50 protein-coding genes and 1 tRNA gene (2 of these 51 only partly in view) are annotated in these 57,671 nt (G+C 47.5%); 27 read left to right on the top strand and 24 right to left on the bottom strand.

The window, feature by feature from the left end; all coding sequences use genetic code 11:
- The 17 genes from DESPODRAFT_RS05525 to ahbD form a co-directional block, all read left to right on the top strand.
- Nucleotides 1-42, top strand: partial view of a KdsC family phosphatase gene (locus tag DESPODRAFT_RS05525; RefSeq protein ID WP_004072006.1) — the end only. Its footprint begins 474 nt before the window's first position; 42 of the gene's 516 nt are visible here — the last part of the coding sequence; its start codon lies off the left edge, out of view; the stop codon is at nucleotides 40-42.
- Nucleotides 39-626: an LPS export ABC transporter periplasmic protein LptC gene (lptC, locus tag DESPODRAFT_RS05520; protein WP_004072004.1), complete on the top strand. Its 588-nt coding sequence runs from the start codon at nucleotides 39-41 to the stop codon at nucleotides 624-626. Before DESPODRAFT_RS05525 ends, lptC begins: the two co-directional genes overlap by 4 nt.
- Nucleotides 595-1,149: an LptA/OstA family protein gene (locus DESPODRAFT_RS05515; RefSeq protein WP_004072002.1), complete on the top strand. Its 555-nt coding sequence runs from the start codon at nucleotides 595-597 to the stop codon at nucleotides 1,147-1,149. Before lptC ends, DESPODRAFT_RS05515 begins: the two co-directional genes overlap by 32 nt.
- Nucleotides 1,150-1,872, top strand: a complete 723-nt coding sequence (gene lptB / locus DESPODRAFT_RS05510) for an LPS export ABC transporter ATP-binding protein (RefSeq protein WP_004072000.1) — start codon at nucleotides 1,150-1,152, stop codon at nucleotides 1,870-1,872.
- 2 nt (nucleotides 1,873-1,874) lie between these two features.
- Nucleotides 1,875-3,317, top strand: a complete 1,443-nt coding sequence (gene rpoN, locus DESPODRAFT_RS05505) for an RNA polymerase factor sigma-54 (RefSeq protein WP_004071997.1) — start codon at nucleotides 1,875-1,877, stop codon at nucleotides 3,315-3,317.
- A gap of 13 nt (nucleotides 3,318-3,330) precedes the next feature.
- Complete coding sequence (hpf, locus tag DESPODRAFT_RS05500) at nucleotides 3,331-3,864, top strand: ribosome hibernation-promoting factor, HPF/YfiA family (RefSeq protein ID WP_004071995.1); 534 nt, start codon at nucleotides 3,331-3,333, stop codon at nucleotides 3,862-3,864.
- A 14-nt stretch (nucleotides 3,865-3,878) separates the two neighbouring features.
- On the top strand, nucleotides 3,879-4,337 hold the full coding sequence (locus DESPODRAFT_RS05495; RefSeq protein WP_004071993.1) for a PTS sugar transporter subunit IIA: 459 nt from the start codon (nucleotides 3,879-3,881) through the stop codon (nucleotides 4,335-4,337).
- 2 nt (nucleotides 4,338-4,339) lie between these two features.
- Nucleotides 4,340-5,221, top strand: coding sequence for an RNase adapter RapZ (gene rapZ / locus DESPODRAFT_RS05490; RefSeq protein ID WP_004071991.1), 882 nt, complete (start codon nucleotides 4,340-4,342; stop codon nucleotides 5,219-5,221).
- A gap of 10 nt (nucleotides 5,222-5,231) precedes the next feature.
- Entirely contained in the window at nucleotides 5,232-5,651 is a 420-nt protein-coding gene (locus DESPODRAFT_RS05485; RefSeq protein WP_004071989.1) for a PTS sugar transporter subunit IIA, read from the top strand.
- A gap of 65 nt (nucleotides 5,652-5,716) precedes the next feature.
- The gene (gap, locus tag DESPODRAFT_RS05480) at nucleotides 5,717-6,724 is read left to right on the top strand and encodes a type I glyceraldehyde-3-phosphate dehydrogenase (RefSeq protein ID WP_004071988.1); all 1,008 of its coding nucleotides are present in this window, start codon (nucleotides 5,717-5,719) and stop codon (nucleotides 6,722-6,724) included.
- A gap of 12 nt (nucleotides 6,725-6,736) precedes the next feature.
- Nucleotides 6,737-7,492 (top strand): triose-phosphate isomerase, encoded by a 756-nt coding sequence (gene tpiA / locus DESPODRAFT_RS05475; protein ID WP_004071986.1) that lies wholly within the window; start codon nucleotides 6,737-6,739, stop codon nucleotides 7,490-7,492.
- Between the two features lie 11 nt (nucleotides 7,493-7,503).
- Entirely contained in the window at nucleotides 7,504-7,800 is a 297-nt protein-coding gene (secG, locus tag DESPODRAFT_RS05470) for a preprotein translocase subunit SecG (RefSeq protein ID WP_004071984.1), read from the top strand.
- Between the two features lie 16 nt (nucleotides 7,801-7,816).
- Nucleotides 7,817-7,901, top strand: a tRNA-Leu gene (locus DESPODRAFT_RS05465).
- Nucleotides 7,902-8,181: 280 nt separating this feature from the next.
- Nucleotides 8,182-9,927, top strand: a complete 1,746-nt coding sequence (locus DESPODRAFT_RS05455; RefSeq protein WP_004071980.1) for an AAA family ATPase — start codon at nucleotides 8,182-8,184, stop codon at nucleotides 9,925-9,927.
- Entirely contained in the window at nucleotides 9,924-11,114 is a 1,191-nt protein-coding gene (gene ahbC / locus DESPODRAFT_RS05450; protein ID WP_004071978.1) for a 12,18-didecarboxysiroheme deacetylase, read from the top strand. Before DESPODRAFT_RS05455 ends, ahbC begins: the two co-directional genes overlap by 4 nt.
- Nucleotides 11,114-12,091 (top strand): porphobilinogen synthase, encoded by a 978-nt coding sequence (hemB, locus tag DESPODRAFT_RS05445; RefSeq protein WP_004071976.1) that lies wholly within the window; start codon nucleotides 11,114-11,116, stop codon nucleotides 12,089-12,091. Before ahbC ends, hemB begins: the two co-directional genes overlap by 1 nt.
- Nucleotides 12,091-13,194: a heme b synthase gene (ahbD, locus tag DESPODRAFT_RS05440; RefSeq protein WP_004071975.1), complete on the top strand. Its 1,104-nt coding sequence runs from the start codon at nucleotides 12,091-12,093 to the stop codon at nucleotides 13,192-13,194. The genes hemB and ahbD overlap by 1 nt, the downstream gene beginning before the upstream one ends.
- A gap of 970 nt (nucleotides 13,195-14,164) precedes the next feature.
- On the opposite strand, the gene DESPODRAFT_RS05435 is transcribed toward ahbD, so the two are convergent.
- The gene (locus DESPODRAFT_RS05435; RefSeq protein WP_004071973.1) at nucleotides 14,165-16,258 is read right to left on the bottom strand and encodes a 6-phosphofructokinase; all 2,094 of its coding nucleotides are present in this window, start codon (nucleotides 16,256-16,258) and stop codon (nucleotides 14,165-14,167) included.
- Nucleotides 16,259-16,360: 102 nt separating this feature from the next.
- On the bottom strand, nucleotides 16,361-17,776 hold the full coding sequence (locus DESPODRAFT_RS05430) for a GGDEF domain-containing protein (protein ID WP_004071971.1): 1,416 nt from the start codon (nucleotides 17,774-17,776) through the stop codon (nucleotides 16,361-16,363).
- Nucleotides 17,777-17,997: 221 nt separating this feature from the next.
- Between DESPODRAFT_RS05430 and ftsY the strand changes: the two genes are divergently transcribed.
- Nucleotides 17,998-19,095 (top strand): signal recognition particle-docking protein FtsY, encoded by a 1,098-nt coding sequence (gene ftsY, locus DESPODRAFT_RS05425; RefSeq protein WP_004071968.1) that lies wholly within the window; start codon nucleotides 17,998-18,000, stop codon nucleotides 19,093-19,095.
- Nucleotides 19,096-19,177: 82 nt separating this feature from the next.
- On the opposite strand, the gene ligA is transcribed toward ftsY, so the two are convergent.
- From ligA to DESPODRAFT_RS05365, 12 genes are all read right to left on the bottom strand, one after another.
- Nucleotides 19,178-21,202 carry an NAD-dependent DNA ligase LigA gene (gene ligA / locus DESPODRAFT_RS05420; RefSeq protein ID WP_004071966.1) on the bottom strand — a complete coding sequence of 675 codons (2,025 nt, stop codon included), beginning with the start codon at nucleotides 21,200-21,202 and terminating at the stop codon, nucleotides 19,178-19,180.
- Entirely contained in the window at nucleotides 21,192-21,968 is a 777-nt protein-coding gene (locus DESPODRAFT_RS05415; RefSeq protein ID WP_004071960.1) for a nucleoside phosphorylase, read from the bottom strand. The genes ligA and DESPODRAFT_RS05415 overlap by 11 nt, the downstream gene beginning before the upstream one ends.
- Complete coding sequence (locus tag DESPODRAFT_RS05410) at nucleotides 21,937-22,194, bottom strand: hypothetical protein (RefSeq protein ID WP_004071959.1); 258 nt, start codon at nucleotides 22,192-22,194, stop codon at nucleotides 21,937-21,939. The genes DESPODRAFT_RS05415 and DESPODRAFT_RS05410 overlap by 32 nt, the downstream gene beginning before the upstream one ends.
- A 20-nt stretch (nucleotides 22,195-22,214) precedes the next feature.
- The gene (locus DESPODRAFT_RS05405; protein ID WP_004071958.1) at nucleotides 22,215-23,255 is read right to left on the bottom strand and encodes a GHMP family kinase ATP-binding protein; all 1,041 of its coding nucleotides are present in this window, start codon (nucleotides 23,253-23,255) and stop codon (nucleotides 22,215-22,217) included.
- Entirely contained in the window at nucleotides 23,252-24,085 is an 834-nt protein-coding gene (gene recO, locus DESPODRAFT_RS05400; RefSeq protein ID WP_004071957.1) for a DNA repair protein RecO, read from the bottom strand. Before recO ends, DESPODRAFT_RS05405 begins: the two co-directional genes overlap by 4 nt.
- Entirely contained in the window at nucleotides 24,075-25,439 is a 1,365-nt protein-coding gene (mgtE, locus tag DESPODRAFT_RS05395; protein ID WP_004071956.1) for a magnesium transporter, read from the bottom strand. Before mgtE ends, recO begins: the two co-directional genes overlap by 11 nt.
- A gap of 36 nt (nucleotides 25,440-25,475) precedes the next feature.
- Nucleotides 25,476-26,420, bottom strand: a complete 945-nt coding sequence (locus tag DESPODRAFT_RS05390; protein ID WP_004071955.1) for a SurA N-terminal domain-containing protein — start codon at nucleotides 26,418-26,420, stop codon at nucleotides 25,476-25,478.
- 104 nt (nucleotides 26,421-26,524) lie between these two features.
- Nucleotides 26,525-27,289 (bottom strand): SurA N-terminal domain-containing protein, encoded by a 765-nt coding sequence (locus DESPODRAFT_RS05385; protein ID WP_004071954.1) that lies wholly within the window; start codon nucleotides 27,287-27,289, stop codon nucleotides 26,525-26,527.
- A gap of 212 nt (nucleotides 27,290-27,501) precedes the next feature.
- Nucleotides 27,502-28,503, bottom strand: coding sequence for an ABC transporter ATP-binding protein (locus tag DESPODRAFT_RS05380; RefSeq protein WP_157488418.1), 1,002 nt, complete (start codon nucleotides 28,501-28,503; stop codon nucleotides 27,502-27,504).
- 249 nt (nucleotides 28,504-28,752) lie between these two features.
- Nucleotides 28,753-28,953, bottom strand: coding sequence for a cold-shock protein (locus tag DESPODRAFT_RS05375; RefSeq protein WP_004071947.1), 201 nt, complete (start codon nucleotides 28,951-28,953; stop codon nucleotides 28,753-28,755).
- A gap of 148 nt (nucleotides 28,954-29,101) precedes the next feature.
- Nucleotides 29,102-30,124: an ABC transporter ATP-binding protein gene (locus tag DESPODRAFT_RS05370; RefSeq protein ID WP_004071946.1), complete on the bottom strand. Its 1,023-nt coding sequence runs from the start codon at nucleotides 30,122-30,124 to the stop codon at nucleotides 29,102-29,104.
- A complete protein-coding gene (locus DESPODRAFT_RS05365) occupies nucleotides 30,121-31,980 on the bottom strand; it encodes an extracellular solute-binding protein (RefSeq protein ID WP_040016198.1) in 1,860 nt (619 codons plus the stop codon). Before DESPODRAFT_RS05365 ends, DESPODRAFT_RS05370 begins: the two co-directional genes overlap by 4 nt.
- Nucleotides 31,981-32,121: 141 nt before the next feature.
- Here DESPODRAFT_RS05365 and dinB point away from each other — a divergent pair, with 141 nt between their 5' ends.
- Entirely contained in the window at nucleotides 32,122-33,594 is a 1,473-nt protein-coding gene (dinB, locus tag DESPODRAFT_RS05360; protein WP_004071944.1) for a DNA polymerase IV, read from the top strand.
- A 6-nt stretch (nucleotides 33,595-33,600) separates the two neighbouring features.
- Here dinB and DESPODRAFT_RS05355 read toward each other — a convergent pair whose 3' ends face one another.
- The 3 genes from DESPODRAFT_RS05355 to DESPODRAFT_RS05345 all read right to left on the bottom strand — a co-directional run bounded on the left by DESPODRAFT_RS05355 (nucleotide 33,601) and on the right by DESPODRAFT_RS05345 (nucleotide 39,248).
- A complete protein-coding gene (locus DESPODRAFT_RS05355; RefSeq protein WP_004071943.1) occupies nucleotides 33,601-37,338 on the bottom strand; it encodes a DUF748 domain-containing protein in 3,738 nt (1,245 codons plus the stop codon).
- A 220-nt stretch (nucleotides 37,339-37,558) separates the two neighbouring features.
- Nucleotides 37,559-38,737: a multidrug effflux MFS transporter gene (locus DESPODRAFT_RS05350; RefSeq protein ID WP_004071942.1), complete on the bottom strand. Its 1,179-nt coding sequence runs from the start codon at nucleotides 38,735-38,737 to the stop codon at nucleotides 37,559-37,561.
- A 175-nt stretch (nucleotides 38,738-38,912) separates the two neighbouring features.
- On the bottom strand, nucleotides 38,913-39,248 hold the full coding sequence (locus tag DESPODRAFT_RS05345) for a 4a-hydroxytetrahydrobiopterin dehydratase (protein ID WP_004071940.1): 336 nt from the start codon (nucleotides 39,246-39,248) through the stop codon (nucleotides 38,913-38,915).
- Nucleotides 39,249-39,372: 124 nt separating this feature from the next.
- Between DESPODRAFT_RS05345 and DESPODRAFT_RS05340 the strand changes: the two genes are divergently transcribed.
- On the top strand, nucleotides 39,373-40,245 hold the full coding sequence (locus DESPODRAFT_RS05340; RefSeq protein WP_004071937.1) for an NAD(P)-dependent oxidoreductase: 873 nt from the start codon (nucleotides 39,373-39,375) through the stop codon (nucleotides 40,243-40,245).
- Between the two features lie 33 nt (nucleotides 40,246-40,278).
- On the opposite strand, the gene DESPODRAFT_RS05335 is transcribed toward DESPODRAFT_RS05340, so the two are convergent.
- The 3 genes from DESPODRAFT_RS05335 to DESPODRAFT_RS05325 form a co-directional block, all read right to left on the bottom strand.
- Nucleotides 40,279-41,406 carry a nucleotide-binding protein gene (locus tag DESPODRAFT_RS05335; protein ID WP_052314667.1) on the bottom strand — a complete coding sequence of 376 codons (1,128 nt, stop codon included), beginning with the start codon at nucleotides 41,404-41,406 and terminating at the stop codon, nucleotides 40,279-40,281.
- A gap of 14 nt (nucleotides 41,407-41,420) precedes the next feature.
- Nucleotides 41,421-42,695, bottom strand: a complete 1,275-nt coding sequence (locus DESPODRAFT_RS05330; RefSeq protein WP_004071934.1) for a cyclic di-GMP-binding domain-containing protein, MshE-related — start codon at nucleotides 42,693-42,695, stop codon at nucleotides 41,421-41,423.
- Between the two features lie 63 nt (nucleotides 42,696-42,758).
- Nucleotides 42,759-43,847: a response regulator gene (locus DESPODRAFT_RS05325; RefSeq protein ID WP_004071932.1), complete on the bottom strand. Its 1,089-nt coding sequence runs from the start codon at nucleotides 43,845-43,847 to the stop codon at nucleotides 42,759-42,761.
- A gap of 377 nt (nucleotides 43,848-44,224) precedes the next feature.
- Between DESPODRAFT_RS05325 and DESPODRAFT_RS05320 the strand changes: the two genes are divergently transcribed.
- Nucleotides 44,225-44,698, top strand: coding sequence for a DUF3124 domain-containing protein (locus DESPODRAFT_RS05320; protein ID WP_004071930.1), 474 nt, complete (start codon nucleotides 44,225-44,227; stop codon nucleotides 44,696-44,698).
- On the opposite strand, the gene DESPODRAFT_RS05315 is transcribed toward DESPODRAFT_RS05320, so the two are convergent.
- On the bottom strand, nucleotides 44,691-46,730 hold the full coding sequence (locus DESPODRAFT_RS05315; RefSeq protein ID WP_004071929.1) for a SpoIIE family protein phosphatase: 2,040 nt from the start codon (nucleotides 46,728-46,730) through the stop codon (nucleotides 44,691-44,693). The two genes, DESPODRAFT_RS05320 and DESPODRAFT_RS05315, sit on opposite strands and share 8 nt — an antisense overlap.
- A 272-nt stretch (nucleotides 46,731-47,002) precedes the next feature.
- Here DESPODRAFT_RS05315 and DESPODRAFT_RS05310 point away from each other — a divergent pair, with 272 nt between their 5' ends.
- Genes DESPODRAFT_RS05310 through DESPODRAFT_RS05295 form a run of 4 tightly spaced genes read left to right on the top strand, consistent with a single transcriptional unit; the run spans nucleotide 47,003 to nucleotide 54,203 of the window.
- A complete protein-coding gene (locus DESPODRAFT_RS05310) occupies nucleotides 47,003-49,006 on the top strand; it encodes a SpoIIE family protein phosphatase (RefSeq protein WP_004071928.1) in 2,004 nt (667 codons plus the stop codon).
- Between the two features lie 14 nt (nucleotides 49,007-49,020).
- Nucleotides 49,021-50,112: an alanine racemase gene (locus DESPODRAFT_RS05305; RefSeq protein ID WP_004071927.1), complete on the top strand. Its 1,092-nt coding sequence runs from the start codon at nucleotides 49,021-49,023 to the stop codon at nucleotides 50,110-50,112.
- On the top strand, nucleotides 50,109-52,610 hold the full coding sequence (locus DESPODRAFT_RS05300) for an MFS transporter (RefSeq protein WP_004071926.1): 2,502 nt from the start codon (nucleotides 50,109-50,111) through the stop codon (nucleotides 52,608-52,610). The genes DESPODRAFT_RS05305 and DESPODRAFT_RS05300 overlap by 4 nt, the downstream gene beginning before the upstream one ends.
- 12 nt (nucleotides 52,611-52,622) lie before the next feature.
- Nucleotides 52,623-54,203 (top strand): hypothetical protein, encoded by a 1,581-nt coding sequence (locus tag DESPODRAFT_RS05295; RefSeq protein ID WP_004071925.1) that lies wholly within the window; start codon nucleotides 52,623-52,625, stop codon nucleotides 54,201-54,203.
- On the opposite strand, the gene DESPODRAFT_RS05290 is transcribed toward DESPODRAFT_RS05295, so the two are convergent.
- On the bottom strand, nucleotides 54,193-55,356 hold the full coding sequence (locus DESPODRAFT_RS05290) for an ABC transporter substrate-binding protein (RefSeq protein ID WP_004071923.1): 1,164 nt from the start codon (nucleotides 55,354-55,356) through the stop codon (nucleotides 54,193-54,195). The two genes, DESPODRAFT_RS05295 and DESPODRAFT_RS05290, sit on opposite strands and share 11 nt — an antisense overlap.
- A gap of 237 nt (nucleotides 55,357-55,593) precedes the next feature.
- Complete coding sequence (locus DESPODRAFT_RS05285) at nucleotides 55,594-55,824, bottom strand: KH domain-containing protein (protein ID WP_004071921.1); 231 nt, start codon at nucleotides 55,822-55,824, stop codon at nucleotides 55,594-55,596.
- 468 nt (nucleotides 55,825-56,292) lie between these two features.
- Between DESPODRAFT_RS05285 and DESPODRAFT_RS05280 the strand changes: the two genes are divergently transcribed.
- Nucleotides 56,293-56,619 (top strand): iron-sulfur cluster assembly scaffold protein, encoded by a 327-nt coding sequence (locus tag DESPODRAFT_RS05280; RefSeq protein WP_245532018.1) that lies wholly within the window; start codon nucleotides 56,293-56,295, stop codon nucleotides 56,617-56,619.
- Nucleotides 56,588-57,031: a hypothetical protein gene (locus DESPODRAFT_RS20540; protein ID WP_052314666.1), complete on the top strand. Its 444-nt coding sequence runs from the start codon at nucleotides 56,588-56,590 to the stop codon at nucleotides 57,029-57,031. Before DESPODRAFT_RS05280 ends, DESPODRAFT_RS20540 begins: the two co-directional genes overlap by 32 nt.
- On the opposite strand, the gene DESPODRAFT_RS05270 is transcribed toward DESPODRAFT_RS20540, so the two are convergent.
- Nucleotides 56,977-57,671: the final stretch of a M48 family metallopeptidase gene (locus DESPODRAFT_RS05270; protein ID WP_004071914.1), read on the bottom strand. Its footprint extends 1,150 nt past the window's final position; the window shows 695 of its 1,845 coding nt (coding positions 1,151-1,845); the start codon falls outside the window, past its right edge — the gene reads right to left on this strand; it ends in the stop codon at nucleotides 56,977-56,979. The genes DESPODRAFT_RS20540 and DESPODRAFT_RS05270 overlap by 55 nt on opposite strands.

The raw sequence follows: 57,671 nt of genomic DNA, 5'->3' as shown, positions 1-57,671 counted from the left end.
AAAGGGCTTTGGGAAAAGTCCGTTTCAAGATTTTTGTCATGAAAAGCGTCGGCAAAAAGAACCTGATACTGCCCCTGGCTGTGCTTTTAGGCCTCATTCTTGTTGGCGTCGGTGCTTATTATTACATCAACCACCTGCTCACCACGCCTATCAAGCTTGAAAATATTGAGCTGGATGACAAGGCTGCACTTAAACTTAACGCCCTTGAGCAGATTTCCAAAAAAAACGGAATTACCGAATGGAAGCTCAAAGCATCCAGCGCCACCCTGCTCAAAGACCCGAAAAAAGCGGTCCTTGAAGATGTGGACATTATTTTTTACACAAAGCAAAATGTACAAGTTCACCTTACAGCAACCCGGGGAGAACTCGACACCAGTACCCATGACATGATCTTATCAGAGAATGTTACTATCCGGTATCAGCAATACACCCTGACAAGTGAAACATTGCATTATGCCAAAAAACCGCATATAATACGCTCTGATTCAAGGGTTACATTTGATGACGTAGACTCCGTGATAAAAGCTGACAGCATGGAGATCCGGCTAAACCAGGATCTGATCATCTTAGAAGGACACGTAGAAGGACAATTTAGTGAAAATAGTCAGAATACCAATAGCTTATAATATTTCTCTGGTTTTGTTGCTGGTGCTGTCGTCTCTTTTTGCACAGGTATCCTTTGCAGCCCAGCAGAACGCAACTGCTGAGAAAAAACAGCCGCCGACAGACCTGAAAATTACTTCGGATAAAATGGTCGCCGACAAAAACCAATCCATGGTGGAATTTATCGGAAACGTCAAAGCGATTCGGGCGGACAGTGTGCTTTTAGCAAATTCGATCAAAGTATTTTTTCATACTTCAAAAACCAAAAAGGAAGGCCAATCAAACGTCAAACGGATTCTTGCCACGGGGAATGTGGAATATACCGAAGGGGAGCGCAAAGCGTTCTCGGATCAGGCGGATTATGACACCGCAGATGAAATACTGGTGCTCACAGGGGAAAAAGCCCGTCTGCTTACGGGAAAAAGCTGGATCTCCGGCAAAAAAATAACCCTGTTTAAGGCCCAGGACCGGGTGGTTGTGGAAAGTACCGAAAAAAACAGGGTTGAAGCATTTTTTGATGCCGAAGATCAGGATGGTTCTTTATAAATGAGCCGACTGGTACTGGAAAAACTTGTAAAGACCTATGGCGGTAAAACCGTGGTGAATCAGGTCAGCCTGACCGTTGACCAGGGTCAGGTCACCGGGCTTCTAGGACCCAACGGTGCCGGAAAGACCACGACCTTTTATATGACCGTGGGCATGATCCGGCCGGACAAAGGCACGGTCCATCTTGACGGGGAGGATATAACCCGCTACCCCATGTATGTCAGGGCCAGAAAGGGCATTGGTTACCTGCCCCAGGAGACCTCTATATTTAAAAAACTGACTGTCAGGGAAAATATAACGGCCATTCTGGAGGTTATTGACAAAAAAGTCGCTGACATCAACCGGAAAGCCGAAACCCTGATGGAAGAACTTGGGATACTGGCCTTGGCCGGACAAAAGGCGACTTCCCTGTCCGGTGGAGAAAAGCGCCGTCTGGAAATTTCAAGGGTTCTTGCCACAGACCCCTTGTTCATCCTACTGGACGAACCCTTTGCCGGCATTGATCCTTTGGCTGTTATTGATATCCAGCAAATCATTTCCCAGCTTACCGACAAAGGCATCGGAATATTGATTTCCGATCACAATGTCAGGGAAACATTAGGCGTATGCAACACAGCTTATATTATGAGCCAGGGTATGGTTATGGAATCAGGCCCTCCCGAAAAAATTATTTCAAGCAAAGTAGCCAAACGCATTTACCTGGGAGACAATTTTAGACTTTAATCATGGAACTTGGATTACAACAAAGCCTTGCACTGACCCAGCAGCTGGTCATGACACCCCAGCTCCAACAGGCTATCAAACTGCTTCAGCTCTCCAGGCTTGAACTTGCCGAAATGATCCAGCAGGAAATGGAGCAAAATCCGGCGCTTGAAGAAATCTCCATTGATGAGGCCTCTGACAAAGCCATCACGGCCCAGGAAACCGAAACCCGGACAGCTGAAATAGAAGCCCCTGTCAAAGAAGTTACCATTGAAGAGCGGGTGCGCTCGGATACGGACTGGGAAAACTATATCAATGAATATAACTCCACCGGTAGAATCTACATGGAGTCTGAAAACAGTGAAGCGCCCAATTACGAATCATTTACATCCGAGAAACAAACCCTTGAAGCCCATTTAAAGTGGCAGTTGATGCTTTCGGATCTGCCGGACGAAGAGGAGCGACTGGGTCATGTCATCATCGGCAACCTGAACCGGGACGGATATTTATGCGCCGACGTGGAGGAGTTGGCCCAGAGTGCCGGGGCCGATATTGAAACCGTTGAAAAAGTGCTGGCTGTACTCCAGACCTTTGACCCCCCCGGCGTGTGTGCCAGAAACCTGTGCGAGACGCTTTTGATTCAAGTCCGGCAACTGGGCATTGAAAACGATATCATCACCCGGATTATTACGGATCATCTCAAAAATCTTGAAAACAGAAACAGTAAAAAAATTGCCAATGCCCTTAAAATTTCCGTTGAGGATGTGCGGGCTGCAGTAAAAATCATCCAGTTTCTTGAACCCAAGCCCGGCAGAAAATTTGCCACGGAGGAACCCGCCTACATCACCCCGGATATCTATGTTTACAAAGTCGGGGATGATTTTAAGATTGTGATGAACGATGACGGCCTTCCCAAATTAAAAATTTCAAGATTCTACAGGGAAGCCGTAGCCACCGGCAAAAAAATACCCAAGGAGACCAAGACCTATCTTAATGAAAAGATGCAGTCCGCCTCCTGGCTGATAAAATCCATTCATCAACGCCAGAAAACCATCTATCTGGTGATGGAAAGCATCATCAAGTTTCAAAGGGATTTTTTTGAAAAGGGCATTGCCTATCTGCGGCCTTTGATTTTAAAAGATATTGCCGAAGATATTGAAATGCATGAGTCTACGATCAGCCGGGTGACCACAAACAAATACGCGTACACCCCCCAGGGACTATTTGAGTTGAAATATTTTTTCAACAGCTCCATAGAACGGGGGGACGGACCTTCCATGGCATCGGCCAGCGTCAAGGAGAGAATAAGACAACTCATTGACAATGAAGATCCCAACGCACCCTTAAGTGACGATAAAATCGCCGCAATTCTGCAGGAATCAGATATTCAGATTGCCCGGCGAACCGTGGCAAAATACAGAAAGGTACTCAATATTCTGCCGTCCAACAAACGCAAACAATTATAGGGAGAGCTCATCTATGCAAGTCACCATCACGTTCAAACAGATAGAAGCATCCGATCCCCTGAAATCCTATGTAAATAAAAAGCTTAAACGGTTTGACAAGATGCTGGAGGGTCCGGCCGAGGCCAATGTTGTCTTAAGCGTTGAAAAAATAAGGCATATTGCCGAAATAACGTTAACCAGCGGCTCGCTGAACATCCATGCCAAGGAAGCGTCCGAAAGCATGTATGCCGCCATTGATATCCTGGCGGATAAAGTCAAAAGCCAGATCACAAAACACAAAGAAAAGATAAAGAAACACCTGTTGGGCAACAAGTCAAGCCTGACCGATACCCGTGAGTTCAGCATTGATGAGCCTTTGCCCGGGGACGTGGTTGATATTATTGAAGAACCCCTTGAAACAAAACCCATGGACATTGAGGATGCGGTGATTGAACTGGCGTCGGGCAAAAAATCTTTTTATGTATTCGTTAATGCCCGCACACAAGAGGTCAATGTGATTTATAAACACAATAACGGAAAACTGGGACTAATTGCCCCCCAAGGATAGGATGGCCGGAGCCAATGAAAATCAGTGACATTCTAAAGCTGGACGCTATTATCGCAGACCTGAAAGCCAAAAACAAACCAGAGGCCATAAAAGAACTGTCCCAGGCTGTTTCTCCGGTGGCCGGGGCCGAAGTCGAAGATATCACAGCGGTCCTGCTGGAACGGGAACATTTAGGCTCCACAGGCATCGGCGGCGGCATTGCCATTCCCCACGGCAAGTTGGAGACGGTGAAATCCATTGCTGTTGGATTTGGGCGCAGCATTAAAGGTATTGAGTTTGAGTCTCTGGATAACCGGCCCGTCCATCTTTTCTTTCTGCTTCTGACACCTGAACACTCCACAGGCGGTCATCTGAAAGTTCTTGCCCAGATTTCAAAGCTGCTGAAAATGGATCAGTTTAAAGAACGACTGTTGGCAGCAGGTTCAACAGAGCAGATCCATCAGATCATTCTGGAAAATGACGAAGAATTTTGACAATGGAAAAATTCAAGGTTTATATCATCACCGGCATCTCAGGTTCCGGGAAGACAACGGTTGCCCAGGCATTTGAAGATGCATCCTTTTACTGCATCGACAACATGCCCATGGAGCTTGTGCCCAAGGTGCTTGAGCTGCTGTTGGGGGAAAGCGCCAAAGTCAAGGGCGCAGCCTTTGTGATGGATATGCGGTCAAAAACTTTTTTAAATACATTTGTTTCAGGCGTCTCTGCTTTAGAGGAGATGGGCGTTTCTCCAGTCATCATATTTCTTGAGGCAGATACCCAGACCCTGGTCAAACGGTTCAGTCAAACCCGCAGGCACCACCCGGTGGGTGATAAAAAGAACCTTCTGGAGAGTATCAAGTCTGAAAAACAAGGCATGGCCTCCATCCGCAAGCTGGCCCACCAGATCATTGACACCTCTAATTTCAATGTTCATCAGCTTAAAGCAGAAATACACAACCTTGTATCCAAGGAGACCGGTTTTGAAAACTTGATGAAACTGAATATCATGTCTTTTGGTTACAAATACGGCATCCCGGTGGATGCGGATATTGTGGTGGATCTGCGTTTTCTGGCAAATCCCTATTTTGTGCCGGAACTCAAAGCCCATGACGGAGAATCCGATGCGGTAAAAGTCTTTGTCCTGGAAAACCCGGAGACAAAAACCTTTTTAAAAAAATATAACGACCTTATCGACTATCTCATTCCTTTATATAAAAAAGAAAACAAGGCATATCTAACACTTGCATTGGGCTGTACCGGTGGCCGCCACCGTAGTGTCGCCATTTCCCGGGCCGTATTTGAACGGCTGATGAAAAAGGGGCTGAACCCAAGCTTGCGGCACAGAGACATTGACAGAGACATCAAAGAAACATAACAGGCAAACTATGACAGGAATTCTAATTGTCACCCATGCGAATCTGGGTGCAGCATTAATTGATACCTTGGAGTTCATTTTAGGGACCAAGCAGGAAAAACTCGGGACCATAGCCATAGACATCAAAGAGGATCCGGAAATCTTACGCAACAAAATCAAACAGGGCATTAAAGATGTCTATTGCGAAAATGGCGTTATTATTTTAACCGACATGTTCGGAGGTACACCTTCAAACCTGGCCTACGCCTTTCTTGAAGAAGGAAAGGTGGAGGTGATTTCAGGCGTCAACCTGCCCATTCTTCTCAAAGCCGTAACAACCCGGAAGAAGATGGATATTAAAGCATTGACCGCAGCCCTGATTGAACACGGGAAAAAAAGCATTTCCCTTGCCAGCGACATCCTCAAAGGGACCAGCCGGTCCTTATCCTAACCTGTGCCATGCCTGCTTTCCCCTTTCGGGTATGGACTTAATTTCATTTTTGAAGGAGGCTAATAATGACGGTAAAAATAGGAATTAATGGATTTGGCAGGATCGGACGCATGGTCTTTCGGGCTGCTTTGGAAAATGATGCGATTGAAATTACGGCCATCAATGATTTGACCAACACCGAAACCATTGCCCATCTGCTTAAATATGACTCTGTCCACAGACGCTTACCCAACGAGGTCACCCATGGAGAGGGGTTCATTGCCGTGGATGGGAAACAGATTTTGGTAACCGCGTTAAAGGATCCTGCCCAGATTGCCTGGGCGGATGCCGGCGTGGACATTGTCCTGGAATGCACCGGCCTTTTCAGAAATCGTGAAACTGCGGGCAAACACCTTGAAGGCGGGGCCAAAAAAGTCATCATTTCTGCGCCGGCCAAGGATCCGGATGTCACCATTGTCATGGGCGTAAACCATGAAGATTACGATCCCGGTGCCCATCATATTTTATCCAATGCATCCTGCACCACCAACTGCCTGGCACCTGTAGCCAAAGTTCTGCTGGAAAATTTCGGTATTATATGCGGGCTCATGACCACGATTCACTCCTACACGGGTGACCAGCGCCTGCTTGATTTTCCCCACAAAGACCTGCGCCGGGCCAGGGCAGCCGCCCTCTCCATGATTCCCACCACCACAGGGGCAGCCAAAGCGGTCTCCCTGGTACTGCCCGAGCTTGAAGGCAAGCTCAACGGCCTTGCCGTGCGGGTACCCACACCCAATGTATCCCTTGTGGATCTCGTGGTCACCACCGAGAAAAAGGATCTGACCAAGGAGATGATCAACCAGGCACTTAAAAAGGCGTCCGAAACGAACCTAAAGGGTTATCTGGGCTATTGCGACACACCTCTGGTATCCATTGATCACAACTCTTGTCCGCTTTCTTCCATTGTTGATGCCTCCTGCACGGATGTCATCAACGGAGAGATGGTAAAAATATTTTCATGGTACGACAACGAGGCAGGTTACTCACACCGCATGGTTGATCTGGCTGCCATGGTGGGCAATGCCCTTTAAAGGAGGGAAAAAATGACAAGAATTCCATTGATTGCCGGCAATTGGAAAATGTACAAGACCGGTACCCAGGCTGTTGCTGCCGCAAAACAGCTGGCACACTTAAGCAAAGGTGTGGATGGCGTTGATATTATGATTGCACCCACAACCCTGTCCCTGCCCCTGGTGGCGGCGGCCCTGGGCAAATCGTCCCCGATCCGGCTGGGGGCCCAGAACATTTACCCGGGAACGGAAGGGGCGTTTACCGGTGAAGTGTCCGGTCCGATGATCAAGGATGCCGGTGCCGATTACGTAATTATAGGCCACTCCGAACGTAGACAGTACTTTGGCGAGACCGATGAAAGCGTCCGACTTAAAATCCGTTCTGCCCTTGATGCAGGACTTATTCCGGTTATGTGCATCGGAGAGACCGAAAGCCAGCGGGATGCAGATGAAACTTTTTTTATCCTTGACAAACAGATAACAGATGGGTTAAAAGGCTTTGATCTTGGAGATCTTGACACCCTGATCCTGGCCTATGAGCCGGTATGGGCAATTGGCACCGGAAAGACTGCCGGGCCTGAGCAAGTCAAGGAAGTCCACGGTTTTTTGCGACATCTGCTCAAGGAAAAATACGCAGAGGGTCTGGCTGCAACGATTCGAATTTTATACGGCGGATCAGTAAAGCCAGGAAATATTAAAGACCTGATGCAACTTGAAGATGTCGATGGTGCATTGGTTGGCGGCGCGAGCCTGAACCCGGAAGATTTTAATGAAATTATTAGGTTTTAGACTTTTTTAATATGACAAGTATTTTAGTGGCAATACACGTCGCAGTTTGCATTTTTCTGATACTTGTTGTACTGTTGCAGACCGGCAAAGGCGCAGAGATGGGTGTGTCTATGGGTGGTGCAGGCAGCCAGGCCCTCTTCGGAGCAGCCGGACCTGCAAACATTCTGACCAAAATTACCACGGTCGTGGCCATTATTTTCATGATAACATCTCTGACCTTGGCTTATATGTCAGGGCATCAGTCTCAGTCCAGCGTCATGAAAGGCGTATCTGCACCCGCAGAACAGCAGGCACCAGCATCAGAATGAATATAAATATTTTTTTGCCGAAGTGGTGGAATAGGTAGACACGCACGCTTGAGGGGCGTGTGGGGAGACCCGTGGGAGTTCAAATCTCCCCTTCGGCACCATTAATTTAAAGCCGCGGCATGATTGTCGCGGCTTTTTTTTATAGATTGATATGGACGAAGACAACAAAAGAAATTGTTACAAGTGCCAATTTTTCTATGTCACCTGGGAACCGGCCCATCCAAACGGCTGCAGGGCATTGGGGTTTAAAAGTCGCCAACTGCCCAGCATCACAGTATTCCAGTCTTCAGGAAAGCCCTGTGAATATTTTAAAGAAAAAAAGAAATAGGCCGTCGAACTTGCGCCTTGAATTATGGGCAGACAACCTTATTATAAATAATTATGACTTATCACAATGACGCCACCGGGCCTGACCCGAAAAAAATAGAAAAAGAGCTTGGGGAATTTTTGAACAAAAAATTTGGTGGCAGTGTTAAAATTTTGACACCTTCCATCCAGCCCCAACAGGAAATTATTACCGGCACAACACCTAAGTCGGGGAAAAAAAAGCTGATTGATTTCGATATCAAGCCTTCGGAACTGATCAGCTACCTTGACCAGTATGTTGTTCGACAGGACAAGGCTAAATCTGTTCTTGCCACAAAAATCTGCACCCATTTCAACCGAATCCGACATCAGGAAACCATGAACACGGAACCGTTCAAGATCACGGGTAATATCAAAAGCAATATCCTGTTACTCGGTCCCACCGGTATTGGAAAAACCTATCTGATCAAGCTTATCGCCAAAAAAATCGGGGTGCCTTTTGTCAAAGCGGATGCAACCAAATTTTCCGAAACCGGTTATGTGGGCGGGGATGTGGAGGATCTGATCAGGGATCTGGTTAAAGAGGCCAAGGATGACATTGAGCTTGCGGAGTGTGGTATTGTCTATATAGATGAAGTGGACAAGATTGCTGCCAGCCCCAATGTCATAGGCGCCCAGATATCCCGGACAGGAGTTCAACGGGCACTGCTCAAACCTATGGAAGAGACCGAGGTCGATTTAAAGGTACCCCATGATCCCGTATCCATGATGCAGGAGCTTGAGGCATTCCAGAGAACTGGAAAACGTACGGCCAGACGGGTGAATACGGCCAATATTCTGTTCATTCTGTCAGGCGCGTTTTCAGGACTGACAGATGTGGTGAAAAAGCGATTAAGCAAGCAGGCCATCGGATTCAGCGCATCGCTGACCCACGCCAGAAAAGAAAATGAACTTTTAAAGGCAACCCGGTCAGAGGATTTGGTGGAATATGGATTTGAGTCCGAATTTATCGGCAGGATACCCGTGCGCTGTGTGCTGGATGAACTGACCCAGAAAGATCTTTACGACATCCTGAAAATGCCTAATAATCCCGTAATTTTAAGCAAACGCCTTGATTTTAAATCATACGGGATTGATGTGGTATTCACCGACGAGGCGTTAGAAGAGCTCGCATCAAGGGCGAACAAAGAAAATACCGGGGCCCGGGGGCTTGTCTCCGTAGTTGAAGAAGCCCTGCTACCCTTCGAAGAAAAACTGCCTTCCCAATCCGTCGGTCAGTTCGCCATTACCAAACAGGTGCTGATCACCCCGGAACTAATTTTAAACGATCTTATCCAGGGCAATGATAAGGAACGATACGAGGCAGAATACAACCATGCCCTGGCCCTTTTTTCGGATTACATCAATGACTATATAACAAAAAACTGGAAGATATTTTCCATCCGTCACGGGCTGACCTTAACACAGATTCGCACAAAAATGCTGGCACAGTATTACACGGCTCATGTCATGGAAATTGAAGATGCGGTTAAACAGGTCAAAAAATTCTATGACAACGTAAAAGAAATGGAACTGGAAATTTCCAGGAACTATGCTTTAAATGTCGTGTTTGAAGAAGATGCAGCCGATTTTCTCATCCAGCAGTTCATAGAGCACAATGCCAGCACGGATGAAATCCTTTCAAAAATTTACACGGATTTTTTTGACGGCCTTAACCTGATTCGGGAGAAAACCGGGAAAGCAAGATTTTTCCTGTGCAAAGAAGCATTAACCGACCACGAAAATTACCTCAACGACCTTATCAGAAAAGAGATAAAATGATTGGAATTTCAAAACTTTACTGCGCCACTGTGGAACCCTCGGATACGTTACGTTATTCAAGGCATTCAAGCAAACTACCCTCCCATTTGCTTCAGTTCTCCAAGGACAAAAAGCCGGTGGTAGTCTGGAATATGACCCGGCGGTGCAACCTGAAATGCGTTCACTGCTATGCCAAGTCTGAAAATCTTGTCTATGACAATGAACTGACTCACGAACAAAGTATTGCCATGATGGATGACCTGGCAGAATTTGGGGTGCCGGTACTGCTTTTCTCCGGCGGGGAGCCGCTGATGCATCCACGCCTTGTGGAATATGCCCAGTATGCCGTATCCAAGGGCATGCGGGCCGTCATCTCCACCAACGGCACCCTGATCACCAAAGAAAAAGCAAAGCAGCTCAAAGAGGTGGGACTCTCCTATGTGGGGATCAGCCTGGACGGACTTGAAGCCACCCATGATATGTTCAGAGGCGTTCCCGGTGCCTATCAAAAGGCATTGCAGGCCGTTGACAACTGCCAGGAAGCCGGGATTAAGGTCGGACTTCGTTTCACCATGAATAAAAGAAACGTAAAGGACATCCCCGGTATTTTTGACCTGCTGGAAGAAAAAAATATTCCCAGGGCTTGTTTCTACCATCTGGTCTACTCGGGCCGCGGCCAGGAAATTGCCAAGGAGGATTTAAGCCACGAGGAGACCCGCGAAGTGCTTGACCTGATCATGGACCGCACCAGGGATCTTCACGATCGCAACAAACCCAAGGAGATCCTCACCGTGGACAACCATGCAGATGGTCCATACCTCTACCAACGGCTGCTCAAAGAAGACCCCGAGCGGGCAGCCGAAGTACTTGAACTGCTTGAGATGAACGAAGGCAACAACTCGGGTCGAGGCATCGGCTGCATCTCCTGGGATGGTGAAGTCCATCCGGATCAGTTCTGGCGGGAGATCAGTTTCGGCAACATCAAAGAGAGACCCTTCAGCGAAATATGGACAGATCCTGAAAACGAATTTTTGATGAAAATGAAAGAAAAGAAAAAACACGTAAAAGGCCGTTGTTCAGAGTGCCGGTGGCTGGATATCTGTGCCGGAAATTTCAGGGCCAGGGCTGAATCCGTTGCCAATGATCCCTGGGATTCTGATCCTGCGTGTTATCTTACGGATGAAGAGATCAAAAAGGAGAATGTATAATGCTGTTTCCCGAATACAGGGGCAGACGGCTTCGGGCCACGGACAATTTCAGACGGATGATCAGGGAAACAAAGCTTTCCAGAGACGATCTGATTCTTCCCCTTTTTGCCGTTGAAGGCAAATCCGTTAAAAAGCCCATCAATTCCATGCCCGGGCAGTTCCAGCTCTCTATCGACCATATTGTCACCATGGCAAAGCAAGCCAAAGATGCGGGCATTCCAGGCATCATGCTGTTCGGGATTCCCCATAAAAAAGATTGCCTTGCCACCCAGGCCTATGCCCATGACGGCATCGTTCAAAAAGCCGTCTCAGCCGTCAAAGAACAGGTACCGGATCTTACGGTGATCACCGATGTCTGCCTGTGTGAATACACGGACCACGGTCACTGCGGCATGGTTATGGATGACGGGACCATTGACAATGATTCCACCCTGGATCTGCTTGCAAAAACGGCCCTGTCCCATGTGCAGGCAGGCGCCGACATGGTAGCCCCTTCCGATATGATGGACGGTCGTGTGGCTGAAATCAGAGGCACCCTGGATGACGAGGGCTTTTCCCATGTGCCCATCATGTCCTATGCCGTAAAATACGCATCTGCCTTTTACGGCCCTTTCAGGGAAGCTGCCGAATCCGCACCCAAATTTGGGAACCGCAAAACCTACCAGATGGATCCGGCCAACGCCCTTGAAGCCATCAGGGAAGCCACCATGGACATCGAGGAAGGTGCGGACATCATCATGGTAAAACCGGCACTCTCCTACCTGGATATCATTTACAGGGTCAGGGAAGAAATTGATCTGCCTGTGGCTGCATACAACGTATCGGGTGAATATTCCATCATCAAAGCGGCTGAAATGATGGGATGGGTGGACGGCAAAGCCATGATCATGGAGACCCTGTTATCAATCAAACGAGCCGGAGCCGACATCATCATGACCTACTCGGCCATTGATGTGGCAAGGGAGCTGAACAACTGATGGCGCATCCCCACAAAACACACCCCCCGGGACATGGTGCTCCCCACGCCGCCGGTAAAAACAATACCCTGCGACTTGTGGCCTGGGAGACAACCCGTCGGTGTAATCTGACCTGCAAACATTGCCGGGCTGCTGCAGAAGATCATGTATACGACAACGAACTTACCACCGAAGAGTCTTTCAAACTTCTTGACCAGATCAGAGAGGTGGGGCAACCCATCATTATTCTCACCGGCGGCGAACCGCTGCTCAGGGATGATATCTTTGATATTGCCGCCTATGGAGACAAAATCGGCCTTCGCATGGTCATGGCTCCCAACGGCACCCTGCTCAATGAAGACAATGTGAAACGTCTTATCAAAAGCGGCATCAAGCGCATTTCCGTGAGTCTGGACGGCTCGACAGCGGCCTCCCATGATGCGTTCAGGGGTCTTGACGGGGCTTTTGACAGGGCAGTAAACGGCATAAAAACCGCAAAGGCTGCCGGACTGGAATTTCAGATCAATACCGTTATTACAAAAACCAATCTTAATGAAATTCCTGCCATCCTTGCCCTGGCAGAATCGTTGGGGGCGGCGGCCCACCACATTTTCCTTCTGGTACCCACGGGCCGAGGGAAATACATTGTGGATACGGCCATTGATGCAAAGGAGTACGAAGAAACCCTCAACTGGTTCTACGACCAGCGGGAGAAAACATCTTTGCAGCTTAAAGCGACCTGCGCCCCTCACTATTACCGGATTTTGCGCCAGCGCGCCAAGGCCGAGGGCAAAAAAGTCAGCTTTGAAACCCATGGGCTTGATGCAGTCACAAGGGGCTGTCTTGCAGGGACTGGATTCTGCTTTATCTCCCATGTGGGCCGGGTACAGACCTGCGGTTTTTTAGACGTCACCTGCGGAGACATAAAAACCACGCATTTCAAGGATGTGTGGGAAAATTCAGAAGTGTTTAACAAATTGCGGGATTTCAACAATCTTGAACCCAAATGCGGCATCTGCGAATACAAACAGGTGTGCGGCGGATGCCGGGCCAGGGCATACGAGGCTACCGGCAATTACCTGGCCCAGGAACCCTTGTGCACATATCAGCCGGCCCGACATTAGACAGCGTAAGGGACTCGGATAAATCGGCAATAAATATGGGGGGATTTTATCCGAGTCCTATGCTTTAGTTCTATATCTTCAGCATTTATTTTTTCCCAAACAACTTAAACGCTTGTGGCGCTAACAGACCGTGTCAAAACAGGTTGTGTGGTAACGGTATGGGTATGGGTATGGGTATCACTAATCGTTCATGAGATGGGGGATCGTGCCTAAATCTTCTATGTCGTGGTGGCGGTGGATGGTGCCTAAATCGTTGTCTATGTCGATGTGGTGGGCCGTACATGAATCCTCTATGTGGCGGCGGACAGTTCATGAATCGTTTATCCCACGGTGGGGGCGGACCATGCCGAAATCCTTCATGCCTCGACGATGGATGTGCAGAGCTAATGGTTGGGAAAATCAAACAAGTCAAGATTATAACGACAAAATAGATTGATTTTGTTTTTTTCATTCTTTTCTCCTTTAATACAGAATTATAACCTGCCGGCAGCAAATCAATTGTTTGCTGCATCAAGCCAATATCAGACAATTCAAATGGCATACCAAAGACGATAACATTATGATTTCAAAGATTTTTTTAAAAAACACCCTTTTAATACACAAAGATCAGTTACAAAAAATGCATTTAACATTACAAAATGTTACTGCTCGTAACCCAGTGCTGTCCGGTTAATTTTTACATGGTACAGGCCAGGAAAGTCTGATCATAGCCTTTGTTTGACAACATTTTGTACGCCAATATCATCATAGGCTCATGTTGCGTTTCAAGGTCTTATTTGACCAAAAGTTCGACAAGCGAATGGAGCAAGCCCTTTGCTCGCTTGCCCAAATGTTGTTTTTTGTGCTTGTTTAGTGAAATTTTAATAGATTGGTGCAAGAATTGTATATGAAATTTTAGATAATTGAGCCTATTTTATAATAATTTTGTCTCCCTGATGCGCACTGTGTTGGCAGTCCGGTAATATCAAGTCTATTCCTGGGATTGCAAGGCGTTGAGCCGGAGCGTTAAAGGCCGGTCTTCTTCCATCTCTTTGGAAAACCCGATGGCCCCCGGATTTCTGAACTGATCAGGACAAGCACAGGCTGCCACCCAATCCTCCCTTACAGCCTTGAACACCTTAAAGGCGTTGGATTCCAGATCAACAAGGCTCTTTTCCATGACCAGTTCCAGGCGTCCTTTGCGTTCCTCAAGGTGCATGAGCCGGGCAATGGGTATACCTGCCGGCTGCCACTGGTGAAAGTCTTTTTCTAAATTGATAATGGCCGCCATCTGACCTGTGGCCCCGCCTGTAATCAGATGAAAGGCCGTAAGTCCTAAATTGTACGCATAACAGCAGTCAAAATAGGTTGGATCGGTGCCCCGGCCGTCATACCCGTAAAAATGGGTCTGGATATTAAAATCAGCCTGGGATTTTCTAAATATATTTACAAGGACCGCAGGTATCTGTTCTTCGTCATCCAGCATGCCGGCATGGACCAGGGCAATCTTCAAGGTTTTAAGGGAGATAATATCCGGCTTGACCAGCACGTATTTATCCTGAGGGTTTTTAAACAATGCCGGGGCAAACAGGTCCGGATCCATGCCCGCATCATCCATAAGCGAAACATAATCATCCCGGAGAATACCTACTTTGTAAAGCCCCTGCTCTCTGAGCACGTCAAGATACTCTTTGACCATGTCCATGATGATCTTCTCGGTTTTAACCTGGGAGAACTGGAAATTGCCGTGAAGATCCCTTTCCACCAGAAGCCCTTCCCTAAAAAATCCGGGCAGCTGGTTGAACAACTCATCGTCCCGGATATTCCATATGGGAAACCGCCCCTTGTCCATCATCCCCTGGGATATCCTGCGCAAATAATCCAATTTTTCGTTCAGGGTGGAAAATGTTCTGTGAAAATCCAGGTCATGGATTCTATTATAATCCGCAATGATTTTATTGAGTTTTGTGATGAACACCTGGATCTCGTTGATAAATTCCAGAATGCCTTCCGGAATGATCATCAACCCGTAATTTTTGCCGAATGCCGCCCGCCGGACAATAATATCACAAATGACCCGGGATAGATGGCGCAGGGTCATCCCGTAGGCGTTATAATCCATCTGCCCCCCCTGGCCCAGGGATTTGACCATACGGTCCTGGTCCACATAATCTGCTAACTCTTCGCCGATCAAAGCGATATTCACATGGGTTTGAAGGGCTGTCTCCAGCGTAAGATGGCTTGCCACCCGCCCCATAACCTTGCACACATGCCAGTATTTAATATCGGAACTGCCGTCATTGGCCAGATTGGCAATATTTTGTGCAAAGGCCCGGGCCGCAGAATGAAAGCCAAAGGAGGTGGCGCACAACACCTTGCCCTCTTCTGTTTTTACCTGGATATCGCCGTCAATGGTTTTGGGGATGCCGATAACCTTGATCCCGGAAGATTTAAAATGCTGGGCCAGGAAGGCGGCGTTGGTATTGGAATCATCCCCGCCAATGATGACCAATGCATCAAGATTCAATCCCTTGCATACGGTCAATGCCAATTCCATTTTGCTGCCGGAATCAATTTTGGTCCGCCCGGTTTTAATCATGTTAAAACCACCCATGTTCCGGTGGGTGTCCACCAGTTCCGGGGTGATCTCAATGTACCGGTTTTCAAGCAGTCCTTCAGGCCCTTTAATAAACCCGAACATCTTTGACGCACTGTTGAAACGTTTCATCTCGTCAAAAAGGCCTGCAATTACATTATGCCCACCCGGAGCCGGGCCGCCGGAAAAAACAACACCGATGTGTCGCGGCTTTGAAAACTTTGCCTTTGCATTTTCATCGGGGTTAGGCTCTGTAATCACCTGCTGTACGGGGTTGTTGATAATTCCGGGCAGCATACGTTCGGCCTCGGTATCTTTCAAAAAACGGTATTCATTCATTGTCTGAAGAGATGTAAGTGATCCATTGAATATCTCTATTTTTTCAGGAGAAAACCGTCTTCGTGCTACATTTTCCATGCTTTCCTCATTCATGGTTTGAAGCGCTTTCGCCCGCACGTCGGAGGGGATCTTCAGGGTATTTTCGTCCATTATTACTCCAAAATTTTTAGTGTTTGAACACAACGTCACCCATCTGCGCCTTCCATCTGGGCAACTTTTCGTCCAAACACGGGTTTTGCGTTCAGGCGCTATCTACTGTGTCATAACCTGATTTCGACCATTTTCCTTTGCCTTGTATACAGCCATATCCGCCCGTTCAAATAAATCCTTTGATGACTTATCCCCCTCCTTGATGCAGGAAACACCAATGCTGACCGTAACCCGAACCGTCTCCTCTTTGTACAGGAATTCAATTTTTTCTATGGTCTGGCGAATTTTCTCCGCAACCTGTGTTGCGCCTTCCCTATTCGTCTCCGGCATAATGAGGACAAACTCTTCACCGCCATACCGGGCAAGCATATCACTTTTTCTTAATAACGGCCGGGTCCGTTTTATAATTTCCTGCAGGCACCTGTCACCAATGGCGTGTCCATAGGTATCATTAATATTTTTAAACTTATCCACGTCAATAATCAAAAGGGAAAAAATATTTTTATACCGGAGAAACCGGTCCATCTCCTCTTCAATTTTCTTGTCATAGGCCCTGCGGTTTTTGGCTCCGGTCAGTTGGTCCTCGTTGAGTTTTTTCTCCAACTCTTCGGAATATTTTGTGGCAACCTGCAATTCCTGCTTGAGTTTGGCAAATCCGGAGGCAAAGGAGGTCTTGCTTTTTTCAGCCAAACGACTGATGGCCTGGTCCACTTTCTGCTTTTTCTGCAATGCCTTCTCAATGGAAGCAAGCCCCGTGGAAATCTTTGCCCGCAAATCATCTAAACTTTCAGCCACATCAAAGGATTTTTTGATCCCGGCCATTTCGTTATTTAAGATGGATCCAAACCCCTGATTTGAAGAAAGCAGAGAGCTTGTGTGCTCATAGGAAGAGGCCAGCCTCTTTTCAATTTCAAAAATTCTTGCCACAATATCTCTGATAAAAGCATTAACCTTTTCCCGATCCTGACTGGTTTCTGAAATATAATTAAAAATAAGGGAAAAAATATTTTCTCGAACTTCTTCAAAAGCTTGTATGTCGCCTATCTTAAGCAGGTTTGAGGTAATTAATTCAAGCTTTCTGGTATATTTTTTATCAAGATTGGATTTCAGATGATTCACCACATTCTGGTAACTGTCCCTGAGATTGTTCAGCATCTGATCTTCGGATGAATTTTTTCGAAAAGTGGAAAAAAACCCCCTCTTTTTTTTGGGGGCGGCAGGGCCCATATCTTCCTGGATCATGGCGGTTTTGATCTGATTAAAAATGTATTCGATCTTGGCCGGGGAGGCCTTTTTCCGCATGGCCGCACCCAACTGAATGCAGGCATCACCCAATGCCGTTCCCTCCTCGGAAAGCACATCTAAAATAATGGGGAAATACCGTCTGTAAAGACTGTCAAGATTGCCATACTGCGCCTCCACTGCATCCAGTTCCTTGAGCAGGTGATCCTTCTGGGATCTCAATTTAATGATTTCGGCTTGTAACTGGTCTATTTTATCATCACGTTGTTCGGCCATAATGTATTCCCAAATTTAAACCACTTGTAATGGTTGATTACTTTTAACCAGTGAAGCAAAGAAAGTAAAGTTAATTTAGCAGATCCAAAGCTTGATTGCGGCTGCTAAAAATTGTACAAGAAGGCACATATTAACCCAGATTTTAACCGATTTGCAAATCAGGATTTGAAATTTAGTAGATTAAGGCGAATGATCAAAATCCAAAATAAGGAGAAACAAGGGTGGTATTCAGCTTTTTTAAGAAGAAAACGAAAACCCCTGAGACTGAAGCCGTTTCAGAAGAAAACAGAGCCGAACAAGAGCCACTTTCACCGGAACCTTCTTTGCAACCGGAAGTCGAACCAGATTTGCCGTTAGATGAATCTGAGAAGGTAACGGAATTTGTCCAGGAAAAACCTGCCATCAAAGAGGGTTCAGGACTGTTCTCAAAACTTAAATCCGGTCTGGCCAAAACCCGGACCGTTTTGAATACGGATATCACAGAACTGTTCTCCTCGGCCAAAGCCATAAATGACGATCTGTTTGATACCCTCGAAGAACATTTGATCACCTCTGATCTCGGTATTGATATCACCATGGACATGATGGAGCGGATCAAGAAAAAAAGCCGCGGTCTGTCCACGGGAGATGAGCTTCGCCAGGTGCTCAAAGACGAGTTGCTCACCCTTTTTCACGAACCGCCCCCCCCTGCCCCATCCGGGCCGAAGCCCTATGTCATCATGATGGTGGGTGTTAACGGAACCGGCAAAACCACCACGCTTGGCAAACTGGCCATGAAATATAACGCCGAAGGAAAAAAAGTATTGATTGCAGCGGCAGATACGTTCCGGGCAGCAGCCATTGAGCAGGTTGAAATATGGGCACGGCGCGCAGGGGCGGACATTGTTCGGCACAAGGAAGGTGCGGACCCTGCCGCTGTTGCCTACGATGCCGTTGAAGCAGCCATGGCAAGGGGCGTTGATGTGGTGCTCATTGACACCGCAGGCAGGCTGCACACCCAGAAAAATCTCATGGAAGAGTTAAAGAAGATCAAGCGATCCGTGGATAAAAAATACAAAGGTGCACCCCACGATGTAATGATGGTCATAGACGCCACCACCGGCCAGAATGCTCTGTCCCAGGCGAAAATTTTCCACAAGGCCGTGGGGCTTACCCAAATGAGTGTCACCAAACTGGACGGCACGGCAAAGGGGGGGATTGTAGCGGCGGTCTCATCCACCATGGAGCTGCCCATTGCCTATATCGGTGTGGGGGAGGCCATAGAAGATCTGCAGGAATTTGATGCAAAACGATTTGTCAATGCGCTGTTCGACGACTAAAAGTTGTTTCCGAAAAACGGCCCATTCAAAGCTCCCCAGAATTTCAATCGCCTGGGGCTCTATTCCCAGAGCGTCTAAAATATTAATCCCCGCGGCCAATCAACTCTATAAGCCTGGCTTCATCCCAGACAGTGATGCCAAGCGCCTCGGCTTTGGTCAGTTTGGAACCGGCCTTACTGCCGGCAATAACAATATCGGTTTTCTTTGAAACCGAACCCGTCACCTTTGCGCCTAAGGCCAGAAGCTTTGCCTTGGCCTGATCTCTTGTCATCGCTTCAAAACTGCCTGTGAGCACAATACTTTTTCCGTTGAACGGATTATCTTTTTCATCGCCCTCACCATAAAGGTCATTTGTAATGCAGACGCCTGCATCAAGCAGCTTTTTAACCGTTTTGATGTTCTCTTCAATGGAAAAAAATCCGGTTACAGCCCCGGCGGTGGTCTCCCCCATGCCGTGGATGGCGCTGATGGTCTGTATTTCTGCGGTCATCAACGCGTCAAGGTCCGCAAATTTTTGAGCCAGAAGCCGGGCAGCATGCTCGCCGGTGTGGTCAATGCCCAACGCAAAGATAAACCGTGCAAAGGAAATTGTTTTGGACTGTTCAATGGCAGCGATGATATTGTCGGCAGATTTTAAGCCCATGCGTTCAAGCCCGGCCAGGGTCTCCCGGTCCAGATGAAAAAGATCGGCAAAGGAATTTACAAGCTTTTGGTCCACAAGCTGTTCCACCAATTTTTTGCCAAGCCCGTCCATATCAAAGGCTTTTTTGGATACAAAATGGCGGATGCGCTCCTTGATCTGGGCGCTGCACCCGGCATTGATACATTTAACGGCAGCCTCGCCCTCAAGGCGTCTTACCCTGGAACCGCAAACCGGACAGGTGTCGGGCATGGTAAACACCCGCTCTTGCCCGGTCCTGGCTTCAGGGATAATTTTTACCACCTTGGGGATCACGTCCCCTGCCCTTGTGATCAATGCGGTATCATTGATGCGGATATCTTTTCGTTCAATCTCATCGGCATTGTGCAGGGTAGCCCTGGAAACCGTGACGCCGCCGATATTCACCGGCGCAAGTTCGGCCACAGGGGTCAGGGTTCCGGTGCGGCCCACCTGGACCGTGATGTCGAGTATTTTGCTGGTCTTTTCCATGGCCGGAAATTTATAGGCAATAGCCCACCTGGGACTCTTTATTTTTTCACCCAGGAGCTGCTGGATTAAAATATCATCCACTTTAATCACCATGCCGTCAATATCATAGGCCAATTCCGGACGAAGGGTTTCCAGAAAATTGAAATTTTCCAGCACCTGTTGGATTGAAATCCCTTTTTTAATAAGCGGACTCACCGGGAATCCCAGATCAGAGAGGCATTCAAGCATCAACGCCTGGGTGGAAAAGACAAGACCTCGCACAACACCCACACCATAGACAAATATGGTCAATGGCCGCTGGGCTGTTATCTTGGAATCGAGCTGGCGCAGGGAACCTGCGGCAGCATTGCGCGGATTGGCAAAAACCGGTTCTCCTTTATCCAGGCGGCGCTGGTTGAGCATTTCAAAATCTTTATGCCGGATGATCACCTCACCGCGCACTTCAATAAAATCCGGGACAGTCGTTTTACTGTCCATCAGGCGCAGGGGCACGGATTTGATGGTCCTGATATTTTCCGTAATCACCTCTCCGGTGTAACCGTCGCCCCGGGTGGTGGCCAACACCAGCACCCCGTTTTCATAGGTCAGTTCCACAGCCAGGCCGTCCAGCTTGGGTTCCGCCGTATAGGTCAGGGTATTGGCGCCGGAGGTTTTCAGACACCGGGCATGAAAATCCAAAATCTCCTGATCATTAAAGGCATTGTCCAGACTGAGCATAGGGACCGAGTGCGGGGCCGTGTCAAAGGCGGTTAAGGGCGGGGCTCCAATGCGCCGGGTGGGGGAATCTTCAGTGACAAGCTCAGGAAATCGGGTTTCAATGTCAATGAGCTGCCGCAGCATCATGTCATAAGTCTGGTCATCAATGACAGGGTCATCCAGCACATGATAATGGTAACTATGTTCGGTCAGTTCCCGGCGCAGCTTTTGCGCCTCCATCCGGCATGCATCAAAATCCATGGGCAAGGTTTCCTGTCAGTTCCACGGCAAGGCCACAGGCCTTTTTACGCATGGTTTTAAATCGTTTTTTGCCAAATCCCGGGTGCCAGATAGCGTCGGCGGGGGCAAGAGCGTCAGACACCACGAGCAAGGCAGCAATGGGAATTTTCCTGAACGCGGCTGCCGCAAACAGGGCCGAGCACTCCATCTCCACGCCACAGGCCCCTTTGTCCCTGTACCAGGAGACCTTTTCAGACGTTTCCCTGTAAATGGCATCCGTGGTCCAGATGGTGACGTCGGCATGAAATTTGAGCTCAGCCGCCCCAAGGGCATCCGCAAGTTTTGCGGTAAGACGGGTATCGGCATTGACCGCAGGCAGATCACCCCGCAGGTCCATATAATGCCGGGATGTACCCTCATCAACCAGGGCGGTTTCCACCACCACCAGATCACCCGGAGCAAAATCCGGGGAAAGGCCGCCACACCAGCCAAGGACAACAACGGCTTTTGCCCCCTTTGCAATCAACGCTTCCAGCAGCATTACCCCGTAGGGCGCCCCGATATAGGGCCCTGCCACACTCATACCCAAAGGATCATCTTCTTTAACCAGCAGACTGCTGTTGAAAAAAGCGCGGGACCGCCACTTGCCAAATCCCTGACGAATCAATGCCATGTCCGGGTCTGCGCTGACCATCAATGCGGCCGGCCCCACGGACCTTGCATTTCTCTCCCCTAACGGCGGAACAATGGATTCGCTATTCAGGTCCGACCATGTCGGATAGCTCATCTTTTACCTCGTCAATAATGTCATACAGCCACATGACATCTTCCACGGAGAGCCGTCCCGCCTTCATGGGCGCCCGGTCCGAGCCGTCTTTTTTCTTCAGGATTCTGGGACCGACCTGAAGTTTGGGTTCACCCTCACCATACTGCATAATGGAGATAATCAGTCCGGTTTCCTCATTTTTCCACTCAGCTATTTTTTTATCCTGTTCAGGATCATATCCTGCCATATTATATTGCCTCCTTTTTATTAATGAACACAAATCCCTTTGGGGTCTATGGCGGCATTCAGTACCATTGCCCCGTCAATGGGATCAAGAATTTTCTCCCACTGTGTTTTGAGCTTGTCAATATCTGTTTCTTCCCCGATGGCCCACAGACAGCCGCCGCCCCCTGCACCTGTGAATCTGGCCCCGCAACCTTCTGACTTTGCAGCGTACCACAGTTTTATACCGGTATGGTCCAGCACATCCGGGGTCATTTCACAACGAACCGCTGTTTCCTGATTCATCAACCGTGCGGCCTCTTTAAAGGAAAAAGAGCCCAAAGCCCCGGCAAACTGCCGTGTAAGACGGGTAATACGCTCAAATGCATCATAGGCCCTGCCTGATTTAAAGTCACTCACCCACCGGGCGTTGACATCCCTGGACTCATGGGGAATGCCGCAATAGGCCACAAGAAGATGGCGGTTCAATTTTTCTATTTTCTCATGTGAATCAAACACCGGGCAACGCACAAACTCAGGGCTTTTATGGCCAAAGGTCCATTCCCACAGGTTCACCCCGCCAAACGCTGCAGCCGCCTGGTCCTGGACCCCGCACAGCACCCCTGCCACGGCACCTTCCAGATAATGGGCGAGCCAGGCAATATGTTCGGGATTGATCTGTTTTTCCAAGGCAGTATAAACGGCGGCAATAATCGCCACGGCTGCACAGGAAGATCCGCCAAGGGCACTTCGTACAGGAGATTTCGATTCAATGTGCAGATGCACCCCATGGACATTAAAATACTCAAAAACCGCAAACATCAGTCCCATGGGACCGTCCCATCCTTTCTCGCCTCGACTTCGGTCAATGGTGTCAAATCCCTTGGAAGATATTTTAATCCGCCCTTGCTCCCAGGCAGATAGGTAAACATGGGTACGCATATCAAGGGCCAGATTCAGGGTCGCCGGTTTAAGGGCTGCCAGGGGCAGATAAAAGGTGGAAATATCCAGGGTGCCGCCGAAATCAATCCGGCAGGGCACGCAAACGTGTATCTGTTTTTTTTCAAGTATTGGTGCAAGATTCATATTTCAGATCTCATTTTATGTAAAAACTTCAAACTATTGAAATTGCGTCCGATATGAAACGGAATAAAGGATTCCAGCAGGGTTTCGCCCTCCTGGATGGCAACCGAAGAAAACTTGATACGGCCTGCCCGTGCCATCTCCACAGCATTAATCCAGGACAATTGTTTCAAGGTGCCCTTGGATACCCAGCAGCCCGGGGCACTGCGGCCGGATGGTCCGGGAAATTCCTGGGCACAGCTTTCACTGCCCCGGCACTGTGGACAGAGAACCCGCCCCGCTTTGAAATCAAACCAGAGCCTGGCCGAATCAACACCCTCTATACCTGTACGGCAGGCATCGCACTGGTCAAGCCCGGGAGAAAATCCGGACAACCGCATGAAGCGAATCTGGAACAGGAGGCTGATCACTTCGGTACGGATAAAACCGTCATCCACCATTTCAAGGGCCGTGTAAAGCAATTCAAAAATATCGGGCTGGGCCTTTCCCTCCTCCAGCCACTGGCTGACAATTTCCGTCCAGTAGGAGGCATAGGCCGTGTTCACCACATCATACCGGATATGGGAAAAGCCGTTTTCAAGAACTGTCTGGCACAGATTGATCATGGCCTCTCTGTTTTTTTTGGGAAAGGCGCACTGGATATGATTGACCGAAAACAGGTCCATGGCACCTGAAAACCTGCGCACGCTCTTTTTTGCATTTTTTGCCATCACACTGATCTTCCCTTTATCCCGGGTCAAAAAGGTGATGATCAGGTCATGGTCTCCATATTCAATTTTACGAAGCAATATAGCGTCCGTGCTGAAATCGTCCATATTGTTGTCAGAAGCCAAGCAGCAGCCTTGTAATCGTGAAATAGCAATAAACGCTGATAAGGTCCATGGTGGTGGTGACAAAGGGGCCTGTGGCCACGGCCGGGTCAATATTGAGCCGGTGGAAAATCAAAGGCACAGCGGTTCCCACAAAAGCAGCCACAGTCATGGAAGACAAAATTGAGCCGCCAACGACCACAGACAAAGCCCAGGAAAAGGGCTCGGCCATAAAGCTGAACTTGGCCACAGCCGCAATCAAACCGCCATAGGTTACGCCTAAGATAAACCCCACACCAAGTTCCCTTGATATTATCTTGACAAAATCCCGAATATTGACCCGGCCCGTGGCAATACCCCGGACTACGATGGTGGCGCTCTGGGTGCCGATGTTGCCCCCCATGCCCATGATGATGGGGATAAACGCGGCAAGACCGGTCAGTTGTGCCAAGGTGGATTCAAACCGTCCGATGATGAAAAAGTTGGCGATCCCGCCAAGACAGCTGGCAAACAGCCAGGGCAGACGGATCCGGGTACCTTTAAGAAGGGACTGGGTCTCAACATAATCCTCACCCACACCAGCCATTTTCAACATATCTTCGGTGGCGGTCTCGTGCAGGATGTCAATGACGTCATCCACGGTAACAATACCGATAATCCGGTTGTCATCATCCACAACCGGTATGGCCAGAAAATCATACCGGGAAACCAGACGGGCCACAACATCTCGGTCCGTATAAGGCTTGACCGATACAATATCCGTGGCCATGAACGATTTAAGCGGCTTATCAGGGGATTCCAGCACCAGCTGGCGAAGGGAACTGACCCCCACAAGCTTGCCATAGTTATCTATCACATAGATGTAGAAAGGCATCTCAACATCGAGATACTTGTTCTGCAGCGCTTCGATCACTTCCCTTGCCTTGACGTCTTCTTCCAGGGCCACGTAATCCTTAACCATGAGGCTGCCGGCAGTATCTTCCTCATAGCTCATGATCTGCTCGACATTGTAAGATTCTTCCTTTTTCATTTTGGACAGAATCTTGTCGGACAATTCCTCGTCCAGGCACCCGAGCAACTCGGCAGCATCATCCGAGGCCATGTGGTCAAAAACAGTCACCAGCTTATCAAAATCTACGATTTTAACAAACTCCACAAAGGTCTTTTCGGACAGGTGCGAAAACAGCAGACCGATATCATCTGGATTGTCGAGCAGCTTAAACAGCTTTTCCTGATTAGGGGGCGTCAGATTTTCAAAAACAATGGACAGGTCCGCCATATGGGTTTTTTTTATGATATTGAGCAGCTGCTTGTTGGCCCCCCGGCGCAACAATCTTATAATACTGGTCTCAAGTATCTGGATTTGCTCTTTTTGCATGGATAATTTTCCTATAGGCAGACAGTATCGAAAGGATTAAAGCATTATTTTAATGTGCGCGCTGTTTTTAAGATTTTCCATCCACTTGTTGAACTGAATTTCCCCGTGTTCCCGGTACAGGATATCCTGAATCTGTTTTTCCACCTCTTTCTGGACAGGCCCCTGGCTCTGTGAAATGATATCGGCCACATAAAGAATCTGGAATGAATCCCCCATATCAATGGGCTTTGTGTATTGCCCCTTGCCAACACCCTCAAGCGCCGCTTTGATTACATCGCTGAAGCTTGATATGTCAAACTCACCGAGTTCCCCACCGGAAGAGGCATTGGAGCCGATTGAATAGTTTTTGGCAACTTGTGAAAAATCAACTTCGTTTTCCAATTTCACCAGGACTGTGGAAAGATCCGTTGAATCCCTTACAATGATATTTTTTAAATAATATTTTTTCTTGTCCTTGAATTCCTGATAATGGCTCTGATAATAAGCATTTATCTCCTCATCCGTGACAACAATCTTGGCACGGACAGCCCTTGAAACGATCATGCTCTGGAGGATCTGCTCCCGGATTCTTTCACGGTATTGCGAAAGGGTCAGACCTTGGGCGGCCAAGCCGAGTTCGAGCCTTTCCTGATTAAGATTGTGCTCTTTTTTAAAATTTTCCACGGAATTGTCCACATCCGTATCATCCACGGTAATGCCCATTCGTTTTGCTTCCTGAACCACCAGGCTGTTTTCCACCAGTTGATTGAGGACCTGGGTGTACATCTGCGCCATCAGCTCTTTTTGCCGGGCCGAAGACTCCTGGGATGTCTCAATATTTTTTCGATACGGGGCCGCTGCCATGTCAAGTTGGGACAGGGTGACAATATCGTCATTTACTATGGCGACTATCCGATCAACCACCTCTTGGGCCAGACAACTTGCGGCCCAGAAAAACCCCAATATAAAAACCATTAAAATGATGTCTCGTTTTTTTCTCATACACCCGCCTTTTTTATATGAAAGTCCCAATACGTTATTAAATTATTTTCATGTTTTGTTGTGGGTTTAACCCAGGTGTTGACAGACCACGTCAGCCGCGGCTGTTATTGCTTTTCAGGGTTTATTAGAAAGGCGCTTAACACCCGCTCGTCAATGTACACAGGATAGCTGGCCTGCAACCCCTGAAACCAGTTCCCAAAGGCTTCCTGGCTTTTTTCTATCCGCAGCTTGAGCGCCAAATCTTTTTCATGCATCATTGCTGAATTATTACTGTCCTGGGTTTCGGTCTGTCCTGCAAAGCGGTCATAAAAAGCAATCATATCCTCGGGATGAATCTCCTGGGACGCCACCAGATCCTGCATGATTAATTCCTGGATGACCATATCCTTTTTTAACCTCTTTTTCCAGACAGGATATGATATGGCCCTTTCAAGGAGCATCTGGTCAAAACTGTCTTCTGGATAGTCTTTCTTAAAGTCGGCGATGGCAGCATCAAGCGCTTTGTCACTGACATCAATACCCTTGGCCGCAGCTGCAGCCAGCAGTACGGCCTGGTCAGACAGATCAGAAACAAGATCCAGAACCATGGCATTGTATTCACTGGGACTGTCTTTAATATCATAAGGGTAGTTGGCCTGCTTGACCTCCAGCTCCCGGGCAAACTCGGCCCGGCTGATTTCCACGGTGCCGGCTTTGATGATACTGCCTTTTTCTTCAACTTTTTTTTGATCCATACACCCGGACCCAATTACAATTGTAAGACCTGTGGCCATAAGCAATAACGCCCCAACAGATAAGGTATTTAACAATCCCCTTGAAAATCCATTGGCGTCTTTTATGCCGTACCAAATAGTTGCAATGCTGCTCATTTTATATTCCCATTGTCACTGACTGCCATAAGCCTGTATATTAATTTATTTTGGGAATTTTTCCTTTAAATTTTTTTTAAAAAAAAAGGAAACAAACCATGGCCCGTTTCCTTAAATTTTCGAAACTTTTAGCATTATGCCTGTTTTTTCGCAACCCCCCTCAAGCTATTGATTGTCCCTCCCCTTACGAAAACACTCTTTCTAAAAATTAATTAATCGGACAAGGGATAATGGCAGGCTGTCAGATGCCCAGGGTCATGGGAGCAGACAGAAAGCGTTGGCGCCTTTTCAAAACACAGGGATCGGGCCACAGGACAGCGGGAAGAAAATCTGCAACCCCGGGGGGGGTGTTCAGCTGATGGAATTTCACCTTGAAGCGGGGTCCTTTTTGAAGGCCGATCCGGATCGGCTACGGGCACAGCCTCCAGCAATGCCTTTGTATAGGGATGGGTCGGATGATTATAGATGTCTTGGGAGTTCGCAATTTCCATGATACGGCCCAGGTACATGACAATAATGCGGTCAGACATGTGGCGGACCACGGACAGATCATGGGAAATAAACAGGTAGGTCAGACCCAGTGCAGACTGCAGATCCAGCAACAGATTCAAAATCTTTGCCTGAACCGAAACATCCAGGGCGGAAACCGGTTCATCGCAGATAACTATCTGCGGCGTCATGCTGATGGCCCGGGCAATACCGATGCGCTGGCGCTGCCCCCCTGAAAACTCATGGGGATATTTGGTCAAAGACCCGGGGTCAAGCCCCACCTGATCCAGCAACAACTCAATCTGCATGGCCGTTTCCTGTTGTGACACCCCGTGAATGCGAAACTTTTCTTCCAGAATCTGACGCACGGTCTGCCTGGGATTTAAGGATTCAAAAGGATCCTGAAAAATCATCTGCGCCCGGGTTGAAAATGTTTTACGCATTTTCCGGGTCATGGCAGACAATGGCTTCCCATCCAGAAGAATGCGGCCCTGGGTCAAAGGATACAACCCCATGATGCACCGCCCCAACGTGCTTTTCCCGCACCCGGATTCTCCCACTATACCAAGGCTTTCTCCCTTGAAAACCGAAAAACTGATATCATCCACCGCATGAACATTACCGGTCCGGCGCATGAAAACACCCGAAGTGACCGGAAAATATTTTTTCAGGTGCTGGATATCCAGAATCGGCCGACGCATTGCTGAACACTCTGATTGTCCCATTCATCTTTTCCCGTAAAACGCTCTTTTATAAATAGTTTATACCCGAAAAATAGTTTCATAAACAACCATGGGCTGACCCGGCTTTTCACCGTGGTTCAGCCCACAACAATAATTGAAAAATCTATGTGAGATACACAGACTCTCTTATAGAAAATAAGGACAAATTTTAAGGAAATGGTAAAAAAAATGAGGACATAAAAAAAGGGTTTCTGAACAGAAACATTGTTCAAAAACCCTTTGAGAATAGTCTTATTGGACAGTTACGTTGACCGCTGCAGGCCCTTTCTGTCCGTCCTCCACATCAAAAGTGACCCGGTCACCCTCATTAAGAGATTTAAAGCCTGTTGCATTGATGCCGGTATGATGCACGAATACGTCAGGTCCCTCCTCCTGCTCAATAAATCCGTATCCCTTTGCATCATTAAACCACTTTACGATCCCATTTGCCATTGCGACTCTCTCCTTACTTGTAGTGAATAATTTTAGTTTCAAACTCAGGTCCTGCCACGCCAACAAATGGGGTCCAGCCCTTAGAACGAAACTTTTAAAGCCCTGCAATTGCAGCTTTGAATGTATATTATTAGCTTTTATTTAAAAATCAAGGATTATTTATTAAAATTTCATTTTTTTCGCCACCATACACCAAATGACACGCGGCAAAATGGCCGGAAGAGACGGACATCAGCCGGGGACGTTGTTTTTCGCACTGTGCCGATACACGGTTGCAGCGTTTGGCAAACCGACACCCGGTATGCATTTCAGACAAAGCAGGCACATTGCCGGGGATGGTGGGAAGCGGCTCCTTCGCCGTTTGAGCCAGGGAAGGAATGGATCGCAAAAGGCCTTTGGTGTAAGGGTGAAATGGTTTCCGAAATAGTGTTGTCACAGAAGCGCTCTCCGCCACAGTGCCGGCATACATGACAACGACCTTGTCACAGTTCTCTGCGATCAGTCCAAGATCATGGGTAATTAGAATCACGGCCATACCTGTTGTATCCCGGAATTGAAAAATAAGATCCATAATCTGGGCCTGTACGGTTACATCCAGGGCCGTGGTCGGTTCATCAGCAATAAGGATATCAGGCTCACAAGCAAGTGCCATGCCGATCATCACCCGCTGACGCATCCCGCCGGATAATTGATGGGGATACTTTTTCATGACCTGCGGGGCATCGGGTATCCCTACTTTTTCAAGCATCTGCGTCGACGCTATATTTTTCGCCTTTGTTCCCATGCCCGGAAAATGCAGGGAATAACTTTCACAAATCTGCCGGCCCACGGTGTGAACCGGGTTTAATGCGGTCATGGGCTCCTGGAAAATCATGGATATTTTTTTGCCCCGGATCTTACGCATGGCATCAAGAGGAAGGTCAAGCAGATTTTGTCCTTTAAACAGGATTTCACCTTCTTTAATTTTTGACACAGGCTTTGGTAAAAGCCGCATCAAACTCAAGGCTGTCACACTCTTACCGCACCCCGATTCCCCGGCAATACCCAGCACCTGACCGGAGGCAAGTTCAAAGCCGACATCATCCACGGCCAGGACTTCTCCATGGTCGGTCCGGAATGCCACCCCAAGATGCTTAACAGCTAAAAGCGGTGGACAATTTTTTTGATTCATTCCGGCCGGACCTTTCGTTTATATTTGTCGTCAATGATGGTAACAGGTGCAAACACCTGTCCCGCATTCACAACGGCAAGGGTCTGATGACGAATATGCTCATCAATCCAGAAAAGCCCGCCCGCATCGGAGGCGAAAGGATCAAACAAACTATCGGACACAGGGGTGCCGTGGAATTTCGGCAGCCTCATCCACCGCCAGTAAGCCACTCGGACATAGGGCACCATATATGAAGGCACATATGCACAGATATCATGTATCTTGTTTTGAATCGTTCCAGATAAATTGATACGTTCGCGCTCATCCAGGCTGTCCCGGTACCGGTCAATAAGCTTGTCCAGTTCAGGGTCATCCGTGTTGGTGATGTTATTGGTCTGGGGCTTATGTGCATTGTCCGAGTGCCATCCCTCCCAAAAAGAAGGCCGCATGCCCGTACTCCACCCCATCCAGGCCACATCATGCTTTTTTTCCAGGGTTTTCTTAAACATGGCTGTGGGGTCAAGGCGCTCCAGTTCCAGGTCGATGCCGGCCTTGAGCGCGTCTTCCTTCAATACTGCCAGCTGGGGCATATGATCTTCCAGATAATAGGTCACGATAACGGAAAACCGCATGGCTCCTTTCTGCCAGATGCCTTCCGGACCTCTGTGCCAGCCGGCCTGCTTCATCAGCGCTTCAACCTGTGAAATATCGTACTCACGGGCTTTGATGGTGTAATCCGTATATTCTCCATATCCGTAAAAGGCCTGGGGCAGCCGGAAATAATCGCCCCGTAAAACCTGCTTGATCACCTTGTCCATGTTCATGGCATGGGCAAAGGCCTGCCGAACCCGGATATCCTCGAATACGGGACGGTCCAGGTTCAGCCACATTCCCCTGGAAGGCTGCGCCAGATCATTGAAAAAGCAGATACGTTCCACATATCCTTTATTAATAACCGGGGTGTTGGATTTCTGGTGCCAGAATTTGGGCACCACCATACCAAAGGTATCCAGACGGCCTTTCTTAAAATATTCCCACTGCATGTTGAAATCACGAATTACCGTAAAAAGCACTGAATCCACGTTAAACCGGTTTTTAAAATATCGCCGGTCCTTTGCCCACCACTGTTTTTTTCGGGAAAACCGGATAAATCGCCCTTTTTTAAAATCACTGATCTGGTAAGCCCCGGTATTGGGCACAACGGCCCAGTTGAAGCGGGATAGAAAGTCCTCTCCAAGGGTTTTAAAAAAATGTTCAGGCGTCGGGCTGATGCCAAGTTTCAGATAAAGGTCAGGTACGGCTTTGGTGCTTTTGACCGCAATGGTGTAATCGTCAAACGCCGTAACCGATTCAATCTCCCGGGTGTAGTAATCATTATACCAGGGTGCCACAATATGTTCAGAGCGCATGAATGTCAGGGTATACAAATAGTCCCTGGCGGTAACCGGCACCCCGTCCGACCACCTGGCATCTGGATCGAGCTTAAAATACATGGTCTTTTTATCCGGGGCATAGGCCCAGTGGGTGGCAAGCTCGGGAATAATACGCCGCGAGACAGGATGGATATTAATCAAAGCGAGCTGGTTGTCCAGAATTGCGCTTCGAAAAGAGCCGTTGGAATCCGGTCCCACCACCCTGAAGGTCATGGGGAAATTCATGATGGCCTCCCGGATCACCCCGCCTTTTTCAGCATTGTCCGAGGCAAACACCGGATCTGTATCATTGGTGAGCCACAGGATATTGTGCGGCAGTTTTTGATACACCAGGGGCGCAAGGCCTGCATTGGAAGGCGGTTCAGATGAAGAGATATTTTGGGACCGGTCTGATGTGCACCCGAACAGCCCGCCCAAAAGGCAAAGAAAGAAAATAACTCTCATTGCAAATAAAACACGCCGGGACAGCACCTTTATTATACCTTCCCTAACTTGTAAAAAGATTAAATCAATCCTTGACAGTAATTTTTAAAAAATAGAACAATACAGCAATTTTTAATCCGATCCAAGAGGAGTTTTCATCCCATGATCCTCCATGTGGACATGGATGCATTTTTTGCTTCCGTGGAACAGCGGGACAATCCGGAGCTTCTGGGTAAACCCGTTATCGTGGCAGGGCATTCCAGCCGCAGTGTGGTATCTGCAGCCAGCTATGAAGCAAGAAAATTCGGCATCCATTCAGCCATGCCCGTTTTTCAGGCCAGGCAGAGATGCCCGCATCTTATTATCCAGCCGGGCAGCCGTGAAAAATATGCCCGGGATTCAAGAAAGATCATGGCTATTTTAAGACAATTCTCCCCTTTGGTGGAGCCTGTTTCCATTGATGAAGCCTTCCTGGATATTAGGGGTTGTGAAAAACTGATCGGTACGCCTGAACAGGCCGCAAAAAAAATCAAATTTGAGATTTTCAATCAGCTTGCCCTGACCTGTTCAGTTGGCGGGGCCCCGGTCCGGTTTCTGGCAAAAATAGCCTCGGATATGGACAAGCCGGACGGGTTGACCATTATCTCCGGCAAGGAGATGGCCCAGGTGATTGCCACCCTTCCCATCAGCAAGGTGCCTGGCGTCGGCGCCAAGGCCATGGCCCAGATGCAAGGCCTTCAAATTGAAACCCTGGGCGATGTGAAGAGATTCGATCTCAACCTATTAACAAATAAATTCGGCAGTTTCGGACAAAGGCTGTTCCAGCTGGCCCGGGGGATTGATGCCACCCCCATAGAACCGGAAAGGCCCCGTAAATCCATCTCCGCTGAAGTCACGTTATTTTCCGATATTTCAGATCCCCGGGACGTACAATCCGTGCTTCTTGCCCAGGCCCACAGGGTCGGCAATGAACTTCGGGCCGGTAACCAAAGATGCAGAAAGGTCGGCATTAAACTCAAATTCTCCGATTTTTCCCAAATCACCCGGAGCAGAACCCTTGAAACATGGATTTCATCATCCAATACTATTTTTGACCAGGCACTCTTCTTGTATTATAATTTGAATATTACCAAAAAAATCCGTCTGGTCGGGGTGGGGGTTTCTGAATTTCAGGAGACCGAAAAGCCGATTCAGCGATCTTTGTTTCCCGATCAGAACCAGGAAGATCAACGGCAATGGGAGGCCGTGGACAGGGCCATGGATTCGGTGCTTGCCAAATTCGGCCCGGATGCCCTGAAAAAGGCAACCTTGAAAAACCATAAAGTTTCACACAACTACATAGGAGATCAGAAAGTGAACCCGCTTTGTGCTGTGCAAGTCACCATTACAGGAAGGGTCCAGGGCGTATGCTTCAGGCATGAAACCCAGCTGGCGGCCCGGGAGCGCGGCCTGTCAGGCCATGTGAGAAATATGCCCGACAGATCGGTCCAGGCCCTGTTCCAGGGTAAGCCCGAGGATATACAGGATATGCTGGCCTGGTGCCGAAAGGGGTCCACCTTTTCAGAGGTAAAGGATGTAAACACCCGAACGGTATCAGTGGATCCGGCATTAACACATTTTGAAATCCGTTATTAGAAAACCTCATTTCAAATTAAACGCCGTCTTAATCCTGGCACTATTTTCTTCATCTTCAGCAACAGGATCAGGCTGCGTAACAAATACGCGTCTTACATCAATCTTGCCGGTTTCTGTCAGGTATTTGGCAATTTCACGGCCACGCCGCCGCCCAAGGTCATTTAGGGCATCTCCATCCAGGGACATGCTGGTGACCAGAAGCGTCTCTTTTTCATCCAGAGTCAACTCTTTTTCCTTTCCGGACGCATCTCTGGGTTTGGGGAACTGTGCTTTGTCATAGGACTTTTCAATGAGACGGGTACGTTTTTCTTCATCCAAATCAGCCAGTCTCACCGTACCGTCTTCGGGCAATTTTTTATCCATGGATAAAACCATGGCTTCATAAGCCTCATATCTTAATTGCTCAGCGTCCTTAAGTTTATTGTACCGGCTCAAAATTTCCAGTTTCAAATTGGTTCTTTTATCCAGCACAGTTACAAGCTTGTTCAGCTTGTCTTTCTGGGCCTGATCCAGTTGACTTTTGCCCGGATCAAACTCCACATATCCCAGATCCTGGCCACTGCCGACACCCACAAGGTTGCCTAAAAATTTAAAAGGAGCCGTCACAATTCCCATAATGAAATTTTTCAGGACTGTTCCCACAACCTTTCCGAAATGAAATTTAGGGTCGCTGAGATCCCCGGTAATGGGCAGATTTAAATCAATTTCGCCCTTGGAATTTTTGAGCAGTGAAACGGCAAATTCCAGAGGAAGGGAGGATGCATCCTTACTCTCCACTTTTTTGCCCAGGGTCAACTGATCAAACAGGACGTGATTGTTTGAATTAAGCTTATCCCCGTTAATATTGTAATGCAGTTCCAGGATAAGTTTTCCCTTCTCTATTTCATATCCCAGATATTTTTTGGAATACACATTGAATTTAGGCAGCTCAATGTTTTTGAAGGATATGGTCAAATCAAGAAAACGCTTGTCCTTTAAAGGATCAAGCTGACCTGTGATGTCCAATGGTGCATATCCGCCATGGACACCTTTGAGTACAAGCTGGGCATGCGCCTTGCCCATGGAGGACAGACCTGTAAGGCTGCCTGCGATCTCGGTCATATTGGCGGTAAAATTGGGTTGGGTAAAATAGTCACTGAAATTGATATGCCCGCCCTGCAGGGTAATGGCGTTAATGCGGATATGGGGTATTGAACCGCCTTCCTTGACCGGTGCCGATTCGGTCTTGGTTTTACCTTTGGGTACGGTCTTGTCCTCGGGTTGTTCCACCATAATCTCTTTATAATTGAGTTGGGCGTTTTTATTTAATATGACCCGTTGGTAGAAATCCGTCAGCGCAATTTTCTCAATCACCACACTCATGGGATTTACGCAAATCTCCATACCCGTTGCATAGAGCGATTTGCATGAAAAAAATTCCGTGTTATCCACCTTGTTTTTAGACATAAAATTGTTAAGGGAAGCCTGACCCTTGTATGTTATTTCCGGTAGATCACTTTTCTTCTTGCCCGGAGTCACGACCACTGTACCCTTGGTATTCAGATATCCTTCGGATATTGAAATTTTCAAGAAATCAGTAAAATACGGTTCTGCCGTATTCACGTCAATCCGGTTGAAATCTATATTCACGGTCGCTGCAGGCCCTGAAATGTCAAAGCTGCCGTCAAGATTAATTTGTCCCTTGTCCTTGTTGGTCATGGATGCCTTGAAGGTTGATTTTTCCCCTTTCTTTGTGGAAATATTTTCAACCGTAACACCAATGTCTTTCATGATCACCTTCACCGGCTCTTTTTTGGCTTGATCAATGAACTGAACCCGACACTGGTCTAAAACCGTTTTATGTATGGTTGCAACCCACGCAGGTGCAGGTGCGTTCTGTTCATCCTGCTTTGTTGCGTCTTGTTTTATCTGTGCAGGCTTTGATGCAGTCGCCTTTTTCCCGGGGTTGCCCCCTGGTTTCAGGGCCTGTTCAATGGCTGCAAGCAGGTCCATCCGGCCTGTTTTATCCCGGTTAACCTCAACCTGGGCCTTATGAAGTTCCACAAGCCCCACGCCTGCCTCCTGTTTTAAAAGGTCGCAGGAGATTCCGGATAATGCCAGCCGGTCGAACTGTACCAGGGGCTCTTTTTTGCCCTGCTCAGTCAGACCGAATGTATCCAGGGTCACCTGACCGTCGGATACCTCAACACCCAACCCGGCCTGGGAGAAACCCATGTTGAAATTCAGAGCGGCAGCCACATTCTCAAGGGTGACATTATCCCCAAGATAGGATGCCAGATAGGGACGAAAATGTTTAAGGGAAATACCCTTAACGGAAACATTGCCGTTGGCCTTCAGATCATTATGCACATGAAACGCTCCGGCCGTTTTTATCTCTTCGTCATCGCCGGTCAGAATATGAAGGTCATATTTTCCTTCAACCTTGGAACCGACATTCATGTCAGTGAGGCTAAAGTCCAGACTGGAGATCTCTTTGACCACCTCAGGCGAGACCATCTTATCACTGAAGCGGATATGCATATTTTTCACGGCGGCCTGGTTGATTTTCGCAGTAAAGGGCAGGGAGAGGGCAATCACCGGTTTTAACGGTTTTTTGTTTTGGTGCACAGCTGGTGCCTGACCTTGAACGGCCTGGGTATCAACGGTTGACGCATCCGACCTCCGGGTCGAAGCCTGCGGGGGCTGTGCCGTTTTCATCCCCTGCCCTCCGGGAACCAGATTGATGCCGCCCCGGGCATCGCGTTCAACAAACAAAGAGGCCTGGTCAAGCAATACCTGGTCCACCAGAAAATTCATATCAAATACATTCTGGGATGATGCGTTCATCGTCAACAGGGGGCAGGCGAACAACTTAGCGCCGGACACATTCTCCAGATCAAAATTTTTCATTACGGTTTTCAGGCTGACCGCAAGCGTTTGCTCTTCAACGGTTTTCCCCGCCGGGATCTCATAGTCGCCAGAAACGGATAGGCCAAGGTTACCGGCGGATTTAATTTTATAAGGGGCCGGCAGATTAATATAAGGAACAAAATAGTTGAGATCCAGCGGCAGCATGCTCAGTGACACCGACATTTTCCGGGTGGCGTCAAAAGGGACACCCGTTACATTGACATCCAGCCGGGAATTATTCAGCAGACAATTCATAACGGCTTTGATAGGCGTTGCCAGATCCTTTTCCATGCTGCTGATCAGGGGAAGATCAAAGTTCAGCTGTGTTACTGAATGGGTGACCGAACGGATATGATCGGTGAAAACCAGGGCCGCATCCGTAATTTTTACATTAAATACCTTGAACTCAAACAAAGCATCGGACGCTTCTTTAGCGGGTTCAGGCTCCGGTGCGGTGGGTTCCTTATTTCTTTGAAGCAGGTCTGAAATATTTAAGGAGTTATCCTCATTCAAATGAAGAGAAAATTTAGGCGCTGTTACCTGAACATCGGAAATCACCGGGGCCAGATGAAGCAGGGAGGCGGCGGAGAGGTTGAGATAAACGTCCTGAATCGAGGCCAAATTTTCCCCTTTGATTTTACTTTCAACGGCAAAATTTTTAACCCGGGCTTCCAGGGTGAACGGATTAAAAGTTATGGATTCAATCCGAGTCTGCCTTTCAAGGGTTTTGGTCAGGGCGTTAACAGCAATGCGTTTACCTGCCCAGGGTGCCACAAGTCCTGTCAAAATCAGATAAAGGGCAAACAGGATGCCGGCACTTAAGGCCACTATTTTCACCGTAAAATATTTCTTCATCACTTTCCCCCCCACAAACAGCCATTTCTTTCGGTTCCGGTACCGGATATAGTCCTTAATTGCGTCTATAAAAAGTCATAGGCTGATTCCAATTTATATGTTTTTACAAAACCAGGTCGAGCCATGGCCCTTAGTCATCACATATATATCATGGTATGTGCCTTTCCGCAAAAAAGTTCTCCCTTGAAAAAGTTTAAAAGATCTCTAACAAAACCCGAATTTACTCTCCGGCATTCAGGTCGAGCTTTTTCACCATCGGCAACCAGATCGCAAGAACGAAAAGTGCAGAAAAAATAGCCATCCGGGCAATCACGTGAATGGTGCCGGTCCAGTCAAGGGATATAAACCACATGGCAAATGCCGCCACAACAAAATAGAGAAAAATCATAAGAGAGGATGCTGTTCCCGCTCCCCGGTCAACCTGCAACAGCACCAGATAATTGCTTGGCGGCCGACTTAAGCCAAAGAAAAAAGAGGACAGTGCCATGGGCAAGGCAAGCCCCCAGGGTCCTGCCACCAAATCGGCATGCATAAAAAGACCGGCTGCCAATATGCCTGCAAAGCCGATGGTCACAATTTTTTCCGAAGCCATGCGTCTTTGAATCCGTGTGCATATAAAGGACCCTGCCATGATGGCGGCTGCATTGAACGCAAAAAAATAGCTGAACACCTGTTCCGACATGCCAAAATGGGAAATGTAAATATTTGACGCGGATCCGATAAAAGAGAAATGGGGCAGGACAATAACCGAAAAAAGAAGGACAAGACCAATATAACGCCAATTGCCAAACAATTTCAGATACAGCCGCATGGTTTCAAAAACGCGGATATTCTCGGGTTCCTGCAAAGGCTCCTTGAGCCAAAACACGCCGCCCAGGGCAATCATACCCATGACAGCCTGCATAAAAAACACCCAATTCCAGGAGAGCCAGGCCATGATGACCCCGCCAAGTATCGGCGCAAGCATGGGTGCCAGGGCCATGATTACAGCCATATAGGCAAGTATGCGCTGCCGCTGCTTCCCTTCGTACAGGTCCTTGGTAATGGCCATGGAGATTACCACGCCCGACGATGCCCCAACGCCCTGCAGAACCCTGAGGCAAATAAGATGATAGATATCGTCCACAAATCCGCTCACAAAACTGGCAGCAATATAAATCATGATACCGACCATAAGCAGGGGCTTTCGACCATATTTGTCCGACAAGGGGCCGTACAGCAGCATACTGATGCAAAATCCGATGAAAAATCCGCTCAGGGTAAGGTTGACCACGGACATAGGCTGCTGCCAAATTTGTTGAAGCAAAGGCAACGCCGGAAGATACATGTCCGTTGATAACGGTGGGAAAGCAGCCAGAAGCGCCAAAAGGCACATCATTTTCAGGGTATTGGTCTTCATTTATAATACTGCACTTAATATAGTAGTTATCAGGTGACAGGCGGACATAACCAATCGTCTTACATGCCTGGATGCCGTCCGTAAAAAAAAAGGGCAATTGATGATAATTTTTTTATTTCAATCGAAACAATACACGAAGTTATTGGGCGCATACCCGTCTCATGGTGAGTTAAAATCAAACCAAAGCGTCCGTTTTGGCTGCCATTGAAAAATCATTTTTATGCAGGCCCTTTATTTTTTGGGTTGTCCACAACACCTCCACACGCCCCCATCCCAGAACCAGTGTGGGATGATGATATTCGGCCTCAGCCAACTCACCCACCCGGTTAACAAAGGTCAGGGCCTGTTTAAAATTTTTAAACCGAAACACTCGCTTCAGGGTCTGGTTTCCCTGTACATCAACGATCTCCCAGTCCGGCACCTGGCGTTTGAAATTTGCTATCTCTTCTGCTGTTGCAACTAAACCGCCCTTTTCACAGGGAACACATTTATGCGTAATCAAGCTGTCCATAATAACCTCCGTTCGATCAGGTTTTTGTTTATGGATGTAATATAATCAGTTATTGGGCACTGTCATCTTGCCCCCCAAATATGATATTATCTGTCCATACCGAATACGCATAAAAGGAGGTAAAATGGAACTTGCCTTTATCGGACTGGGGATTATGGGCAGCCGTATGGCTGCAAATCTATTAAAAAAGAACAAAAATTTGACGGTGTTCAACCGCTCTGCCGCACCCATTCGAAAATTGGTCGCACAGGGGGCGGTTGCGGCGGATTCATATCGAAATGCGGTCAAGGGTGCCGATGTTGTATTTACCATGCTGGCCTCCCCTGAAGTGGTTGAAAAGGTGGCATTTTCAGAGGAGGGTTTTGTATCCGCAATGAAAAAAAATGCGATCTGGGTGGATTGCTCAACCGTGAATCCCTCTTTTTCCAGAAAAAGTTTTTTAATGGCAAAAGAGTGCGGCATCCGGTTCATGGATGCGCCCGTATCCGGAACAAAACCCAATGCAGAAAATGCGGATCTGGTTTTCTTTGTCGGCGCTGAAAAAAGCGTTTTGGATGTTGTACAATCCTTGCTGGAAGGCATGGGGCAAAAAGTTATGCATGTGGGAGAACCAGGCAAAGGCACGGCATTAAAAATGTTGGTAAATTCGCTGTTAGCCCAATCCATGCTCATGCTTTCGGAAAATATACTGCTGGGTGAAAAACTTGGATTTTCAAAGGATTTCCTGCTGGATACCCTGCCCAAAATGTCGGTCTGTGCACCGTTTACCCAAGCCAAGGCAGAGATGATCCGCAAAAATGATTTTGAAGTCCAATTCCCTTTGGAGTGGATGCACAAGGATCTTCACCTGGCAACCTTGACCGCATATGAAGAGGGACAGCCCCTGCCGCTGGCAAATTCGGCAAAAGAAATTTACGCCGCAGCAAAACAAGACGGCTTGGGCCGGAAAGATTTTTCTGCAATTTATCAGTTCATGAAGAACGGTACATCTCCTTGAGTCGTAAGATGCATCATGTAAAAAGGGGCGGCGTCAGATCTCCTGCTGTTTTTTTTTCTTATACGCTTCAAAATCAAGGAAAATGATAGGCGGCAGTTGTGGTACCCATAGGTCATTTTCGGGATCACCGGGGGTGGCACTGTCATTGGCTTGCCCTGTCAGTGTGCGCCGAAATTCTCTGAATTCAGCCGACATATCGGTGATGATGGTGGTCAATTCATTTAAAGATGTCAATATCTGGTCGGACAGGGGATTGTCTCCTACAGAAACAGGTGCTTGGGCTGAAGGCGGTTGGAGAGATTTTGGGGCTGTCTCCGGGGCCATGGTTGATTTTTTTTTCCCTTTCGGCAGTTTTATAGGAGTCCCCGCGATTTCCATATACTTTTCCCAAAATTTTTCAAACGCACTGTCACATGTATTGATGCCTGGATTGTCGAGCAGAAATCCAGCCAACTGCTCAATGCCCGCTGCAGCGCGGGCTCTAGGATACAGCAAACTAAAAGGACGCTGCCGGGTGACCGCAGCGGACACGGTTTCATCGGCGGGAAGGCAGCCGGCATAGGAAATTTCAATGGGAAGATATTGTTTCACCGTTTCGTTGAATTTATCGAATACAGCCCTGGCAAAACGTTCATTTTTCGCTTTGTTCATGACCACCTTCACCGGATCGCGGTATCCATTCAGGGAAAGCACCTTCAACAGCGAGTACCCATCGGTCAGCGATGTGGGTTCGGAGGTCACCACCAGGAGCACCTCCTGGGAAGCCAGGCAAAAGGACAGCACATGCCTGGATATGCCGGCCGAAGTATCGAAGAGCAGTACATCGTACCCCGCTATGCAAGAGAAGGATTCGATTAGTTGGGAGACATCCTCAGGTGTCATGGCGGCCAGCTTTTCCACACCGGTTCCGCCGGGAATGATGTCAACACCGCAGGTATCGTGGATCATAATATCGGGGATGCGTTTCTCCCCGTTTACCACCTCCTCCAGAGTGTGCTCCGGCCGAATTCCCATCAGAATATTGATGTTGGCCAACCCCAGGTCCGCATCAAAAATGCAGGGCCGCAATCCTTTTCTGGCAAACTCAACCGCCAGATTCACGCAGATATTGGTCTTGCCAACCCCGCCTTTTCCACTGGTAATGGTGATCACCCGTTTCATGCATACCTTCCTTTTTATGGTACCGGCGAGGCAAAGAGTTCCGGGTTCCTCTCTTTGGTGGTACATCTGAATTGGACGCCGGAGCAACCGTAAGTGTTGCAGATTGTATTGAAATTTTCTTCAATAAATTCGATGAACCAGATCTCTTCCCGGGGAACCGACTTATCTCCTCCTGCCATTTGCATCTGGGCCTTATAAGCCTGGTACAACAATTTGATCTGGGCGTGCTGTTCTTTCAGATTATCGATCACCACCACGGCTCCCTCTGAATTCTGCTGCCCGGACAAAAACCTCTGGACAGGCCTGGGCAGGACCTCTCCATAAAGCAGGGCGTATAACTGTTCAAATTTTTCATCAGTGATCAGCACACAGGTCATCTGAATGCTCGGATGGCGAGATTTCAGATCTTGCATGCTCCAGATCCTGGCCGGATTGGAGACTGCGAGGGTAAGGTTGTCACCGTTCCAGAAAAGAGGGAGAATTTGATGTTCACAGGCATAGCGTTGGCCGATTATACTGCGCAGTTCTATCTTTTGTTTTTCATAATAAATATATCCGTCAAGTTTCTGGAACGGGGTGTTGTACTGAATGGAAAGAGCAAAGTAGAGCTGGTCTAGGGCAACCCATTTATTTTCTAAAAGTATTTTGCCAAGCGCCTTATGGGCGGCGGACTGCAATGCAAGGGCCTTTTCAAGATCCGCCTCATGGATCAAGGCCTGCTGTAACAGAATCTGCCCCAGCTTGAGGTCACGGCTGAATCTGCGGAAAGCCAGATTTAGTTCGGACAGGGTGACACGATTTTGTTCATACAGAATTTCACATGTTGATTTTTTGTAATGCTTGAGCTTTAACACCGATTCCAGATCGCTCTCCTGGATCAGCCGGTGTTTGACGGCCAGTTTGACAAGGAAAAGGGTGTCCAGCTGCTCGTAAACCAGTTTTTTTCGATCCATATCTGAAAGATACCCTTTTTTAACTAAAAATCGGCTCAGGGAGCGACCAGACTGTTTGACCTGCCTTTGGCCTTCCTCCAGCTGCTCCTGAGAGAGCATGCCCTTTTCAACTGCCCGTTTACCCATCTGCCACTGCATTTCCTGAAGGAACAGCAGCTTCTTCAATTGTTCCTGGGTTATTTTTTTTTGGCCTAAGAGGATAAAACCCAATTGTTTTTTAGATTGCTCAATATGAGTCTTCCGGATGCCTCTGGCTTCGGCCATCTCTTCGGAGGATACGAATCCTTCGGCCATCAGAAAATCCTCTATTTCCAGGTGCGCCGTTTTATCTTCCATCTCTTATGGTCGTCCTCTCTGCCGAAAGATACAGATTGTTTAAGAAGGTGTGCTGAATTTCGGTCATTTATCTGCCTCCGCTTCGTCATGCCTGCGGGCCGCTTCAACCAGAATATGCATGAGGGTGCGATTGATTTCAGTGTGCTTTTCAGCATCTGGCCGGGCGACTTCAAAAGTGGCATCCTTCCAGTTTATGATATCATAAGCCGCATCCTCGTTTTTCAGGTCCCCGGTTTCAGCTGCAATCAACTGGCCTTTCCTGAAAAACAAAAATCCGACCTTGTCGGCTGATCGTACCTGGAGAGTGCATGTCTTTTCTTCCATTTCGATCATTTGGAGAAAGGCCGCCGTACCAAACCCTTTAATTTCTCCTTTTCGATTGGATCGCAGGGCGGACCAAATCTTCTCCAGAACCGCCTGCATATCGAGCGGCTTTTCAAAAATGGCGTTCAGAGTGATCTCCGGCACCGAATTTTGGAATTCAGATGCTGGCCGCCAAGTCATCAAAAACAGGTCCATATTCGGTTCACGCCTGTGCGTGGCTTTTAACAACTGGATACCGCCCATATCCGGTATGTCAAGATCGGTTACGATCACATGTATTTTTATGAATTTTATAAGTTCGAGGGCTATCTTGCCGTTTTCGGCTGTGAGTACATCGCACTGATCTGTGGCATTCACTGCTGTCGTAAATACACTTAATACTTCCGGATCATCATCGACGATAAGTATTTTATCTCTGTTGGTAGGTGAAGCTTCGGGTGTTTTGACCAGATGGCTGTTCCTGTGGTATTGTTCGACGCATTCCTGCAGTGTCTTTTCAAGTACATGGGGCTTGCAGGGTTTTATCAGGAACTTAAAAATTTTACCCCCGTTCAGCGCCTTTAAAGAAACATCAAGATTGCCGTGGCCGGTAAGCATCACAATTACGCTGTCAGGGTCTATTTTTTTTGCCTTCTCCACAAACTCGAATCCGTCCATGCCATTCATATGCAGGTCGGTGATTACGACGGCATAAGGCCCCTTTCCCGCCACCGCGTTGAGGCCTTCCCGGCCACCTTGGGCGATATCAATATCAAATATTTTTCTCAGGCGTCGTTGCGTGACCTCCATAAAAGCAAGATCGTCATCAACGAACAAAATTCTATCCATCTGATCGCTACCCCCTACAAAACCGGCTATAGCACATTGAGTTCGCTGGGTTGAATCTTGGTGACGGTGATGTTAAACCCCCCACCCAATAATGTATTCTCTATATCATGCCGTTGAAGATACGAAAACGCTTTTTGTTACTGGAATTTTAGAAAAATTAACCGCGCTTTACTGACAATCAGTTCAATTTTTTTACAATTAATGACCCTCTTGTCGATTAAAGAAGGGCTACCGCTGACTGAGAAAACAATAAAGACACAGGCGAAGATTTTTATCGACCAGGGTTGCAAAAATGCGCACATTCAGGTTAATCTTAACCCAAACGATGAAAAACACGTTCCCGTGTCAAACAGCTTTTCTTAAAGGTAAAAAAAATAATGGTAAAAAAATATATACTGGGTTATCCGATTTTGTTGATTGGCCTGTTATTATGTGTAAGGGGTACGGCTTTTGCTCAGCAAGCCCCGAATCTTTCAAAGGGACAAAAGGTTTATGTCCCGGCATATTCACATATTTACACAGGCAACAGACAGATCCCCACGTTTTTAACCGTGACTTTAAGCATCCGCAATACGGACATGTCTCATGGCATTGAGGTTGTGTCGGTAGATTACTACAACACCAAAGGCACTCTTTTAAAAAAATACCTCCCCTCACCTATTTCTCTAAAGCCCCTTGAATCCATACGCTATGTTGTCGATTATGACGATAAGGCCGGAGGGGCCGGGGCCAATTTTATTGTTGAATGGCGATCTGAAAAGCCAGTAAATCCCCCGATCATGGAAACCATCATGATCGGCTCAAGGTCTTCTTTCACGTCCCGGGGCCAGATTCTTATCCCTTTTAAATGAAATCCGATCCCTGATATTTGATCATCAGCATAGCAATATCATCTGACTGAACAGCGTTTCCGGCATGTTTCCGGACAGCGCCAAGCACAGCATTGATCACCTGTTCCGCACTATTTTCTTTATTAAATTCCAGGACAGCCAGCTGGCGTTCGCTGGAAAACTGTTTAGAATCGGCATCCATGGCTTCATTCACACCGTCGGTGTACAGAAAAAAACTGTCTTGGGGTTCAAGGCGCAATGATATGTCAGTGTATGAAATGCCGGGAAGAGCCCCCACTACGGGTTGAGTATTCCCTTTTTTAAAATAGCATTCACTGTTGCAGGGCATGACCACAGGCGGGTTATGCCCGCCATTGGCATAAAGGATTTCACCGGTCCTAAAATTGAAAATACCGATGACAAGCCTGACAAACATGGATCTTGGATTGTCAGCGCTTAAAATCTCATTTATTTCTTCCATGACGATACCTGGGGATTCCATCTTTTCACTCAACGTCCGAATCAGGGTACGGGTGATCACCATGAACAATGCCGAGGGCACCCCTTTTTCAGACACATCGCCCAGGGTAAAGCACAGACGGTCCTCATCAATAAGAAAAAAATCATATAGATCCCCGCCCACTTCTTTTGCAGGCGTAAGCATGGCATACAAATCAAATTCCGGATGATCAGCAAAAAACGGAAAGGTTTTGGGCACCATACCCAGCTGAATCTCCCTTGCGATATTCAAGTCACTTTCCATACGGAGCCGGGCTGTCGTACTCTGAATAAGGTTCTGAATATTCTTATTCAATTCCCGACGCATGAGGAGAAAAGATGCGGCAAGGGTACCAACTTCATCCTTATGTTTTTTTATCAATGCATCAATGGGTGAATCTTCCGGCAAAGGTTTGGAAAGATCCCGCCGGGGCAGCCGCCTTGCATAATGGGATAAAAGAGTCAATGGTTTTGAAATCCGGGAAACCAGAACAAAGACGGCAATAATGCCGACTATACACATCAGGCCGATAATAATGCTCTGCCGTACAACCAGTTGTTTTGCAGCGGCATTGATCTCATTGAGGGGAATAACAACACCGGTATACCACTTGAACGGTTTAAAATAGGTGCTGTAAATAATCATGGTCCGGCTGCCGCCGTTATCCGACCGGGCAACATATCTGATTTCCGAAATATCTGCAATATCCGTGGTTCGGATCTGCTGGATACCTGTCTTTTCTTTAATACAGCGGATAATGTCTTTGGTGGTGTTTTCACCAAGATCAGGGGGCGGAATCAGGATTGTATCATCTGCACCAACCATACAAACAAATCCGCTTTTAGTGATAGTCAGTCGGCCGGCATATTCATTCAGGGAAGAGATACATTTTTCCTTCTCTGCCTGGGCTTGAGCTTCAATGCCACTGATGTCCACGGATACCCCAATGGTATATTTCCGGGGCGGAAACGGCAGAAAAAAAGCCAGGACGTGACCGGATCGGCCGTTTTCTCCAACCGTGTTGAAGATTGCAAAATCACCGTGGTGGTTCAAGTTGTCAAACTGCATCACTTCGGCAATTTTTCTGTCTTTAATATCCTCAATGGTTCTGTAAGCCCCTTTGCGCATCTTTTTATTCGAGCTTGAAATCAGGTTAAACTCCTCATCCATAATGTAAAAATCGGTGTTTTCAAAGGGGATATTGTTAATCCATGCAAGGGCCTTTTGAATCCCTGACCGGGAATCATCCCCGGGAGTAACGGCGGTACAGAAACCGGTAAAAACAGATTGAATCATTCGCGCTTTTTGTTTGAGTTGATTGCGCTTGGTCAGGGTCATTGCCCGCTTGGAAGTCAGAAGTTGATGATAATTCTCGCGAATTACCAGATAAAAGGAGTGCAAAATATTACGGGCTGATTTTTCCTGGGTCACCAACATGGCCTGTCCCACATCCCTGTTGGTGAAATAGAGATTGACAGCGGTTGAGATAACCATCACCAGGGTCACATAAACAATGATTTTACCTTTAATTGTCGATAAAAACCGTTGACCCATATTTATAACTCAGCCATTTAGGGCATTTTTTTCAAATTCCTAAGCCAAAAAACCTGAGTGCAGCGTATACAAATATCAGCAACAATACAATACCCGAATAGAACCGGGCCGGAAGAAATAAAAATATCAACGCCGCTTTACGATTTTATAAAATTGTATGGACCTGCGGGCCGACTGTGGTATAGGCTAACCGTGTTGAATGTAAAACCTGAGTTCTGTTTACGATGGCAGCCGTAACAGTTTAGTATAGATGAGGAGTGATCAAAACCGCAATGTTCTCAACCATTAAGGGGAAAATTTTATTTGCTGTTATTTTGGTCATGGTGATATCTACCCTGGTTAACATCTTTTCCACCCACCGGGATGTGGGTAACGCCATGCTGACGGCCCAGCAGGATTCCGCGTTGAACATTCTGCACGCCCTGGATTTGATTATTGAAGCAGATTACCGCAACCTTTTGAAGGAAAAACGGACCCTGACCCTTTTAAAACGCAGCCAGTTAAAGAACACGACCGAGGTTATCGCATCGGTATTTGAAGGCTTTGCCGCAAAGGGTGAATCACAGGAGACAAACGGACTTAAACACGCACTCTCCTGGCTTGAAACAGCCCCTTTTGATAATGTCGAGCATTACATCATTGATGCACAATCCAATATAATAGCATCGTCCAATGCGCAGGTAACCGCCCTTTCTTTAAAATCATTAATGGATGTCAAACACAGAAACCTATCCCAGGTCATGCAGTTTGATCACTTAACCCCAAGAGGGGACTTTGCTGCGTTCAACTTTGACCAGAGCCAGGAAAACGCATCGGTGCTTGCCTATTTCAAACCATTTACACCCTGGTCACTAACCATCGGCGTCTCCGTGGATATCAGCCAGCTCCAGGCCCTGGCGGAAAAACAGAAAGAACAGATCATCCTCTCTTTGACAGATTATACCCAAAGTCTGAAAATCGCTGACAGCGGCTTTGTCTATATTTTTGATGAATCAGGTGCCGCACTGATTCCGCAGTTGGCAAGTGCGTCTCAGGCCATGGGTACCCGGCTCAATCGAATCACCGGTAATATGATAAATGACGATATCCGTCAAAACGCATCTGCTGAATTTTCACACTTTCATTATCTGCCTGACATGCCCGATAAAAATGCAAAAAAAATGATCGCCTATTGTTATTATTTCAAACCCTTTAAATGGTATATCAGTGTCATCATTCCTTTGCAGGAGATCAAACTGCCGGCCCAGCGTCTGGTTATCCGGCAGAGCCTGATCATCGTAATGATGTTCATGGCCGGTCTTGTGGCCATTATTCTGGTCGTCAGCCGGATCGCTACACCCTTGCAACGCCTGTCATCCTATGCCAGAGAAATTCCAAAACTCAATTTTACCACCCCCATGGAAAAGGCAACGCCGGTGGATGACCTGGCTGAAAATCACAAAGATGAGGTGGGAGACCTGGCTGCGTCATTTATCCTTATGCGCCACGAACTAAGCCGAAACATCCAGGATTTGATCAACATCACCTCAGACAGACAGCGGATTGAAAGTGAACTGGGGATTGCCAGGGAAATCCAGTTGGGCATGGTGCCGAAAACCTTTCCGGGGCTGCTTGAATTTGATCATATAGATCTGTATGCCACGTTGGAGCCGGCCAAGGAAATCGGTGGAGATCTTTATGATTTTTTCCGGCTTGATGACGAGCATGTTGTTTTTACTTTAGGTGATGTTTCCCACAAAGGTGTGCCTGCAGCCCTGTTCATGGTGGTCAGCCGGACCCTTATCCGAGTATTCAGCGGCAAGGATGTATCACCTGCCCGGATGATGACCAGTATCAACAATGTATTAAGCTCCGACAATCCCCGTTCCATGTTTGTTACCCTTATCATCGGGATTTTGAATATTCAAACAGGCCGGATTGTCTATGCCAATGGCGGACACTGCCCGCCCATTATGATCAACCATGACGGGGCCCGTTTTATAGAAGAAAAAAAAGACCCCCCTGTCGGTGCCATGCCGGGCATCATTTATTCGGACAGCACCTTAACCCTTAATAATGGACAGGGTTTTATGTTATATACGGATGGGGTTAACGAGGCCATGAACAAAGACGGGGAGCAATTTTCAAATCAACGGATGATTGATGAAGTGTCAAAAGACAGGGATCTGCCGTCGAAAAAAATAGCGCATAATCTTTTAGACCGCATTCGGGAACATGCCGATTCTGCGGCCCAGTCCGATGATATTGCCATCCTGATAATCAAATTCCGGAAATAAAATTTAACATCATTATGAGTCAATTACTCCTGAATCTGGACAGACTGCGTCACAATATCCGTTTTTTGTCCCGGTACTGCAGGGAACATCACCTGGGGATCACCGGAATTATCAAAGACCCATGTGCAGACCAGAAGATGATCAGTCAGATGTTGGACTTAGGTTTTGAAAACATCGGAATATCCAGGGTGCCTGACGGTCCAAGAGCAAAACCTGTCTTCCCCAGGCGGCCCATATATATTGCCCTGCCCTCAATCCATCAACTGCCTGCCATTGTCCAGTGCTTCGGCACAAGTTTCAACTCTGAACTGGCCGTTATTCAAAAACTCAACCAAACGGCCATTGCCATGAACTGCCCCCACAGCATTCTTTTGATGGTGGATACCGGAGACTTGAGAGAAGGTGTTATGCCCGATCAGGTTCTGGATACCGTGCGCAAAATTCACCAGATCAAGCCCCGGGGCATTAAATTTGCCGGCATCGGCACCAACCTGGGATGTTGTGCCGGAACCGTACCGGATGAATACAACCTTGGTATCATGGCCCACCTGGCTGATCAGATTGAATCCAAACTCGACATTAAGGTTAACACTGTGTCCGTGGGCGGCTCCGTACTGCTCAAATGGATGCAGCACAAGCGACTTCCCGGCCGGATCAACAATATACGATTGGGAGAATCCGTGTTCCTGGGCACTATTCCCACAATAAATCAGGTGCACCCGAATCTGGATACCCGGGTGGTCACATTCAGAAGCGATATCCTTGAAATAAAAGAAAAGCGAGTAACGCCACCCCAGTTGTGCGGAAAGGATGCTTTGGGCTGCCAACCCCGGTTTCCCCGCCGGGGCTTGCGCAAACGCGCCATTCTCAATTTCGGCATCTGCGACACTTACCCATCAGGATTGGCACCTTTAATCCCGGGCATGGAAATTGTTTCCGTAAATTCCAATTATACCCTGGCAGACATCACGGATTGCCCTCATCGCTTTAAAGTGGGAGATTTTGTTGATTTCACAATGAACTACCAGGCCTTTCTCCAAAGCTTTATATCGCCATTTACCCGGATCCGTTACCAGGAAGAAACTGACAGCACACCTGTTTTATGAGCCATTTGACGAAAAACAGATCCCGGATGCGCTTGTTTGCAGGTGCCTTTATCATGCTGGTGCTCGCGTTAGGCTTTAATATTCTTTTAACATCAGCCACCCTTGAAAAACTGTATGTGGAAACCTTTATTTCCAAAAACAACGTGGTGGCAAAGGACCTCCAGCGCAACCTGGAAACGGCGCTTCGATTCGGCAAACGCTTTGATAAATTCATTGGTATGGACAAACTAATCCTGGAAGCCCGGCAGCACCTGACACCGAAACAGAAAGAGGCAGGTGACCCCGGCACTGATAAGGATGACATTGTTGTTTATATTACCGACCCGGATGGAGATGTTGTTTACAGCAGCAGAACACAGGTTGTGGGGAGAGCGTTGCCTGAATCGGTGCGCCTGCCGATGGTCAAGGATGCACAAACCCCTGTGGAATGCCACTGTGTGAAACATGAAGGCGTTTATTACCTTTCCCTGCCCGTAAAAGAGGGGGGGGCAAGAAAATGGGTCGCCACCGTAACGGTTGCCTTCGGTCAGGAACAGGTAAAGGCTCTGTTGGGCGCCATAGTCATGAAAAATAAAAACCTGATTGCGGTGATTCTTTTCACTGCCATGGGGCTTTTAGTCATCTTTCTGCGATCTTTGACCCTGGGGCCGAACATATCTGAAAAATCACTGGGGCGAATCAAATTTAAAATCTCTGCGGCTTTTTTTATTATCATCTGCCTGGCCCAAATCTCCTTGAACTTGTTTAATCTTTTTGAATTCAGGGTCCATTTTCTGGATGTTTCCACCCAGAAAAGTGTTGTCATGTCAAAGCTGTTAAAACAGGATATTGAATATTTACTGGCAAAGGGCCTGAATATCCGGCGACTGATAAAAATGGACCAACGGCTGGCTGATCTCATTGCCGTATCTCCTGAACTTGAAGGCATTACCATATCTGATCACAAGGGCCGGCCCCTTTACATTGCCACCAAGCACGGCATGCGCAATCTGACAACGCCTGAAAAGAATGAAGATCAGGATGGCGAAATGCTTTCCCTCCATGATTATCCGGGCTACACAGTCACCCAGAACCTGTTCAATACACGGAAAACACAAACCGGTACATTGGTCGGCAAACTGACCATCCATATTTCAAAGGATTTCCTGTTCAACAAACTTAAAGAAATTGCCCTGGATTCGATCACGGTTCTTGTGATCTCGATTTTCTTTTTTGTGGAACTGCTGATCCTTGAGCTCCAGCTTATTGAACGCCAGATCGCCGGAGAGACCCGTGCGCATAACAAGCAGGTGCATTACACAGCCATTCGACCCGTGGCGTTCATATTTTTTTTCGGGGTAGACTCCTGCATTTCATTTCTTCCCCTTCACATGGCCACCTTGTATAACCCAAATCATCCATTACTGGGCCTTTCCAAAGAGATCATTATGGGCCTTCCCATTTCCATGCAAATGCTGTTCACTTCAATATCATTACTGATATCAGGTGGATGGTGCGACAAGCGAGGTTGGGCAGAACCCTTTCTGGTTGGGCTGTTTTTATCCGGCACAGGATTTATCTTTGCCTGGCTGGCCCCATCTTCCCTCTACTTTCTTATTGCTTTAGGCCTTGTGGGGATGGGGTACGGGCTCTCCCTGATGGCGGCCCAAGGTTTTATCATTGCACTTACCACAAGAAAAAACAGTGCCCAGGGCATGGCCCAGCTGTGGGCCGGAGTATATGCAGGCAGTATCTGCGGCGGAGCCACAGGAGCGATGCTGGCGGACCGTATCGGTTATGCCCCGGTCTTTCTGGTGGGCGGCACTATTGTGCTGCTGCTTATTATATATACCTTTTTCATGATGAACGGTGCCATGGCACCCCCAAAACCAACTGCGCAGGCGACCCCGACAGAGCAAATACTTCCGTCATCCGCGAAACCGTCTTTATTCAGTTTCCTGTTCAATCGTAAAATTTTCACACTGATCGTATTTTATGGGCTTCCCTGGTATATCGTGCTGATCGGTTTCATGAACTATTACAGCCCCATTTATCTGAAAAGCATTGGTGCCTCCCAGTCCGACATCGGCCGGATTTTCATGATTTACGGCATCTGCCTGATGTATGTGGCGCCGTATATTTCAAAAATTGCAGGCAGGGCCCACGACAAAAAACGATACCTTGTCATGGGCAGTTTTATCGGCAGCCTGAGCATTGCCAATTTTTATTTTTTCAAAGACTTTTCCGGTGTTGTCTCCGTTACGGTTTCCATCTTTCTTCTAGGTCTTTCCGCCTGCCTGATTCCAGTCAGAAGCGCATATGTATTGGATTTGCACATCACCAGCCAATTGGGTGGCGGTAAGGCTATCGGTCTTTTAAATGCTGTTTTGCGATTAGGTCAGGTAACCGGCCCCATCCTGTTTGGATGGCTTTTTATCACCATGGGATCAGATTCAGGTATTGCCCTGACAGCAGCAGCTTACCTGCTTTTCACCCTGATCTTTATTTTGGTGGGTTAGGCGGATAAATCCATGACAACACAATCACAATCCAGTGCATCTGAATATCTGGAAATGGTCTGCCAAAAACTTCCCGTGGTCAAAAACATTCTTAACAGGTTTGGTCATATGCCCCTTGGGGTGTATGCTGAAAGATTGAACACACCACCCTGTCCATCCGTCCAATCCAGGGATGACATCAGGCAGGCTGTTTTTGGTCAGATTTGCCCTGTTCTGGGAAAAGATATAGGGACCCGCGCTGCCAATGATCTGATGGCAGCGGGTACTGTAATGACCACCACACACCTTGGCATTGATTATTTTGCCAATTCGGTCCAGGGGAACCTGATTTACGGTGCAGGAATTCTCACCGGCCGGCGCAAAGAAACCACCATCCCGATTTTTTGTTTCGGCAATGTGCCGCTTAACAGTTCGACATTTGCCAGAGGACTTCTGGTATACGAATCCGAATTGGGCAACAGCCGGGAGTTACCCTTGAGACTGCCGATATTTCCGGACAATGAAAAGCGGACCATGACCAGCCTGGCAAAACCGTTTACCATAGCCATGCAGCAAAAAGCCCTGAAAAAAACAACCGCATGGAAAAAGAAAAACCTGATATCCAAAACCACGGCCGAAACAATTGTAAGCCTTTTAGAACATGAGTATGCCATTGATGCGGTTTTAAACCAGGAGAGCTACGCGGCCCAGGCTATGATTGTCAACCGGATGCTTGGAAAACGCATGCTGAAAACCAGTGAACATCCGCCGGATATTGTGTATCTGGAAATTGAAAAAATCACCGCCATTCTGCTCGGCAAAGACCTGAACGATGAAAACAGCCTTGCATACCGAATCTTTTTCAATGCAACACTGCGCAACACGATTATTCAACATCTGGACGGCTGCCCAGGCTGCTGGCATGCCAATACCCTCAAGACTAGAGATACGGCTCCGGGAAAACCGGATAGCACGGCGACGGGTACGATTTTTTTCTGGGGCATTGATGATTATAAGCGCCGCGTTCCCCTTTTATTAAAATCCATAAAAGGCGATTTTTATCTATGCGGAAGGGATGACCGGGGCGATTCTTTTACTATGAACTTTAACCGGAATGAACTGATTCAGGCGCTTGAAAAACAAAAACTGCTGCCCTCCCTGTTCACCTGTTTTCTGCTCATTTGTTTTGCCAGGGGATTTCATTGTGTGGGCGGCGTGTTCCAGGGTGCATATTTGACATGGATGAAAACCTGCATTGCCGACTGCCTTAAAGTACAGGGGGATACCACGAATGCGGAAATGATAAAAGAGATCACCACGAACCTTTACCAGGACGGGATGCTGGCATTCATGAGCCCGGGACAGAACAATGAACTGCTGCCGGCAGGTCCCATTGAAATCATTCAAGCCGGGGGAATCAACAGAGACGACCTGACCAAGGCCTTTGGTTTGACGGTTACCCAGGCCCATATAGCAGGCCTTTTTGGCTCACTTAAAGATGCAGATGCTCAAATCACCCGGCAGCAGTCCGGCTGGCAGCATAGGGTAGCACAGGCATGTTCCAGGGAATTGTCCGGAAAAGTTGCGTTATGTAAGCCTTGCCCTATTTTTTAGGGATTTCAATGTCCTCAAATATTTCATCGGCCGCGCTTAAAACATCAACAGGAGGATCATAACCGATCAATTCAGCCGTTTTTAGATTAATGGCGATTTTCGGGGGATCTTCAAACAACTGCCCTATATCTCTAGGTTTAGCACCGTTGAATATCTTGGCCATGGTCTCGGCATAAAATCGCCCGACATATTGAAAATTTGCCCTGGATATACTCATTAAAAATCCATATTTTACCTGCTCGGAATGGGACTGGGTAAAGGTGGGTATCCGGTATTTGTTGGCTATTTTCACAAGCTCGGGAATACTGTCGGCATTTACACCGTTCTGGGTGGTGACATAAATGGCGTCAGCGCTTTCCCCTAAGGTTGCAAAACATTTTTTTACACTCTCCTCATCTTTTATGATCTCTGCGCTTTCATCTGTGGTAAAACAGGAAACAATTTTAAACCCGCGCTCATCAGCCACTTTTTTTACACTCTCCAGTGCTGCGTAACTGTGTCCCTGCTCTGTATCCTGGTAGGCAATGCCAAGTTTATTGAAGCCGATGATGTCATAAAAAAGCTGAATCTGACGTTCATGGCGATAGGGATCAACCCGGGCATGGACATGGTCGAAACCGGAATCTTCAACACTTTTAATGATGCCGGCAGCCAGCGGGTCCGTGGTTGAAATAACAAGTGTGGGCACTTTATGGTCATTGCTGGCAAATTTGAGGCCGGCCTTGGTGCCGGCTGCGATAATCAAATCAATATCTTTTTTATTATTCAAACGGGAAATAATTTTAGGCACCATCTGCTCAATACGCGGAGTGTCCCAGCTGCCCGTGTAATGCGCATCTTTGACAAATTCAATATACCGGCTTTTGGTGTTGTTTGCCAGCCACTGCCACAGTTGCGCGGTCTGCTCACCGGACTGCTCAGGGATCTTGGCATTTTCCATCCACCCCATGTCCATCAATCCCCTGACAATCCCCAGGAAATTGAGCTGATAATTAATGTATTCTCCCCCCTCAAAATATCCGATCCGCCATTTTTTGCCACCATTCGTACTTGGCTTTACGCTGAAATTACCCTTGTCAGCAGCCATCACCGAAACAGAAGAGAGCAGCAAAAAGAACAGAACGGCATAAAGAATTTTTTTGAATATTTGCATTGGCGCTATCCCTTTCATTAAAACAATGGAAGTTAAATATAGAAATTACCCATATCACAAAATAAGGCATTGTTGGTATAATTTCTCGTAATTTCATCGCCCCGTAACAGGAACCTTTTTAAAGGCTGTGAAAAATTCCTGCAACACGAGACTTAAAATTTTAATGAATAAAGAATCGCCCTGCCGACAGGTCCATGCAATCAGTTGCATGCACCCCAAGTGCCTACATTCTCAACACTATTCAACAATTTCCAAAATAACCCTTTTCTGTTCCTTTGCAGAGGCACAGGAAAGAATGGTGCGCATGGCCTGGGCTGTTCTGCCTTTTCTGCCGATTACTTTTCCCAGGTCCTCTTTGGCCACCCGCAGTTCCAGAACAATGGTCTGCTGAGCTTTAATCTCTTGTACGTCAACCTTTTCAGGATCATCAACCAGTGCTTTCGCCATAAGTTTAATCAACTCTTTCATTAACGAATCTCCTTTAACCAAAATGAATATGATATTTAACTACAACATTTAACGTTTATGGCTGACTTTGTCGAAATAGTTAATATAGAATATCATAACCGGCTATAATCACAAGCCCTATTTACAGCGCTTTGAAGATTTTATTCAAAAAACGGAACTGGACCTGACAACTCTGTATTTTTCATGCCATATCGCAGGGATAATCGTAAAATCAAAAGACGAAAATAGTCATTTCCCTTGACATAAAAACGGAATTCATTATTTTAGAAAGGTTGTTGTATTTATTTATGTACCGGGAAAAATATTTTATTCCATTGCCCGATAAAATATTTGTTTTTGCTAAGGGCATACAATTGAAGGATGTATGAAGTGGTCACAGAAATTACAATACAGGATTCAGAACGTAAAATGCTCTCCGAAGCCGGATATGGGGACCCGGCTATTGAATATTATCTTGGAAAAAAACATATGGGTTCGATTGAAAATGCGAACCAGATTTCCTTTAAAGTTGGTTCCTGCGGTGATACAATGAAAATTTATCTAAAAGTTGATGAAGACGAAATTGTTCAGGATGCCAAATATGAAATCACAGGATGTGCAGGCGCTATCTCTGCGGCAATGGCGACAGTGGATCTTGTGAAGGGAAAAACTGTTGATCAGGCTTTAAAAATTAATGATGGAGATGTTTTCAGGGTTCTTGAAAGTATACCTGAGAAAAAGCACCATTGCATCCAACTGGCAGTCAAGACAATGCACCAGGGGCTTGAAGAGTTTCAAATGGCACACGTTTCTTAAGTGGGTTGCCGGTATTGTTCTTGTCTGCATTTCACTTCTGTCAGCCGGATGTGTCTCATCAAAATTCAGCGTTGAGACCCTGGCTAAATCCGATATCAACATGGTATCGGATATCCATATTGACCAGACACTGACGCTTCTAAAAACACTCACCCGAAAATTATACAAGATGAATCCCGGGGAACTGGCTCCCCCCCCCCCGGGAGCAACTATAGCGTCCAGGATTTCAGGCATATTCAAATGTCCTGCCCCGCCTCCGGAGCCTGCACTTTTAGGCAGAAGATCAACCCAAGCCATGCTGGCAGACCTTGAACCCGATTATAAAGGAGTCGATTTTAAAAGCCTTACGACAAACTGTCAGACCTTGTCAGACAAAGATTTTTGCAGCGCTTTTTCAAACCGTGTCACCTGATCCTCATAATATTGTTTTCTTTGAGTCGAAATCTCAAGTGCCTGCTTTGCCGCGGCCAATGCTTGGCGTTTATGATTATTGAGATACAGGGCTTCGGCGTAGGTATCCAGTATATACGCTTCCTTTCGGATATCCACGGCCCGGCGGGCCAGATCCAGAGACCTGGGGGCGTTTCGAAACGATTTGTCCGGACATGTGGCCAGAAGCCAGGCCAGGTTATTCAAGGCATGGAGATTCACCGGATCAATTGTTAAAACATTCTCGTAGGCCACCATTGCCTTTTCATACTGCCGGGCATCATAATAAAAATCGCCCACCTGAACATACAAATCAGAATTGTTGGGATCAAGCTCAAGCTGCCGGCTCAAAATTTTTCCGGCGACAAATCGGGTAAAAGAGGTGTTAAGCCCCCCGTAACTAAGACTGTATCCAAGGAAAAAAACAACCCCCACGGCAAGGAGATACCCGGCAATCATCTTTTTTACTTTTCCGTGGTGGCTCTGGATCAGAGCCGGATTCATCCGGCACTTTTCCAGAAAGCCAATACGGCGGCCAATACTGAAATGGTGCCAGTTGGGTTTATCAATGGACTGCCGGCTTAGGGATGCAATCTTGTAAAAGGTGGAGATCAATGCCGACG

This window comes from Desulfobacter postgatei 2ac9 (assembly GCF_000233695.2).
Classification (GTDB): domain Bacteria; phylum Desulfobacterota; class Desulfobacteria; order Desulfobacterales; family Desulfobacteraceae; genus Desulfobacter; species Desulfobacter postgatei.
This window is presented reverse-complemented; position numbering and strand designations above follow the sequence as displayed.

Excerpts from the sequence above, each read along its gene's own strand:
- lptC (WP_004072004.1), top strand. The coding sequence starts at position 39 with ATGAAAAGCGTCGGCAAAAAGAACCTGATACTGCCCCTGGCTGTGCTT.
- lptB (WP_004072000.1), top strand. The coding sequence starts at position 1,150 with ATGAGCCGACTGGTACTGGAAAAACTTGTAAAGACCTATGGCGGTAAA.
- rpoN (WP_004071997.1), top strand. The coding sequence starts at position 1,875 with ATGGAACTTGGATTACAACAAAGCCTTGCACTGACCCAGCAGCTGGTC.
- hpf (WP_004071995.1), top strand. The coding sequence starts at position 3,331 with ATGCAAGTCACCATCACGTTCAAACAGATAGAAGCATCCGATCCCCTG.
- DESPODRAFT_RS05495 (WP_004071993.1), top strand. The coding sequence starts at position 3,879 with ATGAAAATCAGTGACATTCTAAAGCTGGACGCTATTATCGCAGACCTG.
- rapZ (WP_004071991.1), top strand. The coding sequence starts at position 4,340 with ATGGAAAAATTCAAGGTTTATATCATCACCGGCATCTCAGGTTCCGGG.
- DESPODRAFT_RS05485 (WP_004071989.1), top strand. The coding sequence starts at position 5,232 with ATGACAGGAATTCTAATTGTCACCCATGCGAATCTGGGTGCAGCATTA.
- gap (WP_004071988.1), top strand. The coding sequence starts at position 5,717 with ATGACGGTAAAAATAGGAATTAATGGATTTGGCAGGATCGGACGCATG.
- tpiA (WP_004071986.1), top strand. The coding sequence starts at position 6,737 with ATGACAAGAATTCCATTGATTGCCGGCAATTGGAAAATGTACAAGACC.
- secG (WP_004071984.1), top strand. The coding sequence starts at position 7,504 with ATGACAAGTATTTTAGTGGCAATACACGTCGCAGTTTGCATTTTTCTG.
- DESPODRAFT_RS05455 (WP_004071980.1), top strand. The coding sequence starts at position 8,182 with ATGACTTATCACAATGACGCCACCGGGCCTGACCCGAAAAAAATAGAA.
- ahbC (WP_004071978.1), top strand. The coding sequence starts at position 9,924 with ATGATTGGAATTTCAAAACTTTACTGCGCCACTGTGGAACCCTCGGAT.
- hemB (WP_004071976.1), top strand. The coding sequence starts at position 11,114 with ATGCTGTTTCCCGAATACAGGGGCAGACGGCTTCGGGCCACGGACAAT.
- ahbD (WP_004071975.1), top strand. The coding sequence starts at position 12,091 with ATGGCGCATCCCCACAAAACACACCCCCCGGGACATGGTGCTCCCCAC.
- DESPODRAFT_RS05435 (WP_004071973.1), bottom strand. The coding sequence starts at position 16,258 with ATGGACGAAAATACCCTGAAGATCCCCTCCGACGTGCGGGCGAAAGCG.
- DESPODRAFT_RS05430 (WP_004071971.1), bottom strand. The coding sequence starts at position 17,776 with ATGGCCGAACAACGTGATGATAAAATAGACCAGTTACAAGCCGAAATC.
- ligA (WP_004071966.1), bottom strand. The coding sequence starts at position 21,202 with ATGGATTTTGATGCATGCCGGATGGAGGCGCAAAAGCTGCGCCGGGAA.
- DESPODRAFT_RS05415 (WP_004071960.1), bottom strand. The coding sequence starts at position 21,968 with ATGAGCTATCCGACATGGTCGGACCTGAATAGCGAATCCATTGTTCCG.
- DESPODRAFT_RS05410 (WP_004071959.1), bottom strand. The coding sequence starts at position 22,194 with ATGGCAGGATATGATCCTGAACAGGATAAAAAAATAGCTGAGTGGAAA.
- DESPODRAFT_RS05405 (WP_004071958.1), bottom strand. The coding sequence starts at position 23,255 with ATGAATCTTGCACCAATACTTGAAAAAAAACAGATACACGTTTGCGTG.
- mgtE (WP_004071956.1), bottom strand. The coding sequence starts at position 25,439 with ATGCAAAAAGAGCAAATCCAGATACTTGAGACCAGTATTATAAGATTG.
- DESPODRAFT_RS05390 (WP_004071955.1), bottom strand. The coding sequence starts at position 26,420 with ATGAGAAAAAAACGAGACATCATTTTAATGGTTTTTATATTGGGGTTT.
- DESPODRAFT_RS05385 (WP_004071954.1), bottom strand. The coding sequence starts at position 27,289 with ATGAGCAGCATTGCAACTATTTGGTACGGCATAAAAGACGCCAATGGA.
- DESPODRAFT_RS05380 (WP_157488418.1), bottom strand. The coding sequence starts at position 28,503 with ATGGGACAATCAGAGTGTTCAGCAATGCGTCGGCCGATTCTGGATATC.
- DESPODRAFT_RS05375 (WP_004071947.1), bottom strand. The coding sequence starts at position 28,953 with ATGGCAAATGGGATCGTAAAGTGGTTTAATGATGCAAAGGGATACGGA.
- DESPODRAFT_RS05370 (WP_004071946.1), bottom strand. The coding sequence starts at position 30,124 with ATGAATCAAAAAAATTGTCCACCGCTTTTAGCTGTTAAGCATCTTGGG.
- DESPODRAFT_RS05365 (WP_040016198.1), bottom strand. The coding sequence starts at position 31,980 with ATGAGAGTTATTTTCTTTCTTTGCCTTTTGGGCGGGCTGTTCGGGTGC.
- dinB (WP_004071944.1), top strand. The coding sequence starts at position 32,122 with ATGATCCTCCATGTGGACATGGATGCATTTTTTGCTTCCGTGGAACAG.
- DESPODRAFT_RS05355 (WP_004071943.1), bottom strand. The coding sequence starts at position 37,338 with ATGAAGAAATATTTTACGGTGAAAATAGTGGCCTTAAGTGCCGGCATC.
- DESPODRAFT_RS05350 (WP_004071942.1), bottom strand. The coding sequence starts at position 38,737 with ATGAAGACCAATACCCTGAAAATGATGTGCCTTTTGGCGCTTCTGGCT.
- DESPODRAFT_RS05345 (WP_004071940.1), bottom strand. The coding sequence starts at position 39,248 with ATGGACAGCTTGATTACGCATAAATGTGTTCCCTGTGAAAAGGGCGGT.
- DESPODRAFT_RS05340 (WP_004071937.1), top strand. The coding sequence starts at position 39,373 with ATGGAACTTGCCTTTATCGGACTGGGGATTATGGGCAGCCGTATGGCT.
- DESPODRAFT_RS05335 (WP_052314667.1), bottom strand. The coding sequence starts at position 41,406 with ATGAAACGGGTGATCACCATTACCAGTGGAAAAGGCGGGGTTGGCAAG.
- DESPODRAFT_RS05330 (WP_004071934.1), bottom strand. The coding sequence starts at position 42,695 with ATGGAAGATAAAACGGCGCACCTGGAAATAGAGGATTTTCTGATGGCC.
- DESPODRAFT_RS05325 (WP_004071932.1), bottom strand. The coding sequence starts at position 43,847 with ATGGATAGAATTTTGTTCGTTGATGACGATCTTGCTTTTATGGAGGTC.
- DESPODRAFT_RS05320 (WP_004071930.1), top strand. The coding sequence starts at position 44,225 with ATGGTAAAAAAATATATACTGGGTTATCCGATTTTGTTGATTGGCCTG.
- DESPODRAFT_RS05315 (WP_004071929.1), bottom strand. The coding sequence starts at position 46,730 with ATGGGTCAACGGTTTTTATCGACAATTAAAGGTAAAATCATTGTTTAT.
- DESPODRAFT_RS05310 (WP_004071928.1), top strand. The coding sequence starts at position 47,003 with ATGTTCTCAACCATTAAGGGGAAAATTTTATTTGCTGTTATTTTGGTC.
- DESPODRAFT_RS05305 (WP_004071927.1), top strand. The coding sequence starts at position 49,021 with ATGAGTCAATTACTCCTGAATCTGGACAGACTGCGTCACAATATCCGT.
- DESPODRAFT_RS05300 (WP_004071926.1), top strand. The coding sequence starts at position 50,109 with ATGAGCCATTTGACGAAAAACAGATCCCGGATGCGCTTGTTTGCAGGT.
- DESPODRAFT_RS05295 (WP_004071925.1), top strand. The coding sequence starts at position 52,623 with ATGACAACACAATCACAATCCAGTGCATCTGAATATCTGGAAATGGTC.
- DESPODRAFT_RS05290 (WP_004071923.1), bottom strand. The coding sequence starts at position 55,356 with ATGCAAATATTCAAAAAAATTCTTTATGCCGTTCTGTTCTTTTTGCTG.
- DESPODRAFT_RS05285 (WP_004071921.1), bottom strand. The coding sequence starts at position 55,824 with ATGAAAGAGTTGATTAAACTTATGGCGAAAGCACTGGTTGATGATCCT.
- DESPODRAFT_RS05280 (WP_245532018.1), top strand. The coding sequence starts at position 56,293 with ATGGGTTCGATTGAAAATGCGAACCAGATTTCCTTTAAAGTTGGTTCC.